65 protein-coding genes and 1 riboswitch (1 of these 66 running past the window's edge) are annotated in these 57,671 nt (G+C 36.3%); of the genes, 15 read left to right on the top strand and 50 right to left on the bottom strand.

Features of this window, described 5'->3' with window-relative positions; translation table 11 throughout:
• From efp to BM260_RS16290, 5 genes are all read right to left on the bottom strand, one after another.
• Window positions 1-47 carry the 5' portion of an elongation factor P gene (gene efp, locus BM260_RS16310; protein WP_093538420.1) on the bottom strand. The gene continues 514 nt to the left of window position 1, outside the view, so only the first 47 of its 561 coding nucleotides appear in the window; its start codon is at window positions 45-47; its stop codon lies beyond the left edge, outside the window.
• A gap of 15 nt (window positions 48-62) precedes the next feature.
• Window positions 63-1,124, bottom strand: a complete 1,062-nt coding sequence (locus BM260_RS16305; RefSeq protein WP_093538419.1) for a M24 family metallopeptidase — start codon at window positions 1,122-1,124, stop codon at window positions 63-65.
• Window positions 1,125-1,197: 73 nt separating this feature from the next.
• Window positions 1,198-1,620 (bottom strand): hypothetical protein, encoded by a 423-nt coding sequence (locus BM260_RS16300; protein ID WP_093538418.1) that lies wholly within the window; start codon window positions 1,618-1,620, stop codon window positions 1,198-1,200.
• 185 nt (window positions 1,621-1,805) lie between these two features.
• Complete coding sequence (locus BM260_RS16295; protein WP_093538417.1) at window positions 1,806-4,367, bottom strand: vitamin B12-dependent ribonucleotide reductase; 2,562 nt, start codon at window positions 4,365-4,367, stop codon at window positions 1,806-1,808.
• A gap of 160 nt (window positions 4,368-4,527) precedes the next feature.
• Window positions 4,528-5,364 carry a lipoate--protein ligase family protein gene (locus BM260_RS16290; RefSeq protein ID WP_093538416.1) on the bottom strand — a complete coding sequence of 279 codons (837 nt, stop codon included), beginning with the start codon at window positions 5,362-5,364 and terminating at the stop codon, window positions 4,528-4,530.
• Between the two features lie 102 nt (window positions 5,365-5,466).
• Here BM260_RS16290 and BM260_RS16285 point away from each other — a divergent pair, with 102 nt between their 5' ends.
• From BM260_RS16285 to BM260_RS16275, 3 genes are all read left to right on the top strand, one after another.
• A complete protein-coding gene (locus BM260_RS16285; protein WP_093538415.1) occupies window positions 5,467-5,850 on the top strand; it encodes a rhodanese-like domain-containing protein in 384 nt (127 codons plus the stop codon).
• Window positions 5,851-5,914: 64 nt separating this feature from the next.
• Window positions 5,915-7,189, top strand: a complete 1,275-nt coding sequence (locus BM260_RS16280; RefSeq protein ID WP_093538414.1) for an ATP-binding protein — start codon at window positions 5,915-5,917, stop codon at window positions 7,187-7,189.
• A gap of 89 nt (window positions 7,190-7,278) precedes the next feature.
• On the top strand, window positions 7,279-7,614 hold the full coding sequence (locus BM260_RS16275; RefSeq protein ID WP_245762763.1) for a ribosomal maturation YjgA family protein: 336 nt from the start codon (window positions 7,279-7,281) through the stop codon (window positions 7,612-7,614).
• A gap of 93 nt (window positions 7,615-7,707) precedes the next feature.
• Here BM260_RS16275 and pnuC read toward each other — a convergent pair whose 3' ends face one another.
• The 12 genes from pnuC to comGA all read right to left on the bottom strand — a co-directional run bounded on the left by pnuC (window position 7,708) and on the right by comGA (window position 17,988).
• Window positions 7,708-8,430, bottom strand: coding sequence for a nicotinamide riboside transporter PnuC (gene pnuC, locus BM260_RS16270; protein ID WP_093538413.1), 723 nt, complete (start codon window positions 8,428-8,430; stop codon window positions 7,708-7,710).
• 895 nt (window positions 8,431-9,325) lie between these two features.
• Window positions 9,326-10,786: an aminomethyl-transferring glycine dehydrogenase subunit GcvPB gene (gene gcvPB, locus BM260_RS16265; protein ID WP_093538412.1), complete on the bottom strand. Its 1,461-nt coding sequence runs from the start codon at window positions 10,784-10,786 to the stop codon at window positions 9,326-9,328.
• Window positions 10,779-12,125 (bottom strand): aminomethyl-transferring glycine dehydrogenase subunit GcvPA, encoded by a 1,347-nt coding sequence (gcvPA, locus tag BM260_RS16260; protein WP_093538411.1) that lies wholly within the window; start codon window positions 12,123-12,125, stop codon window positions 10,779-10,781. Before gcvPA ends, gcvPB begins: the two co-directional genes overlap by 8 nt.
• 24 nt (window positions 12,126-12,149) lie before the next feature.
• Window positions 12,150-13,253, bottom strand: coding sequence for a glycine cleavage system aminomethyltransferase GcvT (gcvT, locus tag BM260_RS16255; RefSeq protein ID WP_093538410.1), 1,104 nt, complete (start codon window positions 13,251-13,253; stop codon window positions 12,150-12,152).
• A 155-nt stretch (window positions 13,254-13,408) separates the two neighbouring features.
• Window positions 13,409-13,503, bottom strand: a riboswitch (glycine riboswitch).
• A 116-nt stretch (window positions 13,504-13,619) separates the two neighbouring features.
• Complete coding sequence (locus BM260_RS16250; protein WP_093538409.1) at window positions 13,620-14,132, bottom strand: shikimate kinase; 513 nt, start codon at window positions 14,130-14,132, stop codon at window positions 13,620-13,622.
• A 114-nt stretch (window positions 14,133-14,246) separates the two neighbouring features.
• On the bottom strand, window positions 14,247-14,444 hold the full coding sequence (locus tag BM260_RS16245; RefSeq protein WP_093538408.1) for a hypothetical protein: 198 nt from the start codon (window positions 14,442-14,444) through the stop codon (window positions 14,247-14,249).
• Complete coding sequence (gene comGF / locus BM260_RS16240; protein WP_175496327.1) at window positions 14,425-14,859, bottom strand: competence type IV pilus minor pilin ComGF; 435 nt, start codon at window positions 14,857-14,859, stop codon at window positions 14,425-14,427. The genes BM260_RS16245 and comGF overlap by 20 nt, the downstream gene beginning before the upstream one ends.
• On the bottom strand, window positions 14,856-15,164 hold the full coding sequence (locus BM260_RS16235) for a hypothetical protein (RefSeq protein ID WP_093538406.1): 309 nt from the start codon (window positions 15,162-15,164) through the stop codon (window positions 14,856-14,858). Before BM260_RS16235 ends, comGF begins: the two co-directional genes overlap by 4 nt.
• Window positions 15,154-15,609 (bottom strand): competence type IV pilus minor pilin ComGD, encoded by a 456-nt coding sequence (gene comGD, locus BM260_RS16230; RefSeq protein WP_093538405.1) that lies wholly within the window; start codon window positions 15,607-15,609, stop codon window positions 15,154-15,156. Before comGD ends, BM260_RS16235 begins: the two co-directional genes overlap by 11 nt.
• The gene (gene comGC, locus BM260_RS16225; protein WP_093538404.1) at window positions 15,602-15,916 is read right to left on the bottom strand and encodes a competence type IV pilus major pilin ComGC; all 315 of its coding nucleotides are present in this window, start codon (window positions 15,914-15,916) and stop codon (window positions 15,602-15,604) included. The genes comGD and comGC overlap by 8 nt, the downstream gene beginning before the upstream one ends.
• 10 nt (window positions 15,917-15,926) lie before the next feature.
• A complete protein-coding gene (gene comGB, locus BM260_RS16220; RefSeq protein ID WP_139219937.1) occupies window positions 15,927-16,985 on the bottom strand; it encodes a competence type IV pilus assembly protein ComGB in 1,059 nt (352 codons plus the stop codon).
• Window positions 16,972-17,988, bottom strand: a complete 1,017-nt coding sequence (gene comGA, locus BM260_RS16215; protein ID WP_093538402.1) for a competence type IV pilus ATPase ComGA — start codon at window positions 17,986-17,988, stop codon at window positions 16,972-16,974. Before comGA ends, comGB begins: the two co-directional genes overlap by 14 nt.
• 176 nt (window positions 17,989-18,164) lie before the next feature.
• On the opposite strand from comGA, the gene BM260_RS16210 reads away from it, so the two are divergent.
• Entirely contained in the window at window positions 18,165-18,845 is a 681-nt protein-coding gene (locus BM260_RS16210; protein ID WP_093538401.1) for a helix-turn-helix transcriptional regulator, read from the top strand.
• A 141-nt stretch (window positions 18,846-18,986) separates the two neighbouring features.
• Window positions 18,987-19,229 carry a DUF2626 family protein gene (locus tag BM260_RS16205; protein WP_090563733.1) on the top strand — a complete coding sequence of 81 codons (243 nt, stop codon included), beginning with the start codon at window positions 18,987-18,989 and terminating at the stop codon, window positions 19,227-19,229.
• Between the two features lie 86 nt (window positions 19,230-19,315).
• Here the strand turns inward: BM260_RS16205 and BM260_RS16200 are convergent, their stop codons facing one another.
• The gene (locus tag BM260_RS16200; RefSeq protein WP_093538400.1) at window positions 19,316-19,954 is read right to left on the bottom strand and encodes an MBL fold metallo-hydrolase; all 639 of its coding nucleotides are present in this window, start codon (window positions 19,952-19,954) and stop codon (window positions 19,316-19,318) included.
• Between the two features lie 133 nt (window positions 19,955-20,087).
• Between BM260_RS16200 and BM260_RS16195 the strand changes: the two genes are divergently transcribed.
• Complete coding sequence (locus BM260_RS16195; RefSeq protein WP_093538399.1) at window positions 20,088-20,267, top strand: DUF2759 domain-containing protein; 180 nt, start codon at window positions 20,088-20,090, stop codon at window positions 20,265-20,267.
• A 52-nt stretch (window positions 20,268-20,319) separates the two neighbouring features.
• Here BM260_RS16195 and BM260_RS16190 read toward each other — a convergent pair whose 3' ends face one another.
• The 5 genes from BM260_RS16190 to rpmG form a co-directional block, all read right to left on the bottom strand.
• On the bottom strand, window positions 20,320-21,429 hold the full coding sequence (locus BM260_RS16190; RefSeq protein ID WP_093538398.1) for a YqgU-like beta propeller domain-containing protein: 1,110 nt from the start codon (window positions 21,427-21,429) through the stop codon (window positions 20,320-20,322).
• A gap of 91 nt (window positions 21,430-21,520) precedes the next feature.
• On the bottom strand, window positions 21,521-23,425 hold the full coding sequence (locus BM260_RS16185) for an LTA synthase family protein (RefSeq protein ID WP_093538397.1): 1,905 nt from the start codon (window positions 23,423-23,425) through the stop codon (window positions 21,521-21,523).
• A gap of 225 nt (window positions 23,426-23,650) precedes the next feature.
• Window positions 23,651-23,845, bottom strand: a complete 195-nt coding sequence (locus BM260_RS16180; RefSeq protein ID WP_093538396.1) for a YqgQ family protein — start codon at window positions 23,843-23,845, stop codon at window positions 23,651-23,653.
• Complete coding sequence (locus BM260_RS16175; RefSeq protein WP_093538395.1) at window positions 23,842-24,432, bottom strand: 5-formyltetrahydrofolate cyclo-ligase; 591 nt, start codon at window positions 24,430-24,432, stop codon at window positions 23,842-23,844. Before BM260_RS16175 ends, BM260_RS16180 begins: the two co-directional genes overlap by 4 nt.
• Before the next feature lie 59 nt (window positions 24,433-24,491).
• Window positions 24,492-24,641 carry a 50S ribosomal protein L33 gene (gene rpmG, locus BM260_RS16170; RefSeq protein ID WP_093538394.1) on the bottom strand — a complete coding sequence of 50 codons (150 nt, stop codon included), beginning with the start codon at window positions 24,639-24,641 and terminating at the stop codon, window positions 24,492-24,494.
• 175 nt (window positions 24,642-24,816) lie between these two features.
• Here rpmG and BM260_RS16165 point away from each other — a divergent pair, with 175 nt between their 5' ends.
• Complete coding sequence (locus tag BM260_RS16165; protein WP_093538393.1) at window positions 24,817-25,167, top strand: beta-ketoacyl-[acyl-carrier-protein] synthase family protein; 351 nt, start codon at window positions 24,817-24,819, stop codon at window positions 25,165-25,167.
• Window positions 25,167-25,637 carry an MltG/YceG/YrrL family protein gene (locus tag BM260_RS16160; RefSeq protein ID WP_093538392.1) on the top strand — a complete coding sequence of 157 codons (471 nt, stop codon included), beginning with the start codon at window positions 25,167-25,169 and terminating at the stop codon, window positions 25,635-25,637. Before BM260_RS16165 ends, BM260_RS16160 begins: the two co-directional genes overlap by 1 nt.
• Window positions 25,638-26,098: 461 nt before the next feature.
• Here the strand turns inward: BM260_RS16160 and phoU are convergent, their stop codons facing one another.
• The 10 genes from phoU to BM260_RS16115 all read right to left on the bottom strand — a co-directional run bounded on the left by phoU (window position 26,099) and on the right by BM260_RS16115 (window position 36,195).
• Window positions 26,099-26,758, bottom strand: coding sequence for a phosphate signaling complex protein PhoU (gene phoU / locus BM260_RS16155; protein ID WP_093538391.1), 660 nt, complete (start codon window positions 26,756-26,758; stop codon window positions 26,099-26,101).
• Between the two features lie 18 nt (window positions 26,759-26,776).
• A complete protein-coding gene (pstB, locus tag BM260_RS16150; RefSeq protein WP_093538390.1) occupies window positions 26,777-27,580 on the bottom strand; it encodes a phosphate ABC transporter ATP-binding protein PstB in 804 nt (267 codons plus the stop codon).
• A 26-nt stretch (window positions 27,581-27,606) separates the two neighbouring features.
• A complete protein-coding gene (gene pstA / locus BM260_RS16145; protein ID WP_093538389.1) occupies window positions 27,607-28,485 on the bottom strand; it encodes a phosphate ABC transporter permease PstA in 879 nt (292 codons plus the stop codon).
• Window position 28,486: 1 nt separating this feature from the next.
• Window positions 28,487-29,344, bottom strand: a complete 858-nt coding sequence (gene pstC / locus BM260_RS16140) for a phosphate ABC transporter permease subunit PstC (protein WP_407691724.1) — start codon at window positions 29,342-29,344, stop codon at window positions 28,487-28,489.
• Window positions 29,345-29,417: 73 nt separating this feature from the next.
• The gene (locus tag BM260_RS18845; protein WP_281249765.1) at window positions 29,418-29,549 is read right to left on the bottom strand and encodes a hypothetical protein; all 132 of its coding nucleotides are present in this window, start codon (window positions 29,547-29,549) and stop codon (window positions 29,418-29,420) included.
• A gap of 53 nt (window positions 29,550-29,602) precedes the next feature.
• Window positions 29,603-30,583: a PstS family phosphate ABC transporter substrate-binding protein gene (locus tag BM260_RS16135; RefSeq protein WP_093538387.1), complete on the bottom strand. Its 981-nt coding sequence runs from the start codon at window positions 30,581-30,583 to the stop codon at window positions 29,603-29,605.
• Between the two features lie 445 nt (window positions 30,584-31,028).
• Window positions 31,029-33,230, bottom strand: a complete 2,202-nt coding sequence (locus BM260_RS16130) for a peptidoglycan D,D-transpeptidase FtsI family protein (RefSeq protein WP_093538386.1) — start codon at window positions 33,228-33,230, stop codon at window positions 31,029-31,031.
• Window positions 33,231-33,356: 126 nt separating this feature from the next.
• Window positions 33,357-33,965 (bottom strand): superoxide dismutase, encoded by a 609-nt coding sequence (locus BM260_RS16125; RefSeq protein WP_093538385.1) that lies wholly within the window; start codon window positions 33,963-33,965, stop codon window positions 33,357-33,359.
• Between the two features lie 119 nt (window positions 33,966-34,084).
• Window positions 34,085-34,564, bottom strand: a complete 480-nt coding sequence (locus tag BM260_RS16120; protein ID WP_093538478.1) for a DUF456 domain-containing protein — start codon at window positions 34,562-34,564, stop codon at window positions 34,085-34,087.
• Window positions 34,564-36,195, bottom strand: coding sequence for a Na/Pi cotransporter family protein (locus tag BM260_RS16115; RefSeq protein WP_093538477.1), 1,632 nt, complete (start codon window positions 36,193-36,195; stop codon window positions 34,564-34,566). Before BM260_RS16115 ends, BM260_RS16120 begins: the two co-directional genes overlap by 1 nt.
• 171 nt (window positions 36,196-36,366) lie before the next feature.
• On the opposite strand from BM260_RS16115, the gene BM260_RS16110 reads away from it, so the two are divergent.
• From BM260_RS16110 to BM260_RS16090, 5 genes are all read left to right on the top strand, one after another.
• Window positions 36,367-36,867 (top strand): DUF1189 family protein, encoded by a 501-nt coding sequence (locus BM260_RS16110; protein ID WP_093538384.1) that lies wholly within the window; start codon window positions 36,367-36,369, stop codon window positions 36,865-36,867.
• A 49-nt stretch (window positions 36,868-36,916) separates the two neighbouring features.
• Window positions 36,917-37,237, top strand: a complete 321-nt coding sequence (locus BM260_RS16105; RefSeq protein WP_093538383.1) for a hypothetical protein — start codon at window positions 36,917-36,919, stop codon at window positions 37,235-37,237.
• 93 nt (window positions 37,238-37,330) lie between these two features.
• The gene (ispG, locus tag BM260_RS16100) at window positions 37,331-38,455 is read left to right on the top strand and encodes a flavodoxin-dependent (E)-4-hydroxy-3-methylbut-2-enyl-diphosphate synthase (RefSeq protein WP_093538382.1); all 1,125 of its coding nucleotides are present in this window, start codon (window positions 37,331-37,333) and stop codon (window positions 38,453-38,455) included.
• Window positions 38,456-38,467: 12 nt separating this feature from the next.
• Entirely contained in the window at window positions 38,468-39,046 is a 579-nt protein-coding gene (locus BM260_RS16095; protein WP_093538381.1) for a hypothetical protein, read from the top strand.
• A gap of 160 nt (window positions 39,047-39,206) precedes the next feature.
• Complete coding sequence (locus BM260_RS16090) at window positions 39,207-39,824, top strand: NAD(P)-dependent oxidoreductase (RefSeq protein WP_093538380.1); 618 nt, start codon at window positions 39,207-39,209, stop codon at window positions 39,822-39,824.
• A 54-nt stretch (window positions 39,825-39,878) separates the two neighbouring features.
• Here the strand turns inward: BM260_RS16090 and BM260_RS16085 are convergent, their stop codons facing one another.
• The 6 genes from BM260_RS16085 to BM260_RS16065 form a co-directional block, all read right to left on the bottom strand.
• On the bottom strand, window positions 39,879-40,289 hold the full coding sequence (locus BM260_RS16085; protein WP_093538379.1) for a Fur family transcriptional regulator: 411 nt from the start codon (window positions 40,287-40,289) through the stop codon (window positions 39,879-39,881).
• Window positions 40,286-41,134, bottom strand: a complete 849-nt coding sequence (locus BM260_RS16080) for a metal ABC transporter permease (RefSeq protein ID WP_093538378.1) — start codon at window positions 41,132-41,134, stop codon at window positions 40,286-40,288. Before BM260_RS16080 ends, BM260_RS16085 begins: the two co-directional genes overlap by 4 nt.
• Entirely contained in the window at window positions 41,131-41,898 is a 768-nt protein-coding gene (locus BM260_RS16075) for a metal ABC transporter ATP-binding protein (RefSeq protein ID WP_093538377.1), read from the bottom strand. The genes BM260_RS16080 and BM260_RS16075 overlap by 4 nt, the downstream gene beginning before the upstream one ends.
• 321 nt (window positions 41,899-42,219) lie before the next feature.
• Window positions 42,220-42,351 carry a hypothetical protein gene (locus tag BM260_RS18840; RefSeq protein WP_281249764.1) on the bottom strand — a complete coding sequence of 44 codons (132 nt, stop codon included), beginning with the start codon at window positions 42,349-42,351 and terminating at the stop codon, window positions 42,220-42,222.
• 187 nt (window positions 42,352-42,538) lie between these two features.
• Window positions 42,539-43,423 carry a deoxyribonuclease IV gene (locus BM260_RS16070; protein ID WP_093538376.1) on the bottom strand — a complete coding sequence of 295 codons (885 nt, stop codon included), beginning with the start codon at window positions 43,421-43,423 and terminating at the stop codon, window positions 42,539-42,541.
• A gap of 12 nt (window positions 43,424-43,435) precedes the next feature.
• Window positions 43,436-44,734 carry a DEAD/DEAH box helicase gene (locus BM260_RS16065; protein WP_093538375.1) on the bottom strand — a complete coding sequence of 433 codons (1,299 nt, stop codon included), beginning with the start codon at window positions 44,732-44,734 and terminating at the stop codon, window positions 43,436-43,438.
• Between the two features lie 104 nt (window positions 44,735-44,838).
• On the opposite strand from BM260_RS16065, the gene vrrA reads away from it, so the two are divergent.
• Both vrrA and BM260_RS16055 read left to right on the top strand, forming a co-directional pair.
• On the top strand, window positions 44,839-45,342 hold the full coding sequence (gene vrrA, locus BM260_RS16060) for a VrrA/YqfQ family protein (RefSeq protein ID WP_093538374.1): 504 nt from the start codon (window positions 44,839-44,841) through the stop codon (window positions 45,340-45,342).
• A gap of 66 nt (window positions 45,343-45,408) precedes the next feature.
• Window positions 45,409-46,386, top strand: a complete 978-nt coding sequence (locus BM260_RS16055; protein WP_093538373.1) for a 4-hydroxy-3-methylbut-2-enyl diphosphate reductase — start codon at window positions 45,409-45,411, stop codon at window positions 46,384-46,386.
• A 43-nt stretch (window positions 46,387-46,429) separates the two neighbouring features.
• Here the strand turns inward: BM260_RS16055 and BM260_RS16050 are convergent, their stop codons facing one another.
• From BM260_RS16050 to BM260_RS16000, 11 genes are all read right to left on the bottom strand, one after another.
• Window positions 46,430-47,548, bottom strand: a complete 1,119-nt coding sequence (locus tag BM260_RS16050) for a Nif3-like dinuclear metal center hexameric protein (protein ID WP_093538372.1) — start codon at window positions 47,546-47,548, stop codon at window positions 46,430-46,432.
• A gap of 3 nt (window positions 47,549-47,551) precedes the next feature.
• Window positions 47,552-48,241, bottom strand: a complete 690-nt coding sequence (locus BM260_RS16045; protein ID WP_093538371.1) for a tRNA (adenine(22)-N(1))-methyltransferase — start codon at window positions 48,239-48,241, stop codon at window positions 47,552-47,554.
• A gap of 88 nt (window positions 48,242-48,329) precedes the next feature.
• Window positions 48,330-48,698: a cytochrome c550 gene (gene cccA, locus BM260_RS16040; RefSeq protein WP_093538370.1), complete on the bottom strand. Its 369-nt coding sequence runs from the start codon at window positions 48,696-48,698 to the stop codon at window positions 48,330-48,332.
• Between the two features lie 150 nt (window positions 48,699-48,848).
• Window positions 48,849-49,988, bottom strand: a complete 1,140-nt coding sequence (locus BM260_RS16035) for an acyl-CoA dehydrogenase family protein (RefSeq protein ID WP_093538369.1) — start codon at window positions 49,986-49,988, stop codon at window positions 48,849-48,851.
• A 374-nt stretch (window positions 49,989-50,362) separates the two neighbouring features.
• Complete coding sequence (locus tag BM260_RS16030; RefSeq protein ID WP_093538368.1) at window positions 50,363-51,211, bottom strand: aspartate/glutamate racemase family protein; 849 nt, start codon at window positions 51,209-51,211, stop codon at window positions 50,363-50,365.
• Window positions 51,208-52,590 (bottom strand): FAD-dependent oxidoreductase, encoded by a 1,383-nt coding sequence (locus BM260_RS16025; RefSeq protein ID WP_093538367.1) that lies wholly within the window; start codon window positions 52,588-52,590, stop codon window positions 51,208-51,210. The genes BM260_RS16030 and BM260_RS16025 overlap by 4 nt, the downstream gene beginning before the upstream one ends.
• A gap of 4 nt (window positions 52,591-52,594) precedes the next feature.
• Window positions 52,595-53,038, bottom strand: coding sequence for a GlcG/HbpS family heme-binding protein (locus BM260_RS16020; protein WP_175496326.1), 444 nt, complete (start codon window positions 53,036-53,038; stop codon window positions 52,595-52,597).
• A gap of 23 nt (window positions 53,039-53,061) precedes the next feature.
• A complete protein-coding gene (locus BM260_RS16015; RefSeq protein ID WP_093538365.1) occupies window positions 53,062-53,796 on the bottom strand; it encodes an SDR family NAD(P)-dependent oxidoreductase in 735 nt (244 codons plus the stop codon).
• Window positions 53,797-53,809: 13 nt separating this feature from the next.
• Complete coding sequence (locus BM260_RS16010; protein WP_093538364.1) at window positions 53,810-55,228, bottom strand: FAD-dependent oxidoreductase; 1,419 nt, start codon at window positions 55,226-55,228, stop codon at window positions 53,810-53,812.
• 15 nt (window positions 55,229-55,243) lie between these two features.
• Complete coding sequence (locus BM260_RS16005) at window positions 55,244-56,113, bottom strand: isocitrate lyase/PEP mutase family protein (protein WP_093538363.1); 870 nt, start codon at window positions 56,111-56,113, stop codon at window positions 55,244-55,246.
• 14 nt (window positions 56,114-56,127) lie between these two features.
• The gene (locus BM260_RS16000; RefSeq protein WP_093538362.1) at window positions 56,128-56,916 is read right to left on the bottom strand and encodes an FAD synthetase family protein; all 789 of its coding nucleotides are present in this window, start codon (window positions 56,914-56,916) and stop codon (window positions 56,128-56,130) included.
• Window positions 56,917-57,671 lie beyond the last annotated feature (755 nt).

Below are 57,671 nucleotides of genomic sequence, written 5' to 3'. Positions count from 1 at the left end.
TCCACTAAAATTGTTAAGCCTGTTTTAAAATCATTTACTGAAATCATTATTTTTCCTCCAAATTAAGATAAGATTAGTAATTCTTTTGTTGAATGCGTTAGCTTCTCTAAACCATTCTCTGTCACAAGAGCGTCATCTTCGATTCTTACTCCACCAATATTCGGCAGATAAATACCAGGTTCAATCGTGATAACCATACCTGGCTCCAAAACGATATCTGAACGGAATGACAATCCAGGACCCTCATGCACTTCTAAACCAATCCCATGACCCAACGAATGACCAAATGCTTCCCCGTAACCTTTTGAAGCAATATAATCTCGAGCGATAGCGTCTGCTTCTTTACCAGTCATTCCTGGTTTAACTTTTTCTAAAGCTAATAGTTGAGAATCAAGGACTACTTGATAGATTTCTTTTAATTGATCACTTGGTTCCCCAACTGCCAACGTACGTGTCGTATCCGAAATATACCCATTGTATAATGCACCGAAGTCTAATGTGACAAAATCTCCATTTTCAATGACTTTATCCGTAGCAACACCGTGCGGAAGTGCTGAACGTGTTCCAGAAGCTACTATTGTATCAAAGGAAGAAGAAGTTGCTCCTTTTTTGCGCATGAAAAATTCTAATTCATTCGATACTTCAAGCTCAGTCATACCTGGTTTTATGTAAGTAACGATATGCTCATATGCTTCATCAGCAATACGACAAGCTGCCTTTATTATACTAATCTCTTCGTCCGTCTTAATCAAGCGAATTTTTTCAACAAGACCTGAAAGTGGCACTAAATCGACTTGTACAGCTTGCTTGTATAGTTCATAATCGCTATACGTCACATCATTTTTTTCAAATCCTAATGAGTTGATCCCCATATCTGTTACTTGTGTAGCAATTTCTTCCATCATTGTTTTCTTATGTTGTACTATACGAAAATCTTTAATCTGACTCGCGGCTTGCTCTGTGTAACGAAAATCTGTTATAAACACTGCATCTGTTTTAGAAATTATTGTGACACCAGCTGTTCCAGTGAATCCTGTCATGTAGCGGATGCTATGACCATTCGTAATTAACAGAGCGTCTACTCCATTTTCTTCAAGTGCTGCACGTAATTTACTAAGTTTCATTTTTAGCCCTCATCTCATTTTCTATATTACTTCTTTGTATATTTTATCATAGTAAGTGAGGGCGGTAAATTTTTCATTTTTCTAGAGGATTATCTTTGTAGTGAAATATCGCCGATTCCATGATGAAACGAACAGCTACTATAACAATACAGATAAAAGGGATCGATATTTTTTTTATCGTTTTCTCTATTGAATCTGCATCTAAAATAATCCATTCAAGTACAATCGCAATGATGAGGCCTATGGTAAAACTAGTGATGGAAACTGGAATTTTAATAAATAATAATCCTAAATAGTATAGAAGAAAACAAATTCCCCAGATGACTAAAAATAAAATAATCCATTTCAAATATACATTGGTCCCTTTTAAAAAGAGGAAAGTTTTCGTATATCCGATAGGATTCCACTTGATGAATTGAAAATAATCCAACATTTTAAATAGAATGGTCGTTCCCATTGCAGCGACCATACTAGTAATAATCGATAATCCTTTCATGTAAATCTCCTTTGTTTTTCCTATAGTTTAAGCGAAAGAACTAGTAATTAAACATTACAACAAAATAAAAGCACAAGGGATAAGAGAACTTATCAGCTTGTGCTTTAGAATTATTATAGAAAAATATGAGATCCATGGAACGATCATATCTTAGTACACGTGAAATTTGTTAAGGCTTTTGTACTTTACAGCCCACATTTTAGTTGAGCATTGCAATTGGTGCATGTGTTACATCCACCCATTTCTTCCACAGTACCTTTACGACAGACAGGACATGTATTTCCAACTTCGGAACCAATCGTTACATTGGTTGAGCGTAAATCTTGAATCGTATCTATTAAAACTACATGTCTTTTTTCTACTCTTTCTTCTTTTGGATGATCTTCTAATGTGTTTTCCTCTGCTTTTAACGTCAGAACTTGTGAGTCGCGACTTCCATCGACATACACAGTACCACCCTTAGCTCCACCACGATATAAACGCTCGTACACTCCTTCAACCTGTTCAACCGTATATCCACGTGGTGCGTTAACCGTTTTAGAAATAGAACTGTCAATCCAACGTTGAATGATACATTGCACATCTGCATGAGCTTCAGGAGCAAGTTCCATCGCAGTAACAAACCATTCTGGGAGATTTTCTTCTTCAGCAGATTCATTTTTACCTAAATATTCTTGCACAATGTCTGCTTTCACTTCTATAAATTTACCTAAACGACCACTTCTATAGTAAGTGAATGAATAATACGGCTCAAGTCCAGTAGAAACACCAACCATTGTTCCAGTTGAACCTGTAGGTGCGACTGTTAACAAATGAGAATTTCGAACACCATTCTCTAAAATAGAATTTCGAATGTCTTCTGGCATTGAACTCATAAATCCTGTTTCCGTAAATGCCTTACGCAAGCGATTAGTTTCCTCTTCTGTCTCACCAGTTAAGAACGGGAAGCTTCCGCGTTCTACAGCAAGTTCTGCTGATGTTTCATATGCTGCAATCGCAATTGTTTTAAAGATTTCATCTACTAAAACATTACCTTCATCTGAACCATACTCTTTTTCACAATAGATTAACAAGTCGGCAAGACCCATAACACCTAAGCCTATACGTCTTTCACCAAGTGCTTGTACTTTGTTTTCTTCTAAGAAGTATGGAGTTGCATCGATAACGTTATCTTGCATACGTACACCAACACTTACTGTTTCTTTTAACGCTTCATAATCCACAGTCTTAGTTTCTTTGTTTGCAAATTGTGCTAAATTCACAGCAGCCAAGTTACACACAGAATATGGTGCAAGTGGTTGCTCTCCACAAGGATTAGTAGCGACAACTTTTTGTCCATATGCTGTAGCATTCGTTTTTTCATTTGCATTATCGATGAAGAAAACACCAGGTTCTGCAGAATAAGTAGCACAAATATTGATCAAATTCCAAAGTTCTTTCGCTTTTACTGTGCGATAAGTTCGAACCTCATAGCCCATTCTTTCCCACTCACGAACATCGCCAATTTTATGCCAATTTTCGTTGTAGAAATCCATTTCTTCTGGAGAATAAGCTTCAGTTGCCGGGAAACGCAAGTCAAAGTCGCTGTCTTCTTCTACTGCTTTCATAAAGTCATCCGTCAGCGTCACGGAGATATTTGCACCAGTTAAAAACTCAGAATTATGAACGGAATAAGTTCCGCCATCACGTAATTTTGTTTCTGCATCACGAATGATTTCTGCATTAAATCCACCTAGACCTGGAATAGCTTTGTAATTGATAATCCCTTGATACATCGCTTCTTCCTGAACAGTAAGTGGTTTGAATTTAAGCTTGTCCTTCGCGAGTTGTTTGATCGTTTCATCATTTGTATTTTCAATCAAGAAACGTAAAATACGAGGGTTTTGCATTTTAGAGATTATAAATTCCGCAATATCAGGGTGCCAATCTGCTAGCATGATCATTTGTGCACCTCTGCGGGAACCACCTTGTTCGACAAGATGAGTTAGTTTAGCGATATCGTCTAACCATGAAACAGAACCAGATGATTTTCCGTTTACTCCTCGAGCTAACGTATTTCTTGGTCTTAGAGTAGAACCGTTTGTACCAACTCCACCACCACGACTCATAATTTCCATAACTTGTTTGCGGTGATCACTAATCCCTTCACGCGAATCTGCAACGAATGGCATCACATAACAGTTAAAATAAGTAACATCCGTTCCCGTACCTGCACCATATAGTACTCGTCCAGCTGGGATGAATTTTAAAGAAACTAGTTGTTGGTAGAATTTCTCAAACCATTCTTCCCGTTTTTCTTCTGTTTTTTCTACAGACGCAAGTCCTGTCGCGTTTCTTTTGGCAATTTGCTCGTAATATACTTCAAGAGGTTTTTCAATCACACTTAAAGGACGAGTAATAATTCCAGATTCGATCTTGGCAGCATCGTCAATCGCACTTCGGTAATCTTCCTCGATTTGCACTTCAGCTGTTTTCGCTTGTTCGTTAATCGAAACGATATACCCTAGACCACGCGCTGGAAATTTAGGATCTTCTTTAACTGTTAGAACAACAAAGTCTCCTGCTTTTAACGTTTTCTTTTCCGTATCCTTAAAGGAATAACGATCGATCATGACAAGTCTCGACACACCTTTATGTGTAAGTGTCATATCTTCTGTGATCGAATGTACTTGTGGAAATAATTGGATATCTTTGTTTAATGCTTCAACATTTAAAGTAAGGTTCGTTTCATTTTTAGTTGTTACCATTTACTCTTCCTCCATTCTACAAATCGCAATTGACACAACATGTAGTAGTTTCATTTATAATACGACACAATATATTGAAGAGTAAAGCGAAACTAGTCAGGATTAATTAATATAATCCCTAACTCCTAGTTTTCGAATTTACTATAAGACATTGTTACTTTTATTTTTTATAATTCCATTTATCATTAGCATATCTTGTCACTTCTAGTTGTTTTACGTAATTCTTCTGTTCTTGCGTTAAGTTATATTCGACCAATTCTATCTCCAAGGCATCTGCAAATCCTTTTTTAAAAGCCGTTTTACATTCTTCCATTGTTACCGGTTTTGATATTATTTTGTTAATGGAGACAGCTTTTTGAGATAGGCCTTTTCTCACTTTCTCTCTTACCTCTTCTGAAGCGAATTTAAACGTTTGAATTAATTTATCTTCATCAAGATCAAGTAATATTGCACCATGTTGTAGAATAACACCTTTTTGTCTTGTTTGTGCACTACCAGCAACTTTCTTTCCTTCGACGACTAATTCGTACCAGCTCGGTGCATCAAAACAAACTGCTGATTTTGGGTTTTTTAAATTTTCTTTCTGTTCGTCTGTATTCGGAACAGAAAAATAAGCGTTTAAACCAAGATTTTGAAATCCTAGCAGTAAACCCTCACTAATAACACGATAAGCTTCGGTTACAGTTGCTGGCATACTTGGATAACTCTCTGTAACGATTACGCTGTATGTAAGTTCATGTTCGTGAAGTACCCCTCTTCCCCCTGTAGGTCTACGCACAAAACCAAGTCCTAATCTTTTCACTGCTTCTATATCAATCTCTTTTTCCACAGTTTGAAAATAACCAATTGATAATGTTGCTGGATTCCATTCGTAAAATCTAATAACCGGGGGAATAAGACCCTCACTATGCCAATCCAGTAAGGCTTCGTCCAACGCCATATTGTATGATGGACTGCAGGGGCCAGAATTTATGAAGTACCATTTTGTCTTTTCCACCTTAATCTCTCCCTTCACAACGTGTATCATTTTATCAAATAGATTGAATTGTATCTAGCACTTCTTTTATAATGAATAGGAAACATAGAGAGGGGAAAGACCGTGTTAGAATTATTGTACTTCGTTATCGCTATACTTGTTGCCTTTTTAGTCTATGCTGGAATCTCGGCATATCGTTTAAAGAAAACTGTAACCAATCTCACGCAAGAACAATTTATTGAGGGTTACCGTAAAGCACAGCTTATTGATGTGCGTGAACCAAAAGAATTTGATGGTGGACATATTTTAGGAGCAAGAAATGTTCCTTCTACTCAATTTCGTCAGCGTTATAAAGAAATTCGTCCAGACAAGCCCGTGTACTTGTATGATCAAAGTGGTGCAAGAAGTGCGCGTGCAGCAATGTTTTTAAAGAAAAAAGGATATACACAGTTATTCCAGCTCCAAGGTGGGTTCAAAGCTTGGACAGGTAAAGTTAAATCTAAGTAATACATAAGGTTCTTCTAAACAGAGGAACCTTTTTTCTTTCATCCACACAATCTGGAGGGTTTAGATGCAAAAACACATTTTGTTTTCTCATTTAGAAGATTTTAGAATCACTCACCCAAATTATGATGATTTTGCTATTGTTTCAAGACGAATTATTGCTACGTTGAATGAACGGGCAACAGGAGATTGGCAAGTAATTGATATTGGCGACTCCATTCTTCAACTGGAGGGAAATTTGTTAGATATGATGGAAAAAGGCTTACTTCCATACGAAGTGCTATGTTCTATTTTCGAAGCAAAGGCTCAGCGTAAGATTTCTAGTAAGTCTCCATTAAGCTTTGAGAATAAATTAGAAGTTGTAGAAACATTTGAAAACAATCTTATTTTCTTTCCACAATATAATGTGGCCTTAACTCTTGCATTTAACTATTCTGGAGGAAATACCTGGCCAGAATATCAGTTTTTTTCAACTTCCGTAGATCAAGCCTTGAGTTTCTTACAAGAAATTAACGAAAAGCTAAGACAATTGTTAATGCAGTCTGTAACTTATCTGGTGGATACAGAAAATGGTGTCCAACGGAGAAATTATGGAGAGCAGGCAGCTGTGGGTAGAGACGATGTCCTTCTAGCTCAAAGTATTAAACAAGATATTTTTCGTTCCATTGATGAGTTTTTTAAACAAGATGGGTATTTCTTTAAAGAATATGGACTTCCCTACAAGCGAGGTATTCTTCTTTATGGCTCCCCTGGTAATGGTAAAACAACTTTAGTAAAGTCAATTACTGGATCAACGAAAGCTCCGGTTGTCTATTGGCAGATTACAGAGTTTACGGGTAGTCATTCCATCCAAGAAGTATTTGGTATTGTGACAAGACTAGCACCTGCTATTTTAGTTATTGAAGATATAGATTCCATGCCTGAATATACTCGTTCAGTCTTTTTAAACACCCTAGACGGTGCCCAATCCAGAGAAGGACTATTTATCATAGGGACAACCAATTACCCTCAAAAAATTGATCCTGCGCTTATTAACCGTGCTGGTCGTTTTGACCGAGCGTATGAAATTCCTTCTCCAACAGCAAAAGTACGACAAGATTATTTACGCAAACTAGATATCAAAGGAATACTCTCTGACGACCAAGTGAAAGAGATGGCCAAGCTTTCTAAAGGGCTGTCTATGTCCCAGTTAAACGAACTATATATGTCCGTTGCGCTAAACTGGCACTATGATGGGAACTTGGATTACGAGAAGAGAATAGAAGAACTAACAAAGCAAAATAATCGATCAAATAAAAACAACTGGGAAAATGATGAAAACTCTATTGGATTTAACTACTAATGAAGAACTGAGTGATAAATTTGCATTTTACCAATGAACCGAAAAGGATTTTTTACGTAATTGCGGTTATACTCACTATTGCCCTTGGGTTGAGTAGTAGATATTTTAATACGTTGCCTCCTTTCATCCAAAGTCATGCCGGTGATACAGTATGGGCAATGATGGTGTATTTTCTTTTTCGTTTTTTCTTTGTACACAGAAGTAAGTATGTAGCATTATATCTAAGTGTTATTTTTTGTTTTATAGTTGAATTTAGTCAGCTGTATCAAGCAAATTGGATTAATACAATACGTGATACTTTGCTGGGTGCTCTAATACTCGGTAAAGGTTTTCTTGGAAAAGATCTACTACGGTATTGTATTGGTATTGTTATAGCTTTTGTAGTGGATAAATGGATTTATCCTATTATTGCTCAAAAACACTAGGTATACCCCGATTAAAGGTGCTGAAAAGTTTTTAGGATAACCTAAAAAAGCTTGCCAATTATTAATTGACAAGCCTTTTTATGATGAATAATATTACCCCTCCAATATAAGTTTGCTTTCGCTTTCCATTAATCCCCCCACGTCGTCTTGTTCTTTGCTCATTTTTATCCAATTTACATATCCGTATATTGAGTTAACGAGAAATGCGGTCCACATCACTAACATCGACCAATCGTTTCCACCTGATTGCAATAATGTAATAGCCCATAATACAATGGATAATCCGTTGACGACAATCCACAACACCCACTGTTCCGCATATCGTTTAATCATCAAAATTTGAGCAATAATGGATAACACGACAGCAACTGAATCAATTCTTACTTGTTGCCCTCCAATTAGATGCAGGAAGTATGCATAAAGAACCGAAGTTATAACAGCAATTACAATTAACTGCATCCACTGTATTTTGGTTAAAGTCTTTACTTTAACATCCTCTCCAGTTGTTGACTGATCAACTTTATTTTTATTCCACAAGTAAATTCCAACAAACTGCAACGGAAAGTAAAACAATCCATTTAACATCGCTTCTCCATATAATCCGTATGTATAGGATATGTATGCATATGTTCCAGTTTGGACAATCCCAAAGTAATAATTACTGATTTTACCTTTTGCTACTAGAACAACGCATAGCATCCCTGTCAGAGAGCTAATCAAACCCAGCAACGAGTCACCCCATGCAAAAAATAAATAAATATTTACTAAAGTAAAGACTCCTAGCCAACCTAGCTCAAATTTCGTCCAGTTTTTCATCGTACCCTCCAAAAAGTTTAAATTTTCCTCTGATACCTACTTGTAAAAGTCGTAGAATACTCGGAAGCGAAACTAATCCTTTATAGGCTAAAAAGCAAGCATACTCTTCTTTCTCTAGCAATAACCCAATACTAGAACTTAAATAAAGAATAAGAGATACCAACGTCGATTAGGACCAACATGAACATAAACTGAACCCAACTACCCTCAGAAGTTGAGCCTTTCGTTTTCTGTCATTACTAATCAAACATAGTTGTCTTTACACCTGTAAAGTTTTTAGTTTACAGTCATAGTATACGTATATGGATATAAAGTTACAATAAGAATTTTATATTTTAATAGAGTAGTTTGTCCTTCAAAGGAATATGTTTACATGCTCGAAAAGAAAAGCCGGACTCAATATAGGTTGGGTGTGATAGTTAGAAACATATTAAGTGTTTTATCAGCAATTGAAAGTACTAATAGATACAACTAAAAGGGTGTGATCCTGGAAGAATCACACCCTTTCAGTTTGACGACAAAGGTATTTTTATAAACGGTTATGAATAGTAATAAATATTCATAAGGGTTTTATTCATCCTATTAAAAGTAAGATATTGCATACTCTATTGGAACTGTATATAAGGCAAGGTCCACCACGAAGACTCCTGTGGGAATAGCTTGAGCTGAAGACCCCGCAGGAAAGACATTGGTCGAACTTTGTTTGACCAATGTCTTTGCGACGAGTAACCGCAGGAGCATATGTTTTTCGTAGTGACGAGGAGGCTGAAGCCAAGCCCACGGAAAGCGAAGTGGTGAGCATTGCCGAGTTTAATATGCAACTCTATACATCTAAAATTAAGTTTATCTACAGTCTGAAAGGGTGTGATCCTGGAAGAATCACACCCTTTTTCTTTTATGCTTTTATATATCTTAATACCGGCTTACGCGCAGCTTTTGTTTCATCTAAACGGTTAATAACTGTAGTATGAGGAGCATTTTGAACGATTTCTGGATTTTCTTCTACTTCTTTGGCAATTTGAATCATTGCATCACAGAATGCATCCAAAGTTTCTTTTGACTCCGTTTCTGTTGGCTCGATCATCATACCCTCTTCTACATTCAATGGGAAGTAGATTGTAGGTGGATGATAACCAAAGTCAAGCAAACGTTTGGCCATATCTAGCGTACGAACGCCCAGTTTCTTTTGGCGACGACCACTTAGTACGAATTCATGCTTACAATGGCGGTTATAAGGAAGATCGAAATGTCCCTCTAATCGTCTCATCATATAGTTTGCATTCAATACAGCGTACTCTGTTACAGCTTTAAGACCATCAGGACCCATTGAACGAATATACGTATAGGCACGAACATTTATACCGAAGTTTCCGTAGAATGGTTTAACTCTTCCAATTGTTTGCGGACGGTTATAGTCAAATGTATATTTGTCATCCTCTTTTACCAGTACCGGGCTTGGTAAGAACGGTATTAAATCAGCCTTAACTCCAACTGGACCTGAACCAGGACCTCCGCCGCCATGTGGACCTGTGAAAGTTTTATGCAAGTTTAAGTGAACACAGTCAAAGCCCATATCTCCAGGACGTGCTTTTGACATAACGGCATTTAAGTTTGCACCGTCATAATACAATTTACCACCCACACCGTGGATAATCTCTGCTAATTCTAATATTGTTTCTTCGAATAAACCTAATGTATTAGGATTAGTTAACATCAACGCAGCAGTATCTGGACCTACTACACGACGTAAATCTTCCAAATCTACTAAGCCTTCCTCATTTGATTTGACGGTAATCGTTTCGAAACCTGCAACTGTTGCGGAAGCAGGATTCGTTCCATGCGCTGAGTCAGGTACAATTACTTTTGTACGCTGGGTATCCCCATTTGCTTCATGGAAGGCACGAATCATCATGAGCGCAGTCCATTCTCCATGTGCACCTGCAGCTGGTTGAAGTGTCACTTCATCCATCCCAGTGATTTCGATCAAATGTTCCTGAAGATCGTACATTAACTCCATTGCGCCTTGAACAGAAGCCTCATCTTGTAATGGATGAATATTCGCAAACCCAGGGAAACGTGCAACTGATTCGTTAATTTTGGGATTATACTTCATCGTACAAGAACCAAGCGGATAGAATCCTGTATCCACCCCATGATTTCGGTTAGATAAAGCCGTATAATGACGCATAATATCTAGTTCGGATACTTCCGGCAATTCAGCTTCTTCCACGCGCTGCATACCTTCTGGTAATAGAGTTGATAAATCTACCTCAGGTACATCTAGTTCAGGTAGGTTATAACCTACACGACCCTCTTTCGTAATTTCAAAAATTAGTGGTTGATTATCTTTATGCATGAAGAGCCCCCATTTCTTGCACGAGTGCATCTATTTCTTCTTTCGTACGCTGCTCTGTAACAGCAATTAATACATGGTTTTTAAGATCTGCGTTCACTCGTCCTAGATCAAATCCACCGATCATTCCTTTTTCAAGAAGTACTTTATTTGCATCTGCCACGGAACCATTTACTTTTACAACAATTTCGTTAAAATGCGCACCTTGATACGGCACTTCGAATCCTGCTTTTTCAAAGGATTGTTTTGCATAATGTGTTTTTACAATATTTTGAGTTGCCATTTCTTTAACACCTTTTTTACCAAGTGCTGTCATCGCAACGGAAGCTGCAAGTGCGTTTAATGCCTGATTTGAACAAATATTGGATGTAGCTTTATCGCGGCGGATATGCTGTTCGCGGGCCTGTAAAGTTAGTACATAACCACGACGACCTTCCTCATCTGTTGTTTCACCTACTAAACGACCTGGAACTTTACGCATAAGCTTAGTGCTTACTGCAAAGAACCCACAGTGTGGACCACCAAAAGCTTCGGAAATCCCGAATACTTGCGCATCTCCAACTGTAATATCTGCTCCAAATTTACCGGGGGGTGTTAAGACACCAAGCGCTAACGGATTGGCCGAAACAATGAACAAGGCATTTTGCGCATGGGTTAATTGCTCTACTTTTGCTAAATCCTCTATTTGTCCAAAGAAATTAGGATATTGAACCATTACTCCAGCAGTATCCTCATCTACTAATTCTTCTAATTTTATCAAATCAGTTACTCCATCTTTCATTGGCACTGTAACTACTTCAATATTTTGTCCTTTTGCATACACCTTCACCACATCTATATATTCTGGGTGTGTTGCTTCTGATACGAGTAGCTTTTTGCGACGCGTATGAGCTGCAGCAAGGTTGCCCGCTTCTGCTAGTGCCGTACCACCGTCATACATAGAAGAATTCGCAAGGTCCATTCCTGTTAGTTCACAAATCATCGTTTGAAATTCAAAAATTGCTTGAAGTTCACCTTGAGAGATTTCAGGTTGATACGGAGTATAGGCAGTATAAAACTCTGATCTAGAAATAACATGATCTACAATAATTGGCTTGAAATGATCATAAACACCAGCACCTAAAAAGGAAGCATATTGTTTACTGTCAGCATTTTTTGCAGCAAGCTGGCTCAATTCTTTCAATAGAGCAGATTCTGCTTTTGCAGGTTTAATATTGTACTCACCTTTAAAACGAACTTTTTCAGGAATGTCTGCAAACAATTCATCAATTGCAGAAATGCCAATTACATCTAACATTTCTTTTTGATCTTGCTCAGTCATTGGTAAATAACGATGCTTCATCAATGTACAACCTCTTTCTAAGTCTTATTTTTCTCTTTTATAAAACGGAGTTGCTATTGTAATTGCTTTTAATCGTTTATTTCTTATCTCAATTTCGACCTCTTGCCCAAGTTCAGCAAATGTTGCGTTAATTAAAGCTAAACCAATATTTTTCTTCAATGTAGGTGATTGTGTACCAGATGTTACATGACCAATTTGCTTATTATCTACAAATACTGGATATCCCGTACGAGGAATTCCTTTATCTATCATTTCGATTCCAATACTCTTCCTTTGTACACCGTTCTCTTTTTGTTCAAGCAATATGGATTTACCATTGAAGTCTTGTTCTTTTTTAAGTTTCACAACAAAACCGATATTAGCTTCAAGTGGTGAAATATCTTTTGTCAGTTCTTGACCATACAGTGGTAAACAGGCTTCAAAACGTAAAGTATCACGCGCACCTAAACCACAGGGTAATATACCTTCTTCGGTTCCAGCATCTAAAATACTACTCCATAGGTCTGTTAAATCTTTTGCAGATGCATATAGTTCAAATCCATCTTCGCCTGTATAGCCAGTTCGAGACACAATTACATCTTTACCCGCGACATCGACATTATTTGCAAAACGGAAGAATCCTATTTCGTCTAAATTTTGAGTAGTCAGCTTTTGTAAAATGCCTTGCGCTGACGGACCTTGTAAAGCAAGTAAACCATAATCTTCTGATTTATTTACTAATGTTACATCACCTGAAGCATTTTCCTGCATCCAGTTAAAATCTTTTTCAATATTCCCAGCATTTACAACTAGAAGATAATGATTGTCATCCATTTTGTAAATTAACAAATCGTCGACTATTCCGCCGTCCTTATAACACATAGCTGTGTATTGAGCCTGGCCTTTTACTAATTTGGAGACATCATTCGTCATAATCTTTTGAAGATATTCTTCACTATCTGTGCCCGTTAAGATAATTTCACCCATATGAGAAACATCAAACAATCCCGCTTTCGTTCTCACTGCCTCGTGCTCCGCCTTAATGCTAGAGAATTGTACTGGTAACTCCCAACCTCCAAAGTCAATCGTCTTTCCTCCGTAATTTGCATATACATCAAATAAAGGTGTTCGTTTCAACTGTTCTGCCAAAATAATCTCCTCCTTCACATTTCCATACAAAAAAGGACAGAAAAACCCCTTTGGAAAAACAAGGGTTCTCTGTCCTGGGACCTGAAAGTTTACCAAAAATGGCTTTCCTCTTTGGTGGCTTTACGTAGGATAAACGAAAGCGCTCTCCAGAGTTGCGTCCTATACGAGTTCTTTTGCCTGAGAGATTCATAATTTTCATTACTTGCTCCTTCGGCGACGCAGCTAGTACGTTCTCTCCCCATATAATCATCCGCGATATCTGTATAACTCACTCTTTGTCTATATCCTAACATTCAAGTAATTCAGAAGCAATACTTTTTGATAAAATTAGTAAAACACGAACATTACTAGGATATTATTAAGATTTCATTCGCCTTTAAGCCTATTCACTTGATATCCTGCATACTCTGTAATTTGTCTAAGAGGTCTATGTTCTGTTCGAATTGAAATATGTGCAGCCTTTTTATAGAACCATCTCCTCGTTCTATACAATCTTTCTAATTCTTCCTTTGTACTGTTTTGCACAATCGGTCTATTTTTGTCGTTTTTAATTCTCATCCAAATATCTTCAAAAGTGGCATCTAAATATAATACAAGCCCAGTTCTTCGCATCACTTCAATATTTTTTTCGCTCATGGCAACGCCACCACCTGTCGAAATGATACAAGATTCGTTTCGGAAATTCTCAAGAAAATCTGTCTCTACTTTTCGAAAGTACGCTTCGCCTTCTTGTTCAAAAATCTCAGGGATTGTTCTATTTTGTAATCTAACAATTTCCTTATCCATATCGTAATAAGGCATTTTTAAGAAAAAGCTCAATCTTCTACCGATTGCACTTTTACCACTTCCCATAAATCCTACTAAATATACCTTATACATGATTCACCAACTCACTAAATTCCAATTTTCTCGGCGCCGCAACACCATCAAGTTATTCTTTATTATAGTGAGTGGCTTTTTTTATTACAACTATAAAAATAGCCCTATGAACAACTATTGCGAATTTTGTCGATGGGACAGCTCTATTTTTTCGATGGCTGCACCTGTATAAAACATTTCTAAAGCAGTATACGTCTGATATTTGGATTGATAAGCAGCAGTAATAGACAGCAAGAAGATTGTCACAACCATTAAAAGAATAACTACAGCCGGAAAAAATACTCCTCTTTCATTACCTAGCATATGTGACATAAAAAACATGCTCCTTTTCTACATCATTTAAAAAAACCACTCGCATTCGTAGTGAGTTTCCTATCACTTCAACAAAAAAAGATTCAATATTAACTAACATATGCTCGTGACCGTCCATATTTTTTGTTTTGCGAATAACGTTTTGATAGGATTCCAATTTGTATTTCATTTCATTTTTTTCAATCGTAATTCCTTTCGAATTATCATGAACAGCGATGGAGTCTACTTCGGTTAAATACGAATCTGCATATTGGATGAACAAAGCCCATTCTGTTTCTGTCGTATCTGTCACATTTGCTTCGGCGTTCGTCATCCACCACATAGTGCCAGCCACTACCTGAGCGAATAGCATAAATACTGCTAAATGGAGAATCCCCTCCAGTAAAGTGTATCCTGACTGATCTCGAATTTTCATTTGATAAGGGAAACACATTTATGTTTCTTTTCCTGCATCCCATCATAGTCTATACAAATTGATTCGCTACTAATTTCATATGAATACATTATCTTATTCACTTGCATACCTCCAGTTTTCATATTTTCTATGGTATACATCTTTGAAACTTCATACATAACTAGCGATGAATGATAATCTCTTTTTTTATCTTCTAAATGCACAACCATATAATTTAGAAACGGTAAAATTGTCGTAGTAATGATAAATATGATACTCAAAGATAAAACTGTTTCTGGCCAAGAAAAGCCTTCACTATTTTTCATAATTTATAACACCTCTACCTATATATAGAGTTATTCGCTTCTCCCCTCTTTCTGTTTCAAATAATAAGTTTCCAAAATTGTTAAGATTACCATTTGGATGAAAGGAAATAGTTTTGATCGTACTCTCATCTGCTAATTGCATATTCCTCGGTAATTCTTTTTCAAACAATATGACATTAGCCGATCTTGCTTGGTAACTCCTTCGATTGTTAATAAAATAAATATAGGTATATTTGTTTTCTCCTATAGAGATTGCTTGAATTCTCTGGATATCTAAATGCAGTTGCTTATAAAATCTCTCTTCCTCCATTTCCTCCAGCTTAGATGCTGACAATAAAATGACTGAAGAAGAAACAACCATAACGATTGATAAAACAAGCAACATCTCGATTATTGTGAATCCCTTCTCGTCAGACTTAAACTTATACTGTACGAAGTTAGCCACTAGTCACTTTCCCTGTTGTGGAATTGATCGTAATGTTGTCCCCATTAGGACATTTTGTGTTTTTGTCTGGTAAATAATCTCCTTCTTCAAGTTCCACTAGTGTAGGTATTTTCTTATGATCCATTTTATAAGCCGCAATTTGGCCCTCCAACATTTTGACAAAGGCTTGACAACTTTTTTCATCGATACTTGCAGAATGCTTTGTTACATTTGGAATAGAAATAAGGATTAATACAGAAATAATCAGCAAAACTATCATCATTTCAACTAAAGTGAAGCCTCTGTTATTTTTCAGTAATTTTCTCATAATATCTCCTTTATACAATATTAATCATGTTATAAATAGGCAATAATATAGCCAAGTAAGCACCAATGATGAATATCGCTAATATTAAAAATAACGTTGGTTGAACTATACTTATATAGCGAGATAGCTTACTTTCTATTTCTTGACTAAGAAACTCACTATAGAGAGATAGTTCTCTTCCTAAATAACCACTATTTTCACCATGTACAACAAAATAAAATAATTCGGTTGTGAATGAATCTAAAAGGAACACGGCCTGTGAGAATGATTCACCATGTACTACCTTGTCTTTCATCTGTTCCCCGATATAGCGAAGAACTTGATGCTCCTTTTGGTAGTTAAGTGCTTCAAATGATTGTTGTAACGACATGCCACTCTCCAATAGTCCACCCATTTCTCTTGCAAATACTCTTGTAAGAAGCAATCGATACCAACTTTTCACAATTGGTAATTTCAAATAAATTTGGAGTTGCTTCTCTAATGAAAGTCTTTGTATGGCAAGATAGGATAAAATAATCAAACTGAATCCAATTATTGCTGCGAAGATAAATATATTTGGCATTTGTAGAAGATAACCTGTCCAAGCTAAAGAATTATCCGAAGACTCATTTCCCCTTGAACCAATCAACGATTCCATATTAGGCATGAAGTAAATTCTAAACATCGTAAACAATAAAAATAGGATTGAAAACAAAAAGATAGGATACATCAATAAGTTATTTAGACGTTTCTTGGCACCTTCAAAAAAGGCAGTATTTATGCTTAATACAGTAATCGTCTGTTGTAATTGACCATGTACAGAAGCGAGGTTCAATGGCAACAATAATCTATTTGGAAAACCTAATAATTTAAATACATCGACCACATTTAATCCATTTCGTTGTACATCCGTAATTCTTTTACTAACAGTATGTGAGTCTTTCACATGAAAGGGCAACAACATAGTAATGGATTCATGAAAGGTATAACCTTCCTTTAAGAGATCACTTAATCTACTCAAAAAAGAGGAATGCATTTTTGGAGGAATTGTTTGTTGCTTCCTTTCCAAATAAGCTTTAACCTTTTTCAATAACACCTTCTCTAACCCCTCTCTCTATTTGGTAGGATAAAGAAAATTGATAGGGAATATGATAAGTTTTACCAATATACATAGATTGAAATGCTTCCTCTAACAAATCATCAGATAGAATCTCAAAAACTGCGGATAATTCAGATTCACTGCTTTTTGATGCAATAACTAATCTTTGCGTAACAATACCGGTAATTGTTTGCTTTAGCTCTTCTGAGGTTACCCCTAGATCGATAAGACGATAAAGAGATCCCACACCGTCCTTTGCATGAATAGTTGAAACGACAAGATGGCCTGTGAGCGCTGCTTGAATTGCTGCTTTAGCTGTGGACTCGTCTCTAATTTCTCCTATCATAATAACGTCTGGTGAGTGGCGTAATATAGCCTTTAGACCAGTCGAATAAGTCACTCCAGACCGTTCATTCACTTGAATTTGAAGTAAATGGGACTGGCTATTCTCGACTGGGTCTTCTAACGAAATGACATGTCGATTTAAATTTTCTGAACAATATTTGGTGAGTGAATACATAGTGGTGGATTTTCCAGAGCCTGTAGGACCTACAAATAAGATCAAACCTTGACGATTATTGGCAAGTTCTACAATTTTTTCTGTTGCATCTCTAAACAGAGAGAGGGAATGAATAATTTTAGCGTTGTCATGTTGTTGGAGACGAATTACCATACTTTCCTTGCTAAAAATGGAGGGAAGTGTAGACACACGAAATGAGAATTTATGAGAGTTAAATACTTGTTGAAAGGAACCGCTTTGTGGTTTTCTTTTTTCGCTGATATCAAGAGAGGAGAGAAACTTGAAGAATGAGATGATGCGTTCTCCAATGTTCAATGGTAGCTTACCCGCTTCAAACATTTGAGAATTCTTTTTAAAAAAATAAGTATAACTATCTTCGTTAGGAATCATGTGTAAATCGGAAGCACCGAATTTATGAGCTTTTCTAAGTAGTCGAAAGCATTTTTCTTCAATAACATTTTCTACTTGTTGCATAATTTTCCTTTCCCCAGATACAAGTTGTGACCGCAAAACAGCTTGTACCGATTATTATACTGGCTTACATCTAAAATTGGAAGTAGTTTTTTAAATTTTCTGTTATATTATAATTATTTTATTATTCTTATGTGATTGATTATAATAATAACTAATAGAAGAAAGAAGGTAATTGTGTGCCAAATACTTTACAGCTAACTAATGCTTTAGCGGACGAAACTAGGTATTCAATTTATTTGTATATTGTTAAGCAAGTACAATCAGTAAATGTGCAGCAAATTGCAGATCGATTCGGCATACACCCTAATGTTGCAAGATTACATTTAACCAAGCTAAATGAAACTAAATTAATTACCTCGGAGTTACTGTACAACAAAAAAGGCGGTAGACCAGCGCGTGTATATACCGTTGCAGATCAACCTATTCAGTTAAGTTTTCCAAAACAAGAAAATCATTTGTTACTAGGCTGGTTATTAGAGTTAGTGGAAACAATGGGTACAGAAGCGCTCGAAAAAGCAAAAAATATTAGTTATACTTCGGGATACGATTCTATGCAACAGGCCAAAATAAACGATCAAAGCTTCGACCAAAAAATAGAATTACTATCTGCTGCTGCTCTCGCTGTAGGATATATCCCAAATATCGAAAAAAAAGACGATAAACAAATTATTACATTCTCTATTTTTAATTGTCCTTTTAAAGGTCAACTAACTAATCATCCCCATATTATTTGCAGTATTCACGAATCATTTTTAAAAGGCCAGTTTGATGCTTTGTTCCCAAATAACGAATTTATTCAGCTTGAAAGTAAACAAAAACAATGTAGCAATTGCGTATATCAAATAGAAGTCCTATAATGAAAGCATAGATAATACATATTTGTGACAATAGAGAGTATAATGTGTAAAGAAAACTAATAATCAGTTTACATGTACGATCACTTTCATTTATAATAAATATGAGAATTATTTGTATGGTTGTAAAAGGAGGGACTACAAATGGGCAATATGTATAAAGTAATGGCTTTCTGGACAGGGATTTTTGCAGTTATGTTTTATTTAGGTGATATGACAGAAGCTTCTTTACTATTTTTAGCAAATACGGGATTATTCCTTCTTTTAGGGTTTTTAAACCTTTCGGAACGTATGTATATGTACATCTTCGGAGCTTACTTAATGTTCTTCTTCGCAGGTTTTACATATTACACGACATTCATGCACGTACCAGGTGCGGGACATTAATAATTGTTCACCAAAAAGCAGCTCACTTCAATGAGCTGCTTTTTGTGTATTTTCTCCAACTAAAAGGGTAAAACTATGTGAACCTTTTAAAAACCATTTAAGAACGGATTCGATTCCATTTCTGCTTCAATAGTAGTGGATGAACCGTGTCCTGGATAAACTAGAGTGGTTTCAGGTAATGTAAGCAGTTTTGTATGAATAGCCTTCAAAAGTTCGGATTCATTACCCCCTGGAAGGTCTGTCCGACCGATACTATTTTGAAAAAGCGTATCCCCCACAATCGCAAAGTCATCGTCTTTAAAATAATACGTTAAACTACCTGGCGAATGCCCGGGAGTATGTATTAACTTCATCTGAAAATCACCAATTTTTAACTCTGACTCCTTATTCAACAATACATCTGCCTCTTTGCAAATAATAGATGGGATTTCTGCATATTTGGCTGAACCATTTTTAATCGGATCCACTAACCACTTTTTCTCAGAAGTATGGATATACACTGGGATGTTAAAACTGTCTCTCACTTGGTCGACGGCTCCAATATGATCAAAATGTGCATGGGTTAATATAATCGCCAACGGGTTCATCTTTAATCGATGAAGCTCACTAATTAACTTGTCTCCTTCTCCCCCCGGATCAAAAATTAAGCATTGTTTCGTAGCATTTGAAACAATATAACAATTTGTTTGAATATAACCTAACGGATAAGTTCGAACGTTTAACATAAAATCACCTCTTTCTAATCTTATACGATAATTCACCACTTTTCTACTCGACAAAACTTCAAATTAGAATTACAATAGAAGAGAAATATGCAAATGCGACATTCATTTTCTGATGTCGAAAGGAGTGTCTTTTATGAACTTATTAATGGTTATTTTTGGACTAGTTACATTTTTAGCTGTAGTTGGTACTTATCAAGCTTTTAAAGAAAAGAATGTTTTAGGTGTTCTATTTAACTTTGGTACATTGGCTGTATTTGGCTTCTTTACTGTCATGACAATTGTGCAACAAGGTTTCCCACCAAGCTTACACTAAAACGTAATTAAAAAAGCTGCTGTACATTTTTTATATGTACAGCAGCTTTTTTCTATTCATTTAAATAAATCCACTTCTCAACTTTTAGCGGCTCTATTTGAATCCAATTATCTTTTGTATAACCACCCAAACAAATATTAGCATTGGGTGAGCACGTAATAGATTGTTCCTCTACTTCACCTAATATGTTTTGACCCCCTAAAGAAATCTTCGATAGTATACTTTTTTGACTTGGATCATCCTGATTACGAGATTCTTTAGCGTTTAATAACAGTAATTCTTGTGGAGAAACGATTGAAAAAGAAGGAATAACCCACTCAGAGTAATTAGAGACTGCTGGCGTTGCCCATTTAAATTCTCTTTTACCATTATTCTCTTCCAAACGATATTCAAATTGTTTGTTCTCTTCGTTTATTTGAACATATAGCAGAGCTTCCCCTATGTTCGTCACATCCAATATCTTTTCTTCACCAGTACTTTTCAGAGTCCCATCTATGTTCGAGTAAAGGAAAAGTTCACTTCCATCTAAGGCAGAATCCGACCATCTAAATACCATTAAATTCTCTTCATCATACCATTTCACAAACGGATTTTCTATTTCGATCGATGTTAAATCTTGAGTAGCGCCGTCATATACAAATGTATTATAAGTCCAGTCCTCATAAAATGTAGAGAACACAACTAAATTCGGATTAGTGGGATGCCAATCCATATAAATTTCTGCCGATTCAAACGAAAGGCTCTGAATAATATAACCATTTTTATGTAAAAATTGAATTTCTGCAGAGGATGAATCTTTAGAAGTATGTAATAAAATCATTTCTTTTGAAGGATGAATGGTAGCTTGAATAATAGGAGTAGTTGTAGAATAAATCGTTCTCCAACTAGCCGTTGATACAGTATAAGTTCTAATCATCCATTGTCCTTTTTCAACAATAACAAAAACTATTTCATCATTGGACATCCACCCTACCACACTATGGAAGGCATTATTATCCAACAATATGGAAGGTTTAACTGGATTAGCTAATTTCCCTACTTCAGCACTATCTGCTCGTATTTCACTATCAACATCTTGTCTTACTGTATCATTGCCAGATTCCTTCTCGCTACAACCTTGCAGGAATCCTATACAAAGTAATAACATCAAAGTTTTTTTCAACCTACTCCCCCCTTCACAACGTATTAGACGAATTTAAATTCATTTTGTTTCAAAGAAAAAGCACAGACAAAAAATATGTCTGTGCTTTAGCTTATTTGTCTTCTTTTATTGCTTCATCTAACAACAAGTTTCCTGTTTTCAAATCATAAAAGCGTAATAGATCACCATTAATAATTTGATCGGAATAGCCAAGTTCTTGCGTTGCTCTATCTATATATGGCTGACAGCTATCTATTTCAATCTGTAGCCCTGTCGCATTATCATAGCAAGCATTACCAGCATAAACAAACTTATCTGTTACAAATCCACCATCACGGAACACAACAAATTCTTCATGTTCTTCAGAGAACATATCTGCACCAAGTTGCATATCTTTTGAAGTTTCTACACCTAAAGCATGTAATATCGTAGGTCGTAAATCAATTTGACCAGACGTTTCGGTCATTTCTTTACCCTCGCCACTATTTGGAATGTGAACGAATAGTGGAACACGTTGAAGTTTCGCTGATTCGTATGGTGTAATTTCTTTTTCTAAATATTGCTCCATTGCTTTGTTATGATTTTCAGAAATACCATAATGATCCCCATACATAACAATAATAGAATTATCATATAAACCTTTTTCTTTTAGATCTTCAAAGAACACTTTCAAAGCTTCGTCCATATAACGAACCGATTGGAAATATCTATTAAGTGTATTTGAGTTGGAATCATATTCAGGTATCAACTTATCCTCTTCATCCAGTGTAAATGGATGATGATTTGTTAAGGTGATTAAACGAGAATAAAACGGCTGAGGCATATCTGCCATCAAATCAACTGATTGTTCTACGAAAGGTATATCCTTCATACCCCAGTTAACTGCATCCTCTTCATTCACAACATAACTTTGTTCATCATAATACTTTTGGATATCCAATGCTCTGTACATTATATCGCGATTCCAGAAACTTTTGTTATTAGGATGTAATACATTTGTATAATATCCTTCTTCGCCTAAGCTTTCCGCCATCGAATGGAATGTATTCCCACTATGAGTAAAGAATACCGCTCCTCCACCAAGTGGATATAGTGAATTTTCTAGTAAGAACTCAGAGTCAGACGTTTTCCCTAAGCCCGTTTGATGATAAAAGTTAGAGAAATAATATGTGTCTTTATCCTGCGTTAATGAATTTAAGAACGGTGTTACTTCATGACCATTCATATCATTATTAATAACGAAAGATTGTAAGGACTCCATCGAAACAACGATTAAATTACGATCTTTAGCTACTCCGTACATTTTTTCATTTGCATCTACTTGGTTAGAACGAACATAGTTATTTACTTCTACTAATTCACTACCATCAGCGAGCGCTCTTTGCGCATGTGATTTAGATTGGATATAAATATCATATAAATGATAATTATATGGACCAATATTCTTTACAAGCATTTCACGATCAAAACTTCTTGTTAATAGTTGTGGTCGTTCAATTTCAGATAAACCTAAGTTTAAAAATAAAATTGCTGCAGTTATAACAAAATATGCTCTTCTAACAGCTGGTTTAACTAGCTTAACCTCTGCTCCGATTTTCAACCACTTCAATGCAATAATGATGATTGCAACATCTGTGAAATAGAAGATATCAGTCAAAAAGATACTTTCAGCTGCAGATGAACCTAAGTCACCAAAATTACTTGTTTGAAATAGTACTGGTATTGTAATGAAGTCCGTGAAAAAACGGTAAAACACCGCATTGGCATATACAATAGCAGAAAGTATTATGCTTGTAATTACTATATATCTATTTCTAGCTTTAGGACTCTTAAAGAACAATGAAATTCCATAGATAAATAGTAAAAAACTAAGCGGGTTTAAAAAGAGTATCACTTGTTGCATCGTATTTTCAATATCCATGTCAAAGCTGGTGTGGTAAACAATATATGTTTTTATCCAAGTTGCCACAATAGCAAGAATTAGAATAGAATGTGTTGGCCAATTTTTTTTCATCATGCCTACACCCTCCCCTTTTTCAATCTATATTTTATAATTATTTCAAAGTAACAGAACTTATCTTAATCCTTTCTTAACAATAAATCAATAAAAAAGAACAATGATTATGATAGAATTGTACAAGTCTTTTATACCATACCCTATATAAGACGGATTCAACCCGTAAAAAGTTTCACTTATTTATAAAAACATAAAACATCAGAGCTTAATCGCCTCTGATGTCCTTTAAATCTTGCTCCTACTTTGCTCTTGTTTCAATAATAATATAGCTATTTGAAAGTCTTTCGACTCAATCATTTGCATTTTATATAGCTCTCTTATTTCATCTTCCATCATTTCTAAATCGGCTAAACGATCTTTCGTGTAGACATATATTCCAAATCGTTTTAAAAGTTGCATAACGTCGTATACTGAATTCATACTATTTCATCCTTCTCACGAATCTGTTTGCATTGAAAAATATTCGTTGGTGTAATTATCTTATTAACGGGTAGATCAAATACATCGTATTCAACATCATTAACAACTTGTATATCAAATGCCAATGATAAAGTATCTCCCTTAAATTTCGTTAAGAAACGATCATAATAGCCTCCACCATATCCAATGCGGTAGCCTTGTTGACTATAAACTATTCCAGGTACGACGAGTAAATCGATGTTTTGGGAAGCAACTGCTTTGGTTTTCAGCGGATTTGGTTCAAGTAAATGCATATAAACTCGTTCTAATTGGTCAAAACTTTGTATTTCATAAAATATCATGGATCTATCTATGGGTGTACATTTAGGTACTACTACTTTTTTTCCTATACTCCATAACTCTTTTATTATACTCCATGTATCCACTTCAGGGAAGCTAGATATTGTTAATCCGATTGTAGTATTATCTGAATCTGCTATTTGTTGTAAAAACTTTTCTTCAATTTGTTTGGACTGATTATTATATGCTACTTGATCCAAAGAGGTTAATTTTTTTTTCATCGCATTTCTCATAATTTTCTTAGTCATCGATATTCCTCCAAGAAATAGAAAAAAACCAAAACCATAATCGGTTTTGGTTTAGGTTATTATTTAGTTTCTCTATGAGTAGTCATTTTTTTATCACGAGAGCAATATTTTTTAAGTTCAAGACGTTCTGGATTGTTACGCTTGTTTTTCTTAGAAATATAGTTGCGCTCTCCGCAATCTGTACAAGCTAGTGTAATATTAACGCGCATGGTTGTCCCTCCCACTCTTTGTCAGGATTAAATATAAAACTTGAGCATGATTTATACGACTAACCAATTATAGCATACATCAAAATAAAATCTACTATTAATGCAAGAATTTATTCAAAGTTTTTTCGAATATGTTAGTATAAGTGTAGAAATATAACAATAAGAGGTGAGTATTATGGACTTTTCCATCATTATAATGATTATAGGTATTGTACTAATCGCAGTTTCTTTTTTCTTCAAGGATCCCTCCAAAAAAGTGGAGTCGGAGTTAGAGGAATTATCATTCACAGTTTATCAGGAAACAAGTACTATTAAACGTAGACTTAAAGTAATAGAAGAAGAATTACTGATCGAATCTACAAAAGTCTCTACACCAATGAAAAAACAAACTAAGCCGGCTATCCATGATATTATAAAAAACCAAGTCTTAGAGCTACATAAACAAGGTTTTTCGTTAAATGAAATTAGCGTGCGCTCTTCATTAACCATTGATGAAGTTAAATATGTAATTGGTGGTGGTAAGTAATGAATAAAACCATTCGAAATATAGGAATTGGATTATTTCTTGCTGGTGCTGCATTTCAAATAGAAGAACTTGTCGAAAAAGAGAGTATTAGTTCCACTGCTACAACTACAGACGAAGCTTATAAGCAGGCACAACAGGAACTTACTGAAGTAAAAAAACAGTTAGCAGAGCTACAGCTTGATTTAAATGCGGCACAACAAGTTCAAACAGTTGCTCCCAAGGAAACTGCTGAAACTGAAACAACAGAGGAACAAGCTCCTACAGCTGCATCGATGACTCTTTCTATCGAAGTAGGAATGACATCTTCTGAAATTAGTGAAAAACTAGCAGATGCTGGCATCATTTTAAATAAAGTCGATATGGATAATTATTTGTCTGATCAAGGATTAGCAGGACGCGTCCAAGTTGGAAACTACGAGCTTAATTCCTCCATGTCTTTAAAACAAATTGCTGAAACTATTACACGCTAAAAGGTCAAAACGTGTTTTTATTGTTTTCCAAGGACTTTGGACAGAAGTATTGTTATACGATTACCGAGAAATTTTTAGGGATGCTGGTTTTTTGTGATGGATGTCACAACAAAGCAGCCCTTTTTTTTCGGTAATCTTATGGCGTTTGCCTGGCCGTCGTCCTCCTATAACCCTTAGTAATAGGTTAGGGCATTTTGGGTAACTAGAGAAATGATACTAGGAGGCTGAAGCAAAGCCTCCGGAGGCCAACAGGATGTTGGTTACAAAGGTGTTCCCACAGGCCGTGGTGCTCTTAACCTTTGTTCTCCACCTGAAACGGAAATCAGTAATATCTATTTTATAGATCTTTTTTTAATACCTGGATATCTGAGTCAAATGCTCAAAATTTAATTTATACGTTAAATCATTAAAAAAACGGTAGACACCATTTAGGTATCTACCGTTTTTTAACAATCACTTATTTAATTATTTAACTCGTAATGTTTCCCTTTTAATAAATATAAAAGGCGTTCTGCAATATTAGTTGCATGGTCTGCTGACCGTTCTAAATAACGACATACAAATGATAATTGAGTAACTTGGCTTAGTTGAGCAGGATTATTAACTCCTGTGTTGAGCAAGGTTCTAATAATATGCCCATACATTTCATCTACCTCATCATCTAGTTTGGCTATAGTTTTAGCTTCTTCCATGTTCTCGTTTGTAAAGGCATCCAGAACTTGTTTAAGCATTTTAATCGTTTTATTGCGCATTTCATCAAGCAAAACAATCGGCTCAATATGCTCGTCTTTTCCTATACGAATTGTTTCCTTCGCAATATTACATGCATAATCACCAATTCGCTCCATATCAGCTGCAATTTTGACAAGTACCATTAGTCTTCGTAAATCAGTAGCTACCGGTTGTTGTTTTGCTATTAATAAAATTACTCGATCATTTATTTCTTCTTCCATACGGTTAATATGCTCATCATTTTCGAGTATAGCTAGAGCACCTTCAATATTTTTCTGAAAAAGAAAATTCATTGAGCTGTCTAAATTATCAATAGCTGCATTACTTAAATCTAGTAACAAAGATTGAACAAAGTTTAAATCTGCATCAAACTTCTCTCTTCCAACCATTTTAAATTACCCCTTTCATCATCCAAAACGCCCAGATATATAATCTTCTGTACGGTTATCTTCAGGCGTTGAAAAAATAACATCTGTCTTATCGAATTCAACCACTTCCCCATTTAAGAAAAATGCTGTTTTATCCGATATACGTGCTGCTTGTTGCATATTATGCGTCACTATAATGATGGAATAGTCTTGCTTCAATTCTTGTATGAGTTCTTCTACTTTAAGTGTAGAAATTGGATCTAGTGCAGATGTTGGTTCATCCATTAGTATAACATCTGGCTCTATTGCAAGACATCTAGCGATACATATGCGTTGCTGCTGACCACCTGATAGGCTATAGGCATTTGTAGTTAATCGGTCTTTAACTTCCTCCCATATGGCAGCACCGCGTAAACTTTTCTCTACAATTTCATCCAAAACCTTTTTGTTTTTTATACCATGAATTCTTGGTCCATACGCAATGTTGTCATAAATGGACTTAGGAAAAGGATTAGGCTTTTGAAATACCATTCCTACTTTTGTACGTAACTCTTCAACTCCATAATTTGCATCAAAGATATTTCGTTCACGATATAGGATTGCTCCGGATGTTTTAACCGTTGGCACTAATTCTACCATACGATTCAACGTTTTAATATATGTTGACTTACCACAACCCGATGGCCCTATTATAGCAGTAACTTCATTTTCCTTAATTTGTAAATCTATATTTTTTAGCGCGTGATGATTCCCGTACCATAAGTTTAACTTTTGCGTATCGTAAACAATGCTAGAAGCTACCATTTGTTTTGCGGTCCCTTTTTCCAACGTTTGTACCATCATTTAGTTCCTCCTAATATTCATCGTATTTAATAGCGTTTTTGGAATTTATTTCGAATAAATATAGCAACCGAGTTCATCAGAAGCAAGAATATCATAAGTACGAGAATACCTGCAGATGAAACGTATTGGAAAGCCTCTTGCGGCCTTTTTGCCCAATCATAAATTTGCATTGGCAAAGCTGTAAATTGGCTAAGTAAATTATCGGGTAGAAAGTGAACAATTACTGGGATACCAATTACTACCAAAGGAGCTGTTTCTCCAACAGCACGTGAAAGCGCTAAAATTGCCCCAGTTATTATTCCCGGTATAGCTGAAGGCAATACAATATTAATGATTGTTTGCCATTTTGTAGCTCCCATACCATAGGAAGCTTCACGCACATCTTGTGGAACTGCTCGAATTGCTTCTTGCGACCCCACAATTATTACTGGCAGTATTAATAAGCTCATTGTAAAGCCGGCAGCTAATACACTATTTCCCAGTGCTAATGCTCGAACAAAAATTGTTAACCCTAGTAAACCGAATACAACAGAAGGAACTCCTGCTAGATTTGAGATATTCATTCGTATAAAATTATTCAACTTATTTTTTGTAGCGTATTCTTCCAGATAAATAGCTGTCCCAACTCCCAAAATAATAGATACTGGAGCAACTACACACATTAACCATATTGAGCCAACTAGCGCTGCTTTAATACCCGCTTTTTCGGGTACACGAGATCCAAAGTTTTGGAAGAATTCAGGAGTTAAATAACCTACCCCTTGGGAGATGATGCGGTAGAAGAGTACTCCCAAAACTAATAATGCAAATAACGTTGCTGCTAAAAAGATAGCTTTGAATATACCATTTACTATTAATCGTTTATTCATTTTCTTTACTACTGCTTCATGATTCACATATCTCATATTAATATTCCTCCCGATACTTTTTGGAAATAACGTGAGCAAGATAGTTCATTAACAAAGTAAAGAGGAATAGCGTAAATCCAACTGCATAGATAGAATAATAAATAGTTGTACCGTAACCTGCGTCACCTGAAGAAACTTGGACAATATACGCTGTCATTGTTTGAATTGATTCTGTAATATTTAAATCAAATTTTGGTGTAGAGCCACCAGCTAAAGAAACAATCATTGTTTCACCTATTGCCCTTGAAACTGCTAAAACTACCGAAGCTGTTATTCCTGAAAGTGCAGCTGGTAGAACTACCTTTAATGCTACTTCTAATTTAGTAGAACCCATGGCTAATGCGCCTTCTCGTATCGAATTCGGTACAGAGGACATTGCATCTTCTGATAAGGATGCGATCATTGGTAAAATCATAACCCCTACAACTATACCGGGGCTTAGCGCATTAAAGATTTTTAAATCCGGTATAAATTGTTGAAGTAAAGGTGTAACAAATGTTAAAGCAAAGAATCCATATACAATAGTTGGAACTCCTGCTAACACTTCTAAAACAGGTTTAATAATTCTTCTACTTTTATCAGTTGCATACTCACTCAAAAATATTGCTGAAGCAATACCAAAGGGTACAGCAACTACAACCGCAATAGCAGTAACTTTTAAAGTTCCCACTATCAGTGGTAGTATTCCAAATAATTGTTCAGTATTTGCAAATGGATACCATTCGGTACCAAATAAGAAGTCAGGTATTTTTACTTCTTTAAAAAATATGACCGTTTCAACAATTAGTGTTCCAACAATACCAAATGTCGTTAGTACAGATACAGAAGCGATCAATAAAAGGATGATTGGAATCATCTTTTCTATTATTTTTCTCTGCTTTTTACCACTTGAATTTTGAATAAGCTCTTGTACTGAAAGCTTGTCAGCGCTATGCTTTTGACCCACTGTGAATCCCCCTTTTACCAAAACGCAAGAAATGAGTAGCAGAAGCTACCCATTCCACACCTTTTCCGTTTACCAATTTCCCCGGTATAACAGGCTGTAATAGCACATGCTTCAACCCTTATTAGTAAAGTACATCTCTCACAAATTGAAGTTACAATTTTTACTCGCTTATTTTAAAGCTTCTAGAGTAGATAGACCCTTTTCGTATTCAGTATCTGGAAGACGAACATAGCCAACCGCTTCAGCCATATCTCCAGCATTTTCAAGAGAATATTCCATAAAATCATATAACGCAGCATTTTCTGCTAATGCTTTGTTACTTACATACGTAAATAATGGGCGAGATAATGGAGAATATTCTCCAGATTCAATTGTTTCGTTATTTGGCTCAACACCCTCAATTTTCACTGCTTTTAATGTATCTTGGTTTGCTAAGTAGTAAGCGTAACCGAAGAAGCCGATTGCATTTTTATCCGCTTGTACACCTTGTACTAGAACATTATCATCTTCTGAAAGTGTTGCTGCTTTTACAAGGTCAGCTTCATCCAAAATTACTTCATCAAAATAGTCATATGTTCCTGAATCTGTTCCAGGGGAGTAGAAAATAATTTCTTCATCTGGCCATTCAGCATTAATATCCGACCACTTTTTTGTTGTTCCATCTTCAATCCACATTTTCTTTAAATCTTCCACTGTTACATCTTCAACCCAATCATTATCTTTACTTACAACAACTGTTAAACCGTCGTTTGCAAGTTTAAATTCTGTATAATCAATTCCTGCTGCTTCTAATTCTGCTTTCTCTTCATCTTTAATCGGACGAGATGCATTAGAGAAATCTGTTGTGCCTGCGATGAATTTTTCAAAACCTCCACCAGTTCCCGATACACCCACAGTTACTTTAACTTTTTCTTGTACTGCTGCGTATTCTTCAACAAGTGCTTCCATTATTGGTGCTACAGTACTTGAACCATCACCGGATACTTGTCCTTCTAGAGTTGCTTCATCTTGAGTATCACCTGTTGCTGCTGCTTCTTCTGTACCAGTTTCATTTTCAACTTCATCTGCAGTTGAATCATCTCCACAAGCTCCTAGTGCCAGTGCCGAACCAACCATTGTTGTCATCATTAAATACTTCCAGCTTTTCATCAGGTAAATCCCCCTATGTGTTGTTTTGTTTTCTTTTACTTACAAGATTTACTTTATAGGTTCTATATTTAGACCGTATGAATGGAGTGTAAAGCTTTTGTAAATAGGGGTGAGAGTAAATTTGAGAGTTCAAAGCAAATGCTTAAGGTAAAAAACTTTTATATAGAAGAAAAAAAGATGCTAGACATAAAAAAGCGCCAGAAGATAAATTTCCACCTTCTAGCGCCTAACTTTGTTGGGTTAAAAGTTATTTTTTCTAACAATCACAAATCTTTTATGCTATAAAAAAACCGAGCAAACAGATGCCCGGTTTTAAATAACAGTAATGTAGATATGCCATTGATTTCCCACTTCAAGAAGAACGCTTTGCTTTTATATACTTTCTTATTCTTATTAAAAAAAGGAAGTGATCTCGTCACTTCCTTTTTTTGTTAAGTAAATTATATTAATCGTTTTCTTCTTCATCAATTTTAGCATTTGTAAATGCGGGTTTTATAAGAGAAGTAGAAGTTGAATCGATTTCGGTTGTCTCTTTATTTTTTTTCTTAATTTCAAAATATTTATCCACAAGCTCTTTTGCTATTGCTGTAGAAAAATTGGTTTTGTATGATGATTCTAAGGAAGCATCTGGGATAACAAGTGCGTATGCAATTTCAGGATTATCATATGGTGCGAAACCAACATGCGTTAAATTTACAGTATTAAATGAATGCCCTGCATCTCGATCATACTCGCTAGCTTGAGCAGTTCCTGTTTTTCCTCCACCTGTAAATGGAGCATTTGCAAATGCGCCTCTAGCTGTACCTTTATCACCAAAATACACACGTTGCATACCTTTACGAACTTGTTCAATTTCTGCACGTGAGTTATCTACAGTATTTAAAATGGTTGGAGTCATTTCTTTTACTACTGACCCTAATTGAACACCATCTTCAGAAGGTTCTCTAATCTCTTTGACTACATGAGGTTGAATTCTGTTTCCTCCGTTTGCTATGGTAGAAACAAATTGCGCAAGCTGCAATGTAGTGTACGTATCATACTGACCAATACTCAGATCAAGTAGCTTACCATCTGCAAATCCACCTGTCTCCCCGTTTACCTCTCCAGGCAGATCAATACCAGTTAATGAACCAAGTCCAAGCTGAGCATAACCACTTCTCATTTTAAGAAAGGCTTCCGTTCCAAAATTGATAGACTGATTAGGCACATAGTTTTTACCAGCTACTCCAAATGCAGTTTTAAACATAAACACATTGGAAGAACGTTCCAACGCTTGTAAATCACTCACTCGAATGCTACCAGATCTATTAAATACGGAACTCTTAGGTGCTGAACCTTTAATCCGGATAGGTTCATCAACTAACGTGGCATTGATGGAATATATACCCTCGCGATAACCTGTAAGTACAGTAGCAGGCTTTACAGTAGATCCCATTTCATATGCATTAGTAAATGCACCAAATGCGTAGTCTTGAATTTCTTTTGCTCCCGTTTTTTCGTTACTCCCGACTTGTTTTCCAACAAGGGAAAGCACCTCACCCGTGTAAGGATCCATCATTATAAAATAAGCATGCTTTAAATACTTACCACCATAGCTATTGCTATATTTAAGTAGTTCTTTTGCAAGAATTTCTTCATGTGCTAATTGAACTTCACTATCCATTGTTAACACTAAATCTTTGCCTGGCTCTCCTTCAAAAACAGTTTGAATATCAATTACTCTTCCTTTTCCATCCGTAATATTTTTTACAACACTTTTTTGACCTTGAAGAACTTCTTCATACTGTTGTTCAATATAACTTGTACCAACCCGATCATTTCGAGAATAATCACGAGCTAGAAAATAATCTAAGCGGTCTTTTGGAATACCTATTTTCGGTAGTGTTGTGGTGCCTAGGATAGCCAGTGATGAATTTTTCACTCGGCGCCAATCTGTCGTGGTGTTTACTCCTTCTAAGTCTCCAAGTCTTTCAGAAACCCGCGCAAATTCTTCCACTGAAACTTCTTCCTTAACGTCATCTCCTTTAATAATTTGAGGAGATAATGCATAACCAGAAGCCATCACTCGATAAATAGCAATGATTTCTAATTGTTCGGGGGTAAATGAATTCAGTTGTTCTTCCGTAATTCTGCTTCTAGTTAAACGATTGATTTCTTTACTTTTCTCTTTTTTGTCTAAGTCTTCATTTGCTTCTATTTTTTTTCTCTCTTTATCACTCACTAACTCGAGAGCTTCCTCTGGATTTTCTTTTAACCAGAAGTCCTGCAAATCACTCTTTGTAATTCCTGCTGGTATTTTTTCTATTAATAGACTTAGTTCTTCTGCAATTTCATACATATCTTCGGATTTTGTTGTTTGCATTTTGGTATATGTAATAGCTCGCTGTGGAAGATTATCAACCATTATACGTCCTTCACTATCGAAAATACGACCACGGGGAACACTAGTGTTTACTGGTACTTCCTCGGTACGGGCTAATTCTCGGGTGTAATCTTCACCTTTAACAATTTGGAGATAGCCTAATCGGAGTATTAGCATAGTAAAGAGGATAAATATCGAGAAAAATAGTATGTTCATACGAAATGTAATATTTGCTCGTTGTTTAGCCTTCATATTTTGTGCACGTTTATTTGGAATTTTTCGCATGAGTTCACCTTCTTTATTAAATAATTTACATATGAACAGTGTAACATAAAAAGCACACACTTTTAGACGAAAAAGTGTGTGCAAAGTTTCAATTATTATAGATGTTACGTTACTTTAGCAAAATTCTTATTTTGCAGCAGTGAAACGTTTAGATACTTCATCCCAGTTTACTACATTCCAGAAAGAACCGATGTAGTCTGGACGACGGTTTTGATAGTTTAAGTAGTAAGCATGTTCCCAAACATCTAAACCTAATAATGGAGTTTTACCTTCCATAATCGGTGAATCTTGGTTTGCTGTAGAAGAAACTTCTAATTCTCCGTTAGCTACTGATAACCAAGCCCAACCTGAACCAAAACGTGTTGTAGCAGCTTTAGCGAATTCTTCTTTGAATGCGTCGAAGCTACCGAATTTAGCGTCGATTGCTGAAGCTAATTCTCCTGTTGGATTTCCGCCACCGTTTGGAGATAAGATTTGCCAGAATAATGAGTGGTTAGCATGTCCGCCACCATTGTTGCGAACTGCAGTACGGATTGCTTCTGGAACAGCGTCTAAATTAGCGATTAACTCTTCCACTGATTTGCCTTGTAGATCCGAATGATCTGCAAGTGCGTTATTTACGTTAGTCACGTAAGTATTGTGGTGTTTAGTGTGATGAATATTCATCGTTTCTTTGTCGATATGTGGTTCTAGTGCATCATATGCGTAAGGTAATTCTGGTAATTCATATGCCATTATTGTTTCCTCCTAAAGAATATTTTAGAAAATTCTTTCCATGTATTAGCGTATCAAACTATGAACAATCGTTCAATTAAAATCGACTAAAATAATTATAATCATACTTTTGACTGAAATTACACAAAGAATATAAACACAATAAGCATTATCACTAAAACAATAATCTTTACTACTGAAGAAGTTAAAAATCCTATTAAAGAACCTACTCCTGATTTAATCGCTTGTTTTAAACCAAGCCGTGTCACAATCAGTTCTGCCAAGACAGCACCAATAAAGGGTCCTATTAAAATACCCGCTACAGGGATAACAAATGGGCCAAAAAGGAGCCCAACAGTACTTCCCCACACTCCAGCTTTGGTCCCTCCGAACTTTTTCACTCCAAAAGCATTTGCCGCCATATCCGCTCCGAATAGTAATACAACAAAAAGAATTTGAATTACCCAAAACAACCAGGTCAGCTCTGCAAAAGAGAAAAATAATCCATATACAACATATCCCAGTAGCATAAACACAACCGATGGGATTATAGGATAAAACGTGCCGATAAAAGCAACGATAAAACATAAAATGATGAATATCCAACCAATTATATCTATCATATTCTTTTACCTAATACAGTTTCCGCAATATTGGAAGCGTGATCGCCTATACGTTCTAAATTACTTAAAATATCAACAAAAACAATTCCTGCTTGTCCAGAGCAAGTGCCTTGGTTCACACGTAGAATATGATTTTTTCTAAACTGACGTTCCATTTTGTCAATTACATTCTCTTGTTCTGACACTTTTTTCGCCAATTCGACATTGCTCGTATCTAATGCTTCCAATGATATAGAAACAGTTTCTATTGTAAGCTCGAACATTTCCGAAACATCTTTTATAGCATCTTCCGTAAGGAATAAACGATTCACTTCTTTATAATCGACTAATTCTATGATATTTTCAAAATGATCTCCAATTCTTTCTACATCCCGAACTGTGTCCATTAATATATTATGTCTATTAGAATCTTGTACCGATAAAGGTTGTGATGAGATTTTCACTAAATAATCTGTAATTTTTTGATCTAAGTTATTTAATGCATCTTCTATTTGATAACCTAAATCTGCATCTTTTTTAAGGTTTGTTTTTAAATAAGCGTATGTCGTTTCTAATCCCTGCACACTTAATGCACCCATTCGCAATATTTCTTCTTTTGCTTGACCAATAGCGATAGATGGTGATTGTTCAATAAAGTGAACATCTAAGTGTTTTGGATTATATTCGATTGAAACATCCTCACCAGGGATAAGTTTAGTAACGAGATAAGCCCATGCTCCAATAAGCGGGAATTGAATAATTGTATTGGCTACATTAAATGATCCATGTGCGAATGCTATTTGCATTTTATTTTCCAGATCAAGTACACCGGAAATCCACTCAATGTACATTGTAAAAGGTGTCAACAATATTAAAAATATAATACTACCTACTACATTAAATAATACATGTGTAGCCGCAGCACGCTTAGCTGCAACTGATGCACCTAAAGAAGCAAGTATCGCTGTAATAGTTGTACCAATATTATCTCCAAATAAAACTGGAAGTGATCCTTGTAAAGAAAGAAGGTTTTCCGCATAAAGTCCTTGAAGAATCGCCACAGTTGCACTTGAGCTCTGTACGACCAACGTGAAAATAGTCCCACTTAATACTCCGAGAATAGGGCTATCACTCATGCTAAGTGTAAAATCAGTAAAAGTGCTCAGTTCTCTCAGTGGTTTCATCCCATCGCTCATTAGTTCAAGACCAAGGAACAACCCACCAAATCCAAAAATAACTTCGCCTAGATTCTGCACTTTGTTTTTCTTAAAGAAAAACAATAGAAATGCTCCTACAGCCATTATAGGTAAAGCATAGCCGCCTACATCGAAACCTATGATAAAGGCAGTAATAGTTGTTCCGATATTTGCACCCATGATTACACCGATTGCTTGTCGGAGCTTCATGAATCCAGCACTAACTAAACCAACAGTAATAACTGTTGTACCAGAACTAGATTGAATAAGCACAGTAACAATTATACCTACTAATACACCCATAAACGGGTTAGTCGTATACTTATCTAAAATATCACGAAGTTTATCGCCTGCAGCTTTTTGAAGACCATCACCCATAAATTTAATTGCGAACAAGAAAATACCCAGCCCACCAAAAAATTGAAAGAGTATTTCCTGCCAATTTAATTCCACTCTATACTCAACTCCCGTTTTCGACAATTTTCACATACTTCTCTATTATTCAGTAGTCAGTAAGGTATTGTAAATAGATTAAAACATTCTTTACAATTTCTTAACAATGCAAATGCTACTTTATGTTTTTATTTGCTTAATGTTAGAATGAGATTGAAAGGGTGACAACATTTGAGTTTATTTCAATTATTTCAATCTAGCTTACATAGTCCTAAAAAAATGGCCGCTTTTCGACTTATACCGATTGGCAAAGTAATGCAATATATATTTAGTTATATATTTATCATGTCCATTATCTCTTTTATTTATTTCATCAACGGAATTTCTGACCAACAACAATCGATGGAAGGTTTACTAGAATATTTTTCCCAGATTCAATGGCTTTTATATCCATTCTCCTTTATATTTTTATTTGTATTAAACACTTTGTTAATTTTTGTTCGCATAAGTATATTTGCATATATAGGTAGTATTATTCTTCTGCTTAGAAAGAGAAAAGGTGAATTTCGTCATATTTGGAGAACTACTCTCTTTGCAAGTACAATTCCAATGATAATCTCTATTATTTTGGCTATTTTACAAGTTTCAAACAACTATCTTCAATTAGTAATCTATACACTAACTTTGATAATTATCTTTTTAACGACTAAATACTATCCAGTGAAAAGATAATACATAGTACCCCCTTACCTCGCATAGATTAGAGTAAGGGGGTTTTCTTATGAAAATATTTGTAGCAACTATTCTATTACTAGTTTCTTTCTATATTATTAAAGTAGATTTGATCGAAGGAACTATCCCACTAGCCTACTCCTCTCAACCAGTAACATGTGAGAAAGAGTTAGATTATATAACTGTGGAAGTTATGGCTGGAGATACACTACATTCATTATTTGCCCTATATCCTTCTAGTGAAACAATCACCTATACGGAGAGATTTACTGACTTCTACACGCTTAATCCACATTTTATAAATCAGGCGTTTAAAGCAGGCGAAAATGTTCTTTTACCTACCTATACTTCGTCAACTGAATGTAAATAATGTAAAATAGAGCGTTCTTTCTTGTCATTTCATTGGAAAGACTGATAAAATGGTGAATAGTGATGGCATATGCCTCAAGAAGGAGAGAATTTCATGAGCGGATTAATACATCGTTCCAAAACTCGTCCAGTACGAGTTGGAAACTTAACAATAGGTGGAAGCAACGAGCTATTTATACAAAGTATGACAACAACAAAAACACATGATGTAGAAGCAACAGTTGCTGAAATCTTACGTTTAGAAGAAGCAGGCTGTCAAATCGTACGTGTCGCATGTCCAGATGAACGTGCAGCTTACTCGATTGGCGAGATAAAAAAACGCATTAATATTCCTTTAGTAGTAGATATTCACTTTGACTATAAGTTAGCACTTATCGCAATAGAGCAGGGTGCTGATAAAATACGTATAAACCCAGGTAATATTGGCCGTAAAGAAAAAGTGGAAGCAGTTGTAAATGCAGCTAAAGCAAAAGGTATTCCAATTCGTATAGGAGTAAATGCTGGTTCCCTTGAAAGAAAAATTTTAGAAAAGTATGGTTATCCAACTGCAGATGGAATGGTAGAAAGTGCGTTACATCATATTAAAATACTAGAAGATTTAGACTTTCATGATATCATCGTCTCCATGAAAGCATCCGATGTTACATTGGCTGTAGAGGCTTATCGTAAAGCATCCGAAGCATTTGACTACCCTCTTCACTTAGGAATTACAGAATCTGGTACTCTTTTCTCAGGATCAATCAAAAGTGCCGCTGGATTGGGTACACTTTTAAGCATGGGAATCGGTAACACAATGCGTGTTTCCTTAAGTGCAGACCCAGTAGAAGAAATAAAAGTAGCACGCGAATTACTAAAAGTTTTCGGACTATCTTCTAATTCAGCTACGCTAATTTCTTGTCCTACTTGTGGACGTATTGAAATCGACTTAATAAAAATTGCAAATGAAGTAGAAGAATATATCTCGCACATTAAAGCCCCTCTTAAAGTTGCAGTACTTGGCTGTGCAGTTAATGGCCCAGGAGAAGCTCGTGAGGCAGATATAGGGATCGCAGGCGCACGTGGTGAAGGTCTGTTATTCATGAAAGGCAAAACAGTGCGTAAAGTACCTGAAGAAACAATGGTCGAAGAACTTAAAGTAGAAATAGACAAACTTGCTGCAGAATATTTTGCAAACAAAGAGCTAGAAGAGCAGCAAAAGCAAGAAAAAACACAAGTGTAAGGAATGGTGTAATTGACGAATATACGATTTGGTATCGATATAGACGGGACAGTAACATCCCCTACTTCTTTGCTTCCTCATATTAACGAAGCATTTAAATGTAATTTACAGTTAGAAGATATTAAAGAATATGATTTAACGAAGGCATTTCCAGTAAGTCAAAAAGAATTTTACGAATGGTTTAAAAAAGCTGAAGCTACTATTTATGCCACATCCCCTATTCAACCAGATGCACACGCTGTATTATCTGCTTGGAAAGAAAAATACGAGTTATATTTTATCTCTGCTCGTGGTGACAATGTCATGGACATTACACTAGATTGGTTTAAACAACAAGAGTTGTTATACGATCATATTGAACTGATTGGCACACATAACAAAATAGAGACGGCTCGAAGACATGGTGTTCATGCATTTTTTGAAGACAAACACGATAATGCCGTTGAAATTAGTGAAGAACTTGATATTCCCGTAATATTATTTAATACACCATATAATCAGTTGCCAGTACCATCTCGTGTTATCCGAGTGAATAATTGGATTGAAGCGAATAACTGGATTGAAAAAGAATTTTCAATGGCTATAAAGTAAAACTTCAGAGTTTCATGTGAATAGTTAGGCTAGCTGAAATAGATAATAGAGTATAAAATCGCTGAGGTTTTATACTCTATTTTTATTAGGTAGAACTTGTTTACTTTTAACATTAAAATAACTAGAGCAATGCTATCTTAAATATGAAGGAGAATAGAGTATGAATATTATTGTATTTGGGGCAAATGGTGGTGTCGGAAAGCATTTTACTAAACTAGCTTTAGATAAAGGACATGAAGTTACCGCTTTTGTGAGGTCCCCTTCGAAATTAGAATTAGTGCATGAACGTTTAACTATTATCCAAGGTGATGCTTTTGATAAAGCGGCCGTTAAAGAAGCTATTGCAGGTAAGGAAGCTGTTATTTCTTGTCTAGGCTCTACAACCGGTATGAAAAAATCTACGCAGTTAGAAGATATGACAAAGAATGTTGTTGACGGAATGGTCGCTAATAATGTCCAACGCATTGTCTATGTTGCTTCGGCAGGAATAGAAAATGAGATACCAGGTTTAATGGGCAAATTTATGATAAAAATGCTTAAAAATGTGCTAACTGATCACTCGAATGCAGTTAGTTATATAAGAAATAATCATTTAACCTTTACAATTGTACGCCCTATGGGTTTGAACGATAAAGAATTTACAGGTGTTTATAAAGAGGCTTTAACGGGTGTGCCTAGCACAGGTAGAACTATTACTAGAGCAAATGTAGCAGATTTTATATATAAGGCTCTTATGAACAAGGAATATGAAAATACATCCGTTGGATTGAGTGATTAAGCAATATACAAAAAAAAGTAGCGTAGACCTTATACTGGTCTACGCTACTTTTTATTAATGACAGGATGGGCAATTGCCATAGATTTCGAATTTGTGGTTTTCTATTTCGTAGCCTGGTATAGCATTTTGCAATACTTCCATTGGACAAAATGGAATTTCTTTAATATTGCCACAGGACATACAGATGAAATGATGGTGATGATGATCAGCCTCACATTGCATTCTAAAATGTTTCTCCCCTGTTAACTCGGTTTCTTCTAATATGCCCAGATTTACAAAGGTACTTAAATTTCTATAAATTGTATCATAGCTCATCCCGGGATGTTCTTTTTTCATCACATTCAGAATATCTTTAGCAGTTATATACTTTTCCGTTTCGGTAAAAATGCTTAGTATTTGCTCGCGTTTATCTGTTTTTTTATATCCTTCATTTTTTAAAATATCCCATGCTTTTTCTATATTCACCCTGAAACAGCTCCCTTGCTCCCTATCTTTTTAGAAAAAATAGTTAGAAGTAAAATGATAATTGAAGTAACAACAATTGTTCCACCTGGCGCTAAATCCAAATAAAATGCACTAACCAATCCAACAATAACAGACAACTCACCGAATATAACGGATAGCAAAATTGCCTGTTTAAAGCTTTTGGATATACGCATAGCAGCAGCAACCGGCAGTGTCATAAGTGAGGAAACGAGTAAGATACCTACAATTCGCATCGACCCTGCAATAACTAATGCCGTCACAATCATAAATAATACATGAATCCATTTAGCAGGAAGTCCTGATGCTTTCGCATATTCCTCATCGAAAGAAAGTACAAATAATTCTTTAAAAAATAAACTTAAAAATACTATGACAATTAATGCAATGCCTATAATAATCCACAAGTCCTGACGACTTACTGCAGATACGGAACCAAATAAATAGCTAAATAGGTCCGAACTAAATCCTTCTGCTAATGAGATGAAAATTGCTCCAAAACCGAGGCCAGCAGACATAATAATAGGTATAGCAAGTTCCTCATAGTGTTTATATAATCTTCTTAATCTCTCGATAAACAACGACCCAGTCACAGATGCGACTATTCCTAAATATAATGGGTTTAATAGGGCCAATGCCCCGACAGACTGACTCAAATATAAGCTACCAGCAATACCAGCCAATGTTACATGACTCAAAGCATCAGCTATCAACGAAAGTCTACGAACAACTATAAAAACCCCTAATAGTGGAGCGATAAAACCGATGATTAGACCTGAGGCAAAAGCATTTTGTAAAAATTCATAGTGAAAAATAGAGTCAATCATGATTTTACCTCACTTTGATGATCGACTTTACGAACTGCGTGTCCATACCAAGCCTCTAATTGTTCATCACTCATCTGGTCCATCTCATTTTTAAAACCATGAAAATGAATTCGCTGGTTCAAACAAGCAACGTGACTTATACTTTTGGATACTGCATCGACATCATGGGTAACTAACACAATGGTAATATTATGTTCCCGATTTAAATGACTTAACATATTATAAAAAGATTTTACATTTTTGCTATCTACTCCAACGGTTGGCTCGTCAAGTATCAATACATTTGGATTACTGATTAATGCTCTAGCGATAAAAACACGCTGTTGCTGTCCTCCAGAAAGATCGCCAATATTTTTCATAGAATATTCATCCATACCGACTGATTTTAACGCTTGTCTTACCTGTTTGTTAACATTTGCAGGATATCGATGAAATAACCCTGTCTTCTTTACTAAACCACTTCTAACTACCTCAGTCACCGTTGCCGGGAATCCGGTATTAAACGAATTGGACTTTTGTGAAACATACCCAATGCGTTCTTTCTCTTTAAACTGATTAACTGGCTTCCCAAAAAGAAGTACTTCACCGCTCGTTGGTTTTAATAATCCTAGTATTATTTTCAATAATGTAGACTTACCAGAACCATTAGGTCCAATAATCGCAAGAAAGTCACCTTCTGCAATAGTAAGATTAATATCGATTAATGCCTTAGTTTGTTCGTATTGGTACGAAATGTTATGTAAGTTGATCAATGGGCTTCCCATTATTTTTCCTCGATTCTAATTAATAATGATTACGATTTACAAAGTATTAGTATAGTCCATATTGCACCATGTGTAAATAAAAATTACTTGGAAGGATGTTATTCTGGATATCCATAAATTTGTTCAACAGTTACAAACATGCTCTATTAAGGAGTTTAAGACAATCGTAAAGGGCTTTGATATAGAAATTTCCGACAAAGAATTAAAAAGTGTCTATCCATTACTAAAAGAAATTTCCCTTTCCTGGCTTTTATTTGGCGTTCCGCTTGCTATCCAACAAAAACTAATTCAAATACTTGGGGAACAACGTGCTATGGAACTTTATAAAGAAATTAAAGAAAAGGCACCTACTTCTTTTGGATGAAAGAAGTTAATACCTGAAAATTTCTTTCTAAAATAGGTAATTGCAATACAATAATACTTACTGATTTCCGATACAAATGAACGCTGCACCGTCCTCGCCTCTTGTGAACCGAAGTTAGTGGGCGACGTATATAAAAAACACCATACACAGATTACCGAAAAAAAGAGATGTTGGTTGGTTGTAACATCTCGTTACAACCAACCAACACCCCTATAAACCAGCTCGGTAATCATCTAGAAAACAGCGTTTAATTTGAAAAGATCGTGCTCTTGCATGTTAGCGCAACGCATCTATTGCTTCTGCATTAAACTGTTTTGAGCGAAGCATTTCAATCTCATGCTTGTATGGAGCTTCCTTCGATTTAGCGTCTACACCAACAAAAGGCGTTTCTAAAATTTTAGGGATTTCCATCAATTGAGGATGGTGCACAATGTATTGCAAAGCATCAAATCCAATTTCACCAAAACCGATGTTCTCATGTCGATCCTTTGCTGCTCCACATACATTTTTACTATCATTGATATGAAGTACTTTTAAACGATCAATACCGATTATTTTATCGAATTCATTTAAGACTCCATCAAAATCTTCCACGATATTATAACCAGCATCATGAATATGACAAGTATCCATGCAAATGGACAATCGATGATTATTTACAACACCATCGATAATTTGTGCAAGTTCATCAAAAGTGCGACCACATTCTGAGCCTTTTCCAGCCATTGTCTCTAAAGCTATTTGAACAGGCCAATCGGTTGTCAGCACTTCATTTAAACCTTCAACAATTCTAGCAATACCCACTTCTACTCCTGCTCCTACGTGAGCTCCTGGATGCAATACAATTTGAGTAGCACCTATATGAGCAGTTCTTTCAATTTCCTTTTGTAAAAACTCTACACCAAGAGCAAAAGTCTCAGGTTTTGTTGTATTACCTAAATTGATGATATAAGGAGCATGCACGACGATATTGGACATCCCATTTTCTTTCATATGAGCGATACCAGCGTCAATATTCAATTCTTCAATTGGTTTTCTTCTAGTATTTTGTGGTGCTCCTGTATAAATCATAAAAGTATTTGCACCATATGATACAGCCTCTTTACTTGAACCCAGTAGCATCTCTTTTCCACTCATCGAAACATGTGAACCTAATAACATGATGACAACTCCTTATTTCTTGCGGTTTTTAATACGTCTTTCTCTTTTCTTCACAATATCCATTTCCCATTTCATATTACGTTTGTAGCCTGGTTTAACCTTTTTAGGCTTACGGACTTGGGCTTTAGCGATTGCATCTATTTCATTTTCATTTTTTGTACGATTTTTACGTGCATGGCGTTCTTTAAGTTCAGACCATTCACCATTAACGACATCCTTATGCTCTAGTGGAATCCCCATTTTTTCAAGGCGCACTAAAGCATCTTCGTCTGATGGTTCATATAATGAAATTGCAATCCCAGTCATGCCAGCACGAGCTGTTCTGCCTACGCGGTGAACGAAGAACTCTAAATCATCTGGAAGTTCATAGTTAATCACATGGCTTACTCCAGGAATATCAATACCACGAGCAGCTAAATCGGTTGCCACGATATATTGGAATTCTAGTTCATGTATTTGTTTCATCACACGTTTACGATCACGAGGTGAAATATCGCCATGAACAACACCAACTTTGACACCATTTCCTTCTAAATAATGCGCTACTTCGTCTGCATGTTGTTTCGTATTTGTAAATATAATGGCTAAGTATGGATTAATACCTTCCATTACATCCAACAAGCGTTTCTTTCTAGATTTGCTTCGAACCGGAGTTACAATAAATTCAATACCCTCTGCTACTCGACGTTTCTCGCCTATTTTTATATGGACTGGTGAATCCATATATTTTTTTAAGAAAGGTTGTAATTTTTCTGGAATTGTAGCAGAAAATACATACATTTCTAATTTATCAGGCATACGAGATGCAAATTGATCAATTTCATTGATAAAGCCAAGATCGAAAGCTAAGTCAGCTTCATCTACAACTAAAACTTTTGCTGTATGAACAAGTAGTGCTTGCTCTACAGTAAGATCACGAAGTCTACCTGGCGTTCCAACTACGATTTGTGGTTGAGTTTTTAATTTTTCGATTGAACGAGCTTTATCCGTTCCACCAATGAATAATTTTGTTTGAATATCTGTGCCTTCTACTAGCTTGTTCAACTCTTTATAAATTTGCGTTGCAAGCTCTCTTGTTGGTGATGTAATAACTGCTTGTACTTCTCTTTTACTAGCATCTATTTTTTCAACAATTGGGATTAAAAAACTATGTGTTTTTCCTGTTCCAGTATGTGCTTGACCAATCGCACTTTTCCCCTTTAATACAAGTGGAATCATTTCTTTTTGAATTGGCGTTGGTTCTTGGAAGCCTAATTTTTCTATTGCATCTAATAAAAAAGGCTGAAAACTATAATCTGTATATTTTGACATTGTACGTCACTCCCTCACATTTCTTTATTGTACCACGATTGTACATAAAACGTACAATTTGCATAGAATATAATAGTCTTTGCTGTTCGAAAGGAGATGAAAAAATGCGTTACCAATCTTTTTATCCGTTTGCCCAAAATCAGGGAAATGACTTTTTTGGCATGTCTAATTCAAGTCCTCAGAATGTTCCAAATAATTCTTTTGATTTTTGGGGAGGGAATCAGGCTGCTCCCCCTCCACCACCAACTGCACCTGCAGGTCCGGCTACTAACTTTTTTAGTCAATTTCAGTCTGCTGCTCCAACAGGAGGCTTTCAACAAGGTCAACCAGTATCGAAAACTATGGGTTACCTACAAACAGCCGACAAATTCTTAAATACTGCCCAGCAGCTTACACCAATGGTTAGACAATTTGCTCCTATGATACAAAATGTACCGGCACTGTTAAAATTATACCGTGGTTTTCAATCTGTACCAGCTGCTACTACTGCCGTTACTGGTAATTTAGGTGCTGCTACAGCTGCTTCAACAGCTGCGAGAGCAACTAGTACTGCTGCTTCTCTAACAAACGGAGCATCAATACCTAGAATTTTCCAGCCTCCAATTTAAAGTTTTGTAATCGTCTAGCCGCTCCGTTATAATATGAGTATGCTCGTATTGAAGGGAGTTACGTAAATGTTAGTTCAAAAAATTTCGCCTAGAGGATACTGCTATGGTGTAGTGGATGCAATGGTAATTGCTCGAAATGCTGCATTAGATACTTCTCTGCCAAGGCCAATATATATTTTGGGAATGATCGTCCACAACAAACATGTAACAGATGCATTTGAGATGGATGGCATAATTACGTTAGACGGAGAAAATCGCTTAGATATATTATCAAAAGTCGATACAGGTACGGTTATTTTTACCGCACATGGTGTTTCACCAGAAGTGAAAGAGTTAGCTCGTAAAAAGGGCCTTGTTTCAATAGATGCTACATGTCCAGATGTTACAGTTACGCATGATCTCATAAGAGAAAAAACAGCTGAAGGCTATGACATTATTTATATTGGTAAAAAAGGTCATCCAGAGCCAGAAGGTGCAATAGGTGTAGCTCCAGACAAGGTACATCTAGTTCAATCGTTAGAGGACATTGAGAATTTAACTATTAAGACCGATAAATTACTCGTTACCAATCAAACTACAATGTCTCAATGGGATGTTGTGGATTTAATGAAGAAATTAGAAGAGAAGTTCTCTCATATTGAAGTCCATAAAGAAATTTGTTTGGCTACTCAGGTTCGTCAAGAAGCGGTTGCTGAACAAGCTGGAGATGCGGAACTTTTAATAGTAGTTGGAGATCCTATGAGTAACAATTCTAATAGATTGACACAAGTTTCAGAGGAAATCGCTGGAACACCTTCTTACCGAATTGGCGACATTTCCGAACTACAATTGGAATGGTTGGATAATATTTCTCATGTTGCAGTGACAGCAGGTGCTTCCACACCTACTCCAATAGTAAAAGAAGTTATTCAATTCTTAGAAAAGTATGATCCAAACGACCCGGAAACTCACGATACAACGAAAAAAACAATACCATCCAAAATTCTACCTAAAATTAAAGTACCAAAACCAGTAGATCGAATTGAACCTTATCCAGTTAAATAAAAAAAGCTGCTCACTAGAGAGCAGCTTTTTTGTTTATATTCTATTAAATCAATTGAAAGGGTTCCGTTGAAATGTTGGATGGGATGAATTCAACAGCAAGTTTGTGTTGCATACAAACCTTAGTCATATACTCCGCAACACCAATTTTCATAATTTGTTCCACATGATGACCCGGATCTATAACTGCTAAACCTATAGCTTCTGCATCTTGTGCCACGTGGAAATATAAATCACCTGTTACAAACACATCCGCTCCAGCTCTTTTAGCACTCTGTATATATTTATTGCCATCTCCACCAAGAACAGCAACTTTCTTAACTTCCTTCGTCAAATTTCCTACCACTCGAACAAAAGGTACATTCAGTTGTTTTTTAACTATTTCTGCGTAGTCAGCTAATGTTTGGCTTTGCAATAGTGTTCCAATTCTCCCAAGACCTTTTTCATTGACTTCTAAATCTAGCAATATTAAGTCATAAGCAGGTTCTTCATATGGATGACTTGTCAGTAATGCTTTTAACACCTTACTTTTCATAGAGATAGGAAAAACAACCTCTATTTTATCTTCTTCTACTACTGCTAATTCATTCGCTTGTCCAATAAAAGGAGTTGCTAAGCTAGACGGTTTGAACCTTCCTTCTCCTTCTGAAGTAAAACTACAATCCGTGTAATCTCCAATTTGACCAGCACCAGCAATTGCTAATGCTGTTCTAACTAGCTCTGTTGATTGCTTAGGAGTAAAGACCGCCAGCTTCATTAGTTGTTCAGAGCTAGTCTGCTCTAGAATATTTATGTTTTCTAGTTGCAAAGCAGTAGCAAGTAAATCATTTACCCCCCCTGAAGCAATATCTAAATTGGTATGCGCAGCATATACAGCAATATCATGCTTTATCAATTTCTCTATTAACATACCCTGAGGTAAATCTGTTCGCATATTTTTCAATCCTCGAAAAATAGGAGGATGATGAGCAATAATTAGCTCACAACCATTTACAATAGCTTCTTCTACTGTCTTCAAATTTACATCTAAAGTAACCAACACTTTAGTTATAGTTTTGTTAAGAGTCCCAATTTGAAGACCTACTGGATCTCCTTCAACTGCCAAAGACTTTGGTGCCCATTGTTCGAAAAGGGAAATAATATGTTGCCCATTTGTTTCCTTCATCGCTTATAAAGTCTCCTTTACTAAGGCAATTTTGTTTTCGAGTAATTGTTTCTTTTGCTGTACTTCAGTTCCTTGTAATTTGTTAAGCTCATCTACAATCCGTTGCCATTCATTTACCTCATTGGTCCATTTCTTTAGATATACAGGCGATTTGTCTTTACTCAAAATTGGTCCAACTAATAATTCCTTTTCCGAAAGTTTCATTTGCCCTTTTACTAATACAAGAATTTCATAAATTTTATCGTGTTCTTCTAAAATTACTTCTTGGTCTATCTTCCATTGTTCTTGAATAGCCCACTCTCGTATAGCTTTCGCATGAACATTTGGTTGTAAGATTAATGTATCCACAGTGGTAAGTTTTTCTTTTCCGGTTTCTAAGATAGAAGCTATAAGCGGACCACCCATTCCAGCTATAGTAACCGTTTGGACATTGTCGTTAGCCGTGATGACCTCTAAACCATTCCCGAAACGAACATCAATATTATTTTGAAGTCCTTCACTTATTACTTGTTTTTGAGCAGATTCAAATGGACCTTTGACTACTTCTCCGGCAATAGCTTTAGAAATGACACCTTCATGTACCAAAAAACATGGTAAATAAGCATGATCACTACCGATATCCGCCAAAGTAGTATTTTCTTTTACAAAGGAAGCGACTGTTCTCAGTCTAGTCGACAAATTTTTTGCATTCATTGTTTCAACACCTCTTCATTAACTATTATAGCAAAAAAGAAAAAAGACCTCGATTCTTTTACAGAATCAAAGGTCTTTTAGTTACATACTATTCTAAAGATTTAACCCATGCCGCCATAGCGTCAATGTTTTCTTCAGGTACTAATCCAGCTGGCATTGCACCTTTACCATTTGCTAAAACGTCTTTTACTTCGTCTTCAGACAATGCAGTTCCAACTAAAGCTGGACCCATGCCGCCTTCATAACTATTACCATGACAACCGATACATTTCCCTTGAGCTAAAGCTTCTGGATCAAATTCTCCAGCTGAAGCTTCTCCGCCTTCAGTTCCTTCTGCATGCTCTTCAGTTGCAGCAATTTCTTCTTTGTTTCCTACACCATCCATAGACAAGAAGAAAATTAAACCAATACCAAAAGCCATAATTAAGATAAATGGAATTATTGGATTTTTTTGCATAATTAACCCTCCCTTTTAATACAATCTTTTCTAATATAGAATTAGTCAACATTAATATTGTACTGCATTCTTAAGAAAACTAAAAGTCTTAGGAGAGAAGTTTTCTTAGATTGTGACATTTTAGACATAATCTTAGCTCATTTTCTACTATCAACACCCAATATGTCGAGCAATTACCATTCTTTGTACTTCAGAAGTTCCTTCCCCAATTTCTAGTAATTTAGCATCTCGCATATAGCGCTCTACTTCGTACTCTTTCATATAGCCATATCCACCATGTATTTGAATAGCTTGATCCGCTACTTCCATTGCTATTTCGGATGCATATAGTTTACACATAGAAGCTTCTTTCCCAAAAGCACGTCCTTGATCTTTCAACCATGCCGCTTTATGGACCATTGTACGTGCTAGCTCAATTTTCATCGCCATATCTGCCAATTTAAATTGCGTTACCTGAAACTCGGAAAGTGTTTTTCCAAATTGCTTACGCTCTTTAGAATAACGTAGCGCTCTGTCGAAAGCTGCTTGTGCAATTCCAACTGCCATTGCTCCAATACCAATTCGGCCACCATCAAGAGTTACAAGGAATTGCTTGAATCCTTGCCCTTTCCCCCCTAGTAGGTTTTCCTTTGGTACTCTTACATTTTCCAATACTAGCTCAGTTGTATTAGATGCATTTAGACCCATCTTCTCGTAATTATCAATAACAGAGAAGCCTTCTGCATCCGTAGGCACAATTATTGCAGAAATTTCTTTTTTACCATCTTTGATATCCGTAATTGCTGTTAATGCTAGGTGTTTTGCATAGCTAGCATTCGTTATAAAAGCTTTGTTTCCATTAATAACATAATCATCGCCATCTTCTTTAGCCGTTGTCTGTGTACCGCCTGCATCTGATCCTGCATTAGGTTCCGTTAAACCAAAAGCCCCGAAGGATTCCCCTGTACATACTGGAACCAAATATTTTTGTTTTTGCTCTTCTGTACCAAATAGATTAAGTGGAGCTCCACCAAGCGATATATGTGCAGAATAAGTGATTCCTGTAGAAGCACATGCTCTACTCAACTCTTCTGTCACGATTGCAAAACTAACAGTATCTGCACCTGCTCCGCCATACTCTTCTGAAAACGGTAAGCCCATCATCCCCATGTCGGCTAACTGTTTAAAGATTTCTTTTGGAAAAGCTTTCGTCTTATCGCGCTCAATCGCTCCTGGCGCTACAACCTCATCCGAAAACTCACGAATAGTTTTGCGGATCATTTTATGCTCCTGTGTTAAATCAAAATTCATTTCATTCATCCCCTTTGTAAATAAAAACGCTTACATTTCTATTATACTAAAAATATAAGAAATTCAAAGATATATTATAATAAGGGGACGACAGCTATTTTTGATCAACACCTTTTTCTTAATAATTCCATGGTGTTTGCAGTCCAACCCATATGGCATACAGGTTAGGATTATTTTATAAAAAAAGCGAGAGTCTATTTTTTAGGAGGAACACTTACTAGAAATTATAATTTCTTTACTCTCTATTTTCACTTTTGAGTAAATCTATTAGTTAAACTCTCAGAAAAATTATATAAGTTCTACTTTAGTTCATCAATGTAGAATACAAAAGCATCTTCCTACACACTTGGATGTGTAGAAAGATGCTCTCTTATTTATACTGAACTGGTTACTGAACGAATTGATAAACCAAAGTCCATATCAGCTGACACATCTGGTAGGTTATAATAACTGCGTAACTTTTCTAAAACTTCAGCAGGTGGTTTTTCATTGAAAAATCCTGTGCGGGCCATGGACATTCCACTGATTTTATATAGATCTACCATCGTTTCACACATTTTAATACCTGCCCCAAAGGAATCTATTATCGGCACATTGTCCACATGATGAATACCAAAGTTTGCCAAGAAAATATTCATCGGCCCCTCACCAGGAATAATTATATCCGCACCTTGCGCTATAGCTTGTTGAGCAGCTATTGTAAACTTTTCGATAATCGGTTGTGGATTGTCAAAGCCCTCTAAAATATCATAGAAGCCAATATCCGCCTGGATGATCGGACCTACCTTTTCCCCCAAGCCGTATTGTTGAGCATTGAAACGTAACTGGTCAACAAGTGGAGCTAGAAAATTCACAATACCAATCTTTGTTCCAAGCATCGACGCAATATGCATCGATGCTTGCCCGTAACCTATCACAGGAATATCAACAATTGATCGTGCTTCGATTAACCCTACGTCAGGAATCGTACCAATAAAAACGGCATCATAGCCAGCTTTTTCAGCTATCATTGCATTTCTAATGAATTGTTCCTTATGCAAACTTTGTAAATAATTGTACGTTATAAAATGTCCCGGATATTGCTGGGGATAAGTCTCTTTCGACATACCATGTAACACAACATCTACATCTGGACGTGCGATTTTAGATAAATGATTTACAACAGCATCTCGATAAACTGGAATGTCTTCAATGGATGTTAAACTTTGGTGCCAAATTTTCACACCAACGCCTCCTCTACATTCGATTGTTGGATTGCTTGTTTAGCAGCTATGCGACCAAATATTGCTGCCTTTCCGAGTGAACTACCCGTCATATATCCTGCACCATGGAAGCCCCCTACAACTTCGCCTGCCGCAAAAAGACCTGGAATACTTTCATTAAAGGGATTTAACACTTCTGCCTTTTCATTCACTGTTACACCCGCATATGTAGCTAGCATGGCCGTTGAGGTATTCATCGCATAAAAAGGAGCTGTTATAATTTTTGTTGGTTTTCCAAATGTATGCGTAAGTGTTGTTCTACCCAATACGTCATTTCCTGTATCGACCGCTTCGTTATAACTGCTGATCGTTTGTTGTAACGATGAGGGTGGAACTCCAATTATTGTTGCTAATGCTTCGATAGATTCAGAACGTTCCATTAAACCTAGTTCTTCAAGTGATGCAAAATCATACAATGCATCTCCTTTTACACCTTTATCCATTACTGTTTGATCCCAAATTTGAAAAGTACTTTGATCCGACTGTTGTAATGCTGCATCTCCTAGTAATTTATAGGAGATAGATTCATTTACAAAACGGTCGCCCTGCTCATTCACAATAATGCCTCCTTTATAAAAAGTATGAGCTTGGCGTTTATTGTCATTCGTAGAGCTAGGATGGAATCCGTATGTGCCTTTTAAATATGGAGTATCTCGTAACCATGCACCTTGTTCACATGCAAGCCTGATGCCGTCCCCTGTGTTTCCTACTCCACCCAAACGTATTGTATTAGTTAGCCCGGGAGCAAAGTGTTCAAGTAAGTCTTCACTACGGGAAAAACCACCTGAGGCGATAATAATACCTTTACGTGCTTCCACAACATATGAATGACCTCTATATGTTACATGGACTTGCTCAACACGCTCATTTCTTTTTTCTAGACGAGTAACTACAGCATCCGTATATATTTTTGCGCCATGTTCGATTGCTCTACTTTTTAACATATCAATTGCCTGATTGGGGACAATCGTATGCCCACGTGGGTTTGTATGGCCACTCACTGCTTGACAATCTATAAATTGTACACCTTGATTAACAAGCCAATTGTATGTTTCTAACTGGTGCTGTCCATATGTTTCAACGAGAGTACGATCATTTTTATACTGCCCAACTTGCAACATATCTTCTATTAAACTGTCTGCTGAATCAGTAATTCCATGTTGTTTTTGAAATTCTGTTCCTGCAAATGCCATAAAACAACCACTTAATAATGAACTACCACCAATTTGAGGTTGTTTTTCTAAAACTATCACACTCGCTCCCGCAGCAGCGGCTTCCACTGATGCGCAAAGACCGGCCATACCAGCGCCGATAATTACAATATCTACAACTGCTTTCATAGGCTTAAGCTTCCTTTGTTAATACCGCTAGAATCTCCAAGCCCGCTTCGCATACTTGCATGTCATGTGAATAGTGTCCACCACTTACTCCAATTCCACCGACACATTCACCGTTAATTAGAATTGGATAACCTCCACCAAATATAACTAGACGATTTGTATGCACGAGACCTGTTAATAAAGGTGGATCATCTTTTAAGCGGTCATACCATTCATGTGTTGCACGATTGTATGCTGCGGCTGAGAATGCTTTATTTTGAGCAATTTCTAGCGCTAAGACAGGTGCTCCATCCATTGCGTAAAATGCTTTTAAATTCCCTGCTTTATCTACAATTGAAATGGCAAATTTCATACCAAGTTCAATTCCTTTTTTCTCTGCAGCTTCTAGCATTTGTTTTGCCAAATTTAAAGTAATTGTTTGTTGTGTGAAAGTATATGTTTGTTCCATAATTCTCTATCCCCTTTAATTTATTATTTTGTAAGACCTACTGGCATTCCAGTTCCGAACGCTTCAATGGAAGCAGCGGTTATCGCTTTACTATGCGGTAATGCGATATTGACAATAACATTTGCCATATCAATAGGCTGTAACCATCCTGTTTTATCTAAATCGGGACCTAATTCATCCGTCATTCTCGTATCTACTGGCCCCGGACATACTGCATTAACGCGGATCCCATATGGTTTTAATTCTTCTCCTATTGCCTTTGAAAAACCAATAACTGCATGTTTTGATGAAATATAAGCACTACGATTTGGCCCACCTTTTGTTCCCCAAATAGATGAAATATTAATAATGGTTCCTTCTTGTTTAGCAATCATATCTGGCACAATTTGAGAACAGAAGTAATAAGGACCATTCACGTTAATATCATGTACACGCAACCATTCCTCTGTCGTTGTATCTACAAAAGGTAACATGCTCATTGTGCCAGCATTATTTATTAATATATCTACTGGGCCAAGTTCTTCTTTTACGAAGGCGCATGCTTTTTTTACTTGGGCTTCGTTCGTTACATCGCAGGGTACTGCAATTGCTCGGACTTTGTATTGCTTATTAATGACATCGACAACCTCTTGACACTCTTCTTCAAAAAGAGAACAGACCGCAATATGTGCTCCATGAGAAGCAAGTAACAAACATGTTTCTCGTCCAATACCTCTACCACCACCTGTAACAAGGGCCACTTTTCCATTCAATAGCATATTAATTCCCCCATTATAAATACGCTTTTTGTTGTGAAGTGATCAGGTTGACGGCATGTTCTCCTGCACGTTTTCCAAATACTAAACAACGTAATACTGATGTGCCTCCTGGATATTTCCCATAATAAAGCCCAGATGTTTCTCCTGCTGCATATAACCCCGGAATTGGATGATTGTCTCCTGATAAGACGCGACCATTTGTATCCGTTGCTAGCCCTCCATTTGTAAATACATTGCAACAAATAATCGGATATGCAATAAATGGACCTTTATTTATAGGAATGGACCAGTTCGATTTTGGCGGTGAGATCTCTGTCGCTGCTAATCCATCTTTTTGGTTAAATAAAAATTCCCCTGTTGGGCAAGCTTCATTAAATCCCTCTACCGTTTTAGATAATTTTTCTATTGGAATGTCTAACGCTTTTGCTAGTTCCTCAATTGTGTCTGCCACAATTGGAGGGACTTCTGTTTGCAATGCTTCTTCATGGCCAGGTATATCGTACATTTTTTGATCCGAAATCATATAAGCAATGTGACCCTCACATTCGTAGAAAATCTTACGAGCAACGGCTTCATATTGTTCATCAATCGTCGTTTCTCCTTCATCGACAAAACGCTCGCCTTGTTGGTTTACTAAAATACCATATGGGTACATCATGACCCCTGCTTCTTCCCTTTTACTACGAGGATCAACAGTTTCCGCATGGAAAGCATCAAATTGTCCTTGCCCTTTTGCACCAATTCGTAATGCCATACGAATGGCCTCACCTTTATTAAATAATCCACCTTCAGCAACGGTAGGAATTTTATGTGCATGACGGCCAATATATTGTGCCATCATCTCATGACTTCCTTGAAAGCCTCCTGCTGCTAATATCACTGCATTAGTCGACAAGGTGAGTGTTTCTCCTTCTGCAATACGTACTTTAAGACCTTTTACATTGCCTGAATCGTCGAGTACTAAATCCCATGCAGTCGTTTCATAGATAATTTCTACACCGAGGGCACGAGCACGAAGGCTAAGTGTATCAACAATAGCACGACCACCACCAACAGGTAACAAACGTGGTTTAGAAGCCGTTAAAAACATTGTAGGTAAGAAATCGAAATCTACACCTTTCGACTCTACCCAGCGCAATGTCGAACCTGCATTTTCATGTAATATTCGTATGTACTGCTCATCTGCGTAATAATCCGAAAACTTCAACATATCTTCTATGAAGTTTGGTGCAGGATTATCGATATTTTCCATTCGCATATAAGCAGCAGTCCAACGTGTATTCCCTCCACGTTCCTCAAAAGATGCCCGTTCTAAAATTGCAATTTTAATATCTAGATTTTGTGCTTTTGCTTCTTCTGCGGCTGCTAATGCAGCGGATGTCCCTGCAGCACCGCAACCTACAACAATAATATCGTAATCTACTTTTGTCATACGCTTCCTCACTTTCTACTTACCAGAATATTGAACCTCTAATTGTTGAATTTCCTTTAACTTAAATAGTTGTTGACGTTGTTCCCATGAGCAGATTAAATCATTCATATTTTTTTGGGACTCTTCTTGGTGTAATAATTTCATAGCTTCCACCGCTCCTTTTATTGCCCCACGTAAAGCTGTATTAGCACATAACATAATTTGGAAGCCCATTTCTTGTGCCTCTAGACGAGAAACAAGTGGCGTTTTACCACCCTCAACCAAATTAATAATATGTGGAATACCAGGGACTTCTTTTGGAATCCGTAAAAGTTGTTCCATGTCTGTCGGCGCTTCTACAAAAATAGCATGAGCTCCAGCTTCTTTGTAGGCATTCGCTCGCTCTAATGCTTCTTCAATTCCATATACTCCTACCGCATCGGTTCTGGCGATAATCGCTAATTTTTCATCTATTCGTGCATCTAAAGCTGCTTTAATCTTGCCAACCATTTCTTCTTTAGAAATAACCGATTTCCCATTAAAGTGTCCGCATTTTTTGGGCATCACTTGATCCTCAATTTGAATAGCCGCCGCTCCGGCCCGTTCCAACATTTTTACTGTTCGTTGCATATTAATCGCATTACCAAAACCTGTATCTGCATCTACAACAATTGGAATATTCGTCACATCTGCCATCCATGAAACTACTTGGGCGATTTCCGTTGCAGTAGTCAAACCAACATCCGCCCAACCAAGTTGCGCATTAGAAATGCCTGCACCTGTTGCATAGATTGCTGGAAATCCCGTTTCTTCGATAATACGTGCCGTCATGCCGTCAAAAGCTCCTGGTAATATAAACGTACTTGGATTTTTCAATAATTGTTGAAATAGCTCTGTCTTTTTCAATTGCTTCCCACCCTTTAATTTACTAATTCCTTCATGTAATAAGGATCAGCTTCATAAAATACTATTTTGACTTTGTCACTACTTTGAATATTGACCCCTCTAATGAAATGCTCATCCATCACTTCAATAACGTTTGAATATATATGTTGTGTAGTATGAATCTCTACATTGTAATGTCCTCGTTTTGGTAGTGTAAAATAAGGCTCAATGCCCTCTTGTAAGTCGTATTGAATTGAATATGGTCGGCCACATAGTGCATAAATTTTTTCAACATGACCAGCTTTTAATAAGTTACGACAAAGAGTCGAACTAATTTTTTCACCAGCCATTTCGACTTTTGGAGCAATCACTACTTGGATTTGTTGCTGACTTTGTTCAGCAATCATATGCACTTGTCCTTCACCTTTAAAACCGTATTTATAATCAAAACCAGCGACAGCAACTTTAACACCAAGCTTCATAAGATATTGTTCAACAAATGTCTGAGGGGCTAAAGAGGCAAATTCTTTTGTAAAATGAACGATATAAAGTAAGTCGACGCCCAACTTCTTTAATTGATGGGTTTTTTCTTCTATGGGCATTAAATAATCCACATTGCTATTCGTTATAACCGTTTTTGGGTGAGGAAAAAAACTCATCACAGCCAGTGGCAACTGTTTTTTAGATGCGTGTTGTTTGGCAATTTGAATAACGGTTTGATGGCCTTTATGGAGTCCATCAAAAAAACCGAGTGCCATCACGCTCTGTTCACTTTTCCGTTGTACAGCCTCTAAATTTTCTGCATCAATTAAAATGACTTTCATGATGAAGCCCCTCCTATTTTCATGTGGTACACACAAAATTGATAGCGTTTACATTTTCATGTTACTAATGGATCTTTTCCAGCTTCTTAATGCAATTCGTAAATGATGGTTTAAGCATATAAAATAAAGTAATGTTCAACTAGAATAGTTTTTTACGATAATCAATTTATTTTCCGTTATATTTTAACGGATTTTAGGTTTAGGGGGTTAGAGGTAGGGGGTTTTAGGTATGTATTTATAACTAATTGTGCCACCTTTTAACTTCATAAGAAAAACCAAGCAAAAAAACGCCCAGTCCTTTAAAAACAAACACGTACAAAACTTTAAAGAATGAATAATACTACTGATTTTCGTTTCAGTCGGACGCTTTCCGTGGGCGTTGCCTCAGCCTCCTCGCTGCGCTGCGGGGTCTTCGACTAACGCTGTTCCCGCCGGAGTTGCCGACTTGCACTACAATCAATTAAGTGAGTAGTACTCAACAATAATATAGAGCATAGTTTCTGCATAGATGATAAGAGTACTCCAAGTGAATGTAGGGATAGTGGATCAAATTGATTGGAGCGCAGAGCGGCGACTCCAGTGGGAATAGTGATGTGCACCCAAAATGTTGGACTTAAAACTAATTTGGGGGTGCACGTTATGAACATAAAAAAAGCAGAAGTAATTGATGCCTTTTTTGAGAAAGGAATGTCATTAAGAAAAATCGCACGCGACCTGGGTGTCGATAAGATGGTTATTAGTAGTTGGATAGAAAT

The sequence above is a fragment of the Psychrobacillus psychrotolerans genome (assembly GCF_900115805.1).
GTDB classification, from domain to species: domain Bacteria; phylum Bacillota; class Bacilli; order Bacillales_A; family Planococcaceae; genus Psychrobacillus; species Psychrobacillus psychrotolerans.
The sequence above is the reverse complement of the archived record's forward strand: the minus strand, read 5'-3'. Positions and strand labels throughout refer to the sequence as shown.

Excerpts from the sequence above, each read along its gene's own strand:
- BM260_RS16305 (WP_093538419.1), bottom strand. The coding sequence starts at position 1,124 with ATGAAACTTAGTAAATTACGTGCAGCACTTGAAGAAAATGGAGTAGAC.
- BM260_RS16300 (WP_093538418.1), bottom strand. The coding sequence starts at position 1,620 with ATGAAAGGATTATCGATTATTACTAGTATGGTCGCTGCAATGGGAACG.
- BM260_RS16295 (WP_093538417.1), bottom strand. The coding sequence starts at position 4,367 with ATGGTAACAACTAAAAATGAAACGAACCTTACTTTAAATGTTGAAGCA.
- BM260_RS16280 (WP_093538414.1), top strand. The coding sequence starts at position 5,915 with ATGCAAAAACACATTTTGTTTTCTCATTTAGAAGATTTTAGAATCACT.
- pnuC (WP_093538413.1), bottom strand. The coding sequence starts at position 8,430 with ATGAAAAACTGGACGAAATTTGAGCTAGGTTGGCTAGGAGTCTTTACT.
- gcvPB (WP_093538412.1), bottom strand. The coding sequence starts at position 10,786 with ATGCATAAAGATAATCAACCACTAATTTTTGAAATTACGAAAGAGGGT.
- gcvPA (WP_093538411.1), bottom strand. The coding sequence starts at position 12,125 with ATGAAGCATCGTTATTTACCAATGACTGAGCAAGATCAAAAAGAAATG.
- BM260_RS16250 (WP_093538409.1), bottom strand. The coding sequence starts at position 14,132 with ATGTATAAGGTATATTTAGTAGGATTTATGGGAAGTGGTAAAAGTGCA.
- BM260_RS16245 (WP_093538408.1), bottom strand. The coding sequence starts at position 14,444 with ATGTCACATATGCTAGGTAATGAAAGAGGAGTATTTTTTCCGGCTGTA.
- comGF (WP_175496327.1), bottom strand. The coding sequence starts at position 14,859 with ATGAAAATTCGAGATCAGTCAGGATACACTTTACTGGAGGGGATTCTC.
- BM260_RS16235 (WP_093538406.1), bottom strand. The coding sequence starts at position 15,164 with ATGAAAAATAGTGAAGGCTTTTCTTGGCCAGAAACAGTTTTATCTTTG.
- comGC (WP_093538404.1), bottom strand. The coding sequence starts at position 15,916 with ATGAGAAAATTACTGAAAAATAACAGAGGCTTCACTTTAGTTGAAATG.
- comGA (WP_093538402.1), bottom strand. The coding sequence starts at position 17,988 with ATGCAACAAGTAGAAAATGTTATTGAAGAAAAATGCTTTCGACTACTT.
- BM260_RS16205 (WP_090563733.1), top strand. The coding sequence starts at position 18,987 with ATGGGCAATATGTATAAAGTAATGGCTTTCTGGACAGGGATTTTTGCA.
- BM260_RS16200 (WP_093538400.1), bottom strand. The coding sequence starts at position 19,954 with ATGTTAAACGTTCGAACTTATCCGTTAGGTTATATTCAAACAAATTGT.
- BM260_RS16195 (WP_093538399.1), top strand. The coding sequence starts at position 20,088 with ATGAACTTATTAATGGTTATTTTTGGACTAGTTACATTTTTAGCTGTA.
- BM260_RS16185 (WP_093538397.1), bottom strand. The coding sequence starts at position 23,425 with ATGATGAAAAAAAATTGGCCAACACATTCTATTCTAATTCTTGCTATT.
- BM260_RS16180 (WP_093538396.1), bottom strand. The coding sequence starts at position 23,845 with ATGAATTCAGTATACGACGTTATGCAACTTTTAAAACGATTTGGAATA.
- BM260_RS16175 (WP_093538395.1), bottom strand. The coding sequence starts at position 24,432 with ATGACTAAGAAAATTATGAGAAATGCGATGAAAAAAAAATTAACCTCT.
- rpmG (WP_093538394.1), bottom strand. The coding sequence starts at position 24,641 with ATGCGCGTTAATATTACACTAGCTTGTACAGATTGCGGAGAGCGCAAC.
- BM260_RS16165 (WP_093538393.1), top strand. The coding sequence starts at position 24,817 with ATGGACTTTTCCATCATTATAATGATTATAGGTATTGTACTAATCGCA.
- BM260_RS16160 (WP_093538392.1), top strand. The coding sequence starts at position 25,167 with ATGAATAAAACCATTCGAAATATAGGAATTGGATTATTTCTTGCTGGT.
- phoU (WP_093538391.1), bottom strand. The coding sequence starts at position 26,758 with ATGGTTGGAAGAGAGAAGTTTGATGCAGATTTAAACTTTGTTCAATCT.
- pstB (WP_093538390.1), bottom strand. The coding sequence starts at position 27,580 with ATGATGGTACAAACGTTGGAAAAAGGGACCGCAAAACAAATGGTAGCT.
- pstA (WP_093538389.1), bottom strand. The coding sequence starts at position 28,485 with ATGAGATATGTGAATCATGAAGCAGTAGTAAAGAAAATGAATAAACGA.
- pstC (WP_407691724.1), bottom strand. The coding sequence starts at position 29,344 with ATGATTCCAATCATCCTTTTATTGATCGCTTCTGTATCTGTACTAACG.
- BM260_RS16135 (WP_093538387.1), bottom strand. The coding sequence starts at position 30,583 with ATGAAAAGCTGGAAGTATTTAATGATGACAACAATGGTTGGTTCGGCA.
- BM260_RS16130 (WP_093538386.1), bottom strand. The coding sequence starts at position 33,230 with ATGCGAAAAATTCCAAATAAACGTGCACAAAATATGAAGGCTAAACAA.
- BM260_RS16125 (WP_093538385.1), bottom strand. The coding sequence starts at position 33,965 with ATGGCATATGAATTACCAGAATTACCTTACGCATATGATGCACTAGAA.
- BM260_RS16105 (WP_093538383.1), top strand. The coding sequence starts at position 36,917 with ATGAAAATATTTGTAGCAACTATTCTATTACTAGTTTCTTTCTATATT.
- ispG (WP_093538382.1), top strand. The coding sequence starts at position 37,331 with ATGAGCGGATTAATACATCGTTCCAAAACTCGTCCAGTACGAGTTGGA.
- BM260_RS16090 (WP_093538380.1), top strand. The coding sequence starts at position 39,207 with ATGAATATTATTGTATTTGGGGCAAATGGTGGTGTCGGAAAGCATTTT.
- BM260_RS16080 (WP_093538378.1), bottom strand. The coding sequence starts at position 41,134 with ATGATTGACTCTATTTTTCACTATGAATTTTTACAAAATGCTTTTGCC.
- BM260_RS16075 (WP_093538377.1), bottom strand. The coding sequence starts at position 41,898 with ATGGGAAGCCCATTGATCAACTTACATAACATTTCGTACCAATACGAA.
- BM260_RS16070 (WP_093538376.1), bottom strand. The coding sequence starts at position 43,423 with ATGTTATTAGGTTCACATGTTTCGATGAGTGGAAAAGAGATGCTACTG.
- BM260_RS16065 (WP_093538375.1), bottom strand. The coding sequence starts at position 44,734 with ATGTCAAAATATACAGATTATAGTTTTCAGCCTTTTTTATTAGATGCA.
- vrrA (WP_093538374.1), top strand. The coding sequence starts at position 44,839 with ATGCGTTACCAATCTTTTTATCCGTTTGCCCAAAATCAGGGAAATGAC.
- BM260_RS16055 (WP_093538373.1), top strand. The coding sequence starts at position 45,409 with ATGTTAGTTCAAAAAATTTCGCCTAGAGGATACTGCTATGGTGTAGTG.
- BM260_RS16050 (WP_093538372.1), bottom strand. The coding sequence starts at position 47,548 with ATGAAGGAAACAAATGGGCAACATATTATTTCCCTTTTCGAACAATGG.
- BM260_RS16045 (WP_093538371.1), bottom strand. The coding sequence starts at position 48,241 with ATGAATGCAAAAAATTTGTCGACTAGACTGAGAACAGTCGCTTCCTTT.
- cccA (WP_093538370.1), bottom strand. The coding sequence starts at position 48,698 with ATGCAAAAAAATCCAATAATTCCATTTATCTTAATTATGGCTTTTGGT.
- BM260_RS16035 (WP_093538369.1), bottom strand. The coding sequence starts at position 49,988 with ATGAATTTTGATTTAACACAGGAGCATAAAATGATCCGCAAAACTATT.
- BM260_RS16025 (WP_093538367.1), bottom strand. The coding sequence starts at position 52,590 with ATGAAAGCAGTTGTAGATATTGTAATTATCGGCGCTGGTATGGCCGGT.
- BM260_RS16020 (WP_175496326.1), bottom strand. The coding sequence starts at position 53,038 with ATGGAACAAACATATACTTTCACACAACAAACAATTACTTTAAATTTG.
- BM260_RS16015 (WP_093538365.1), bottom strand. The coding sequence starts at position 53,796 with ATGCTATTGAATGGAAAAGTGGCCCTTGTTACAGGTGGTGGTAGAGGT.
- BM260_RS16010 (WP_093538364.1), bottom strand. The coding sequence starts at position 55,228 with ATGACAAAAGTAGATTACGATATTATTGTTGTAGGTTGCGGTGCTGCA.
- BM260_RS16000 (WP_093538362.1), bottom strand. The coding sequence starts at position 56,916 with ATGAAAGTCATTTTAATTGATGCAGAAAATTTAGAGGCTGTACAACGG.